The organism is Comamonas sp. BIGb0152 (genome assembly GCF_024809975.1).
GTDB lineage: Bacteria > Pseudomonadota > Gammaproteobacteria > Burkholderiales > Burkholderiaceae_C > Comamonas.
Genome location: NZ_JANUDY010000010.1, coordinates 1 through 56,509 on the forward strand (window position 1 = coordinate 1; position 56,509 = coordinate 56,509).

Consider the following 56,509-nt stretch of genomic DNA (forward strand, 5'->3'; position numbering starts at 1 on the left):
AGCAAAGCTTCCTGCCAGGAGTGGTAGTTCAGTTGGTTAGAATACCGGCCTGTCACGCCGGGGGTCGCGGGTTCGAGTCCCGTCCACTCCGCCAGATTCCGAAAGCCTTCTTGTCATGCGGCAAGAAGGCTTTTTTCATGGCTGCTGCATGTCTGCCGCACAGAAAAAGCCGATCGCTGGGTTGCCCAGCAGATCGGCTTTTTGCCTGCAAGGCCCGCAGGCCCCGGGATTACTTGGGTGCCAGGCGAATGGCGCCATCGAGGCGAATCACCTCGCCGTTGAGCATGTCGTTCTCTACGATATGTTTGACCAGCTTGGCATAGTCCTCGGGGGTGCCCAGGCGGCTGGGGAAGGGCACGCCCGCTGCCAGTGCGTCCTGCACTTCCTGGGGCATGCCAAACAGCATGGGGGTGCCAAAAATGCCGGGGGCAATGGTCATGTTGCGGATGCCGCTGCGCGCCAGATCGCGGGCAATCGGCAAGGTCATGCCCACTACGCCACCCTTGGAGGCGGCGTAGGCGGCCTGGCCGATTTGGCCGTCATAGGCAGCCACGCTGGCCGTCGAGATCAGCACGCCGCGCTCGCCAGTGGCTTCGGGTTCGTTGTGGCCCATGGCTTCGGCGCAGAGGCGGATCATGTTGAAGCTGCCGATCAGGTTGACCGTGATGGTCTTGCTGAACACCTCCAGCGAATGGGCGCCCTTTTTGCCGACAGTCTTTTCTGCCGGTGCAATGCCTGCGCAGTTCACCAGGCCAAACAGCTTGCCCAGCGATACGGCCTTGCTCACCACAGCCTGGGCTTGCTCGGCGTTCGACACGTCGCATTGCACAAACGCGCCACCCAGCGCTTGCGCCAGTGCCTGGCCTTTTTCGGCCTGCATGTCGGCGATGACGACGGTCGCGCCTTCTCGCGCCAGCATGCGTGCCGTGCCTTCTCCCAGGCCCGATGCGCCGCCTGTGACGATAAATACCTTGTTGGCGATGTCCATCGCTGTGTCTCCTGCTTGTTGAATCAGGCCATCTTAGCTGAGCCAGCCCCTGCGAGCGGGCACAAAAAAAGCCCGCGAACGGGCTTTTAGTGACAGAGTAGGGGTGCTTATTGGAAGCCTGCGCGGTCCAGCATTTGCTGGACCTTGGCCATGTTGCTGCCCACGGCGCTGATGGGGATGGTTTCGCTCTTGAAGGGCTTGTCCTGGGTCATGGCCTTGAGCGCAGGGTTGTCGGTCTGCACATTCTTGGCGGCGGGCCACTCGTTGTTGCCGTTGGCGAAATAGGTCTGGGCTTCCGGGCTGGCCAGGTACTCCAGGAACTTGACGGCGTTGTCCTTGTTCTTGCTGTACTTGGCGACTGCGCCACCGGCGATGTTCAGGTGCGTACCCCAGCTGCTTTGGTTGGGAAACACCACGCTGACCTTGTTGGCGACTGCGACATCGTCGGGGTTGCTGGAGCGCATCAGGCGCGCGAAGTAGTAGCTGTTGGTGACGGCGATATCGCATTCACCGGCAGCGACGGCCTTGATCTGGTCGGTGTCACCGCCCTTGGGTGGGCGTGCCAGGTTGTCCTTGACGCCTTGCAGCCACTGCTGGGCCTTGGCTTCGCCAATGTGCTCGGTCACCGCGCCAAACAAGCTCAGGTTGTAGGGGTGCGAAGCCGAGCGGATGCAGATCTTGCCCTTGTTCTTGGGGTCGGCCAGCTTCTCATAGCTGTCCACGTCTTCGGCGTTCACTTTGGCCTTGTTGTAGGCAATGACGCGGGCGCGGGTCGACAGGCCGAACCAGGTGATGCCACCATCGGCTTCCGGTTGGGCACGCAGGTTGGCAGGGATCACCTCTTCGAGCTTGGCCGAGCGGATCGGCAGGAAGAGCTTGTCTTTTTCGCCGCGATAAAGGCGTGCGGCATCGACCATCAGCACCACGTCGGCGGGGGAGGCGGCGCCTTCAGCTTTCAGGCGGGCCACAATGCCTGCGTCGTCAGAGTCCACGCGGTTGATCTTGATGCCAGTCGCTTTTGTAAAGTTGTTATAGAGCGCTTCATCGGTCGCGTAGTGGCGGGCAGAGTACAGGTTGACCACTTCCTGGGCGTGTGCAGTTGCGGCAGTGGCTGCCGTGATGGCGCAAGCCAGTGCAAGGATTTTGAAAGAATGCATAGGGCAAGACGTCTCTGTAAAGTTGGATGTGCGATCTTAATTGAAACAAGAATTGTTTCTATTTAAACCATTGCAGCGCCTGTGCTTATTCAGAGGGTCTTAAGTGCCGGCCTGTTAAGAGCCACTTGCAGGTATCGGCGGTAGACAAAAAAAAGCCCGGCAAGGCCGGGCTTTAAAAGGATCCAAGAAACCAGGTTTCGAAAAGATCCAAGGAGACAACTGGGTGCACTGAATGCATCAATGCAATAGGTGTATTCTAGGGTTTACCCTTGTCTTTGTCCAGAGGCTGGGCCCAAATTTGACCAAACTGTAGGTCTTGGGCCACACACCGCCTCCGTTCACAGGCCTGAATTAACGGCGTTTGGCGGTAGCAGCGCTGACGTTGCCTGCAGCCTTGACGGCGTTGTTGGTGATGGTGTTGAAGTTGGTTTCTGCCACTTCACCCGCTTGCTTGACAGCCTTTTGCACGGAGTCATAAGCGTTGTTGGCGGCAGCCACAGCGGTCTTCATCACAGCGACGGCGCTTTCGGAGCCGGCAGGTGCATTCTTGGCCGCGGTGTCGACAAATTCGTTGAACTTGGATTGGGCTTCAACGGCCTTGTTCTCGAAAGCCTTGCTGAATTCCAGGCTGGTGGCAGCAGCGATTTCGTACAGGTGGCGGCTGTAAGCGGCGGTCTTTTCAGCCATGGGCTGCAGCAAGCCGCTTTGCACGCTCATCAGGTCTTGGGCGTTCTTGGCATCCAGCACGGCCGAGGTGTTGGCCGATACGTCGGACAGGGCAGCGCGCGTAGCGGCCACGTTCAGCTCCACCAGCTTTTCCACGCCTTCGAAGGCCTTGTTGGTCAGGCCCAGCAGGGTTTCCAGATTTGCCTTGTGTGCAGCCAGGATTTGGTCAGGGGTCAATGCCATGTTCATACTCCGTCTCGAAAGAAGTTGTGAAGGTACAAGTCCGGGCACGGTACGTGTTCCGGATAGTTGTGCATTGCTCAGAAATTTGCTGCACTGCACAATGACTCTATTGTTGGGCATCTGCGCGTCTTTTGCAAGCCTTTTTTGTGCAGTGCAGCAAAAAAGGCTTTCTGGTTTGATTTCAATCACCTACCATTGTTTTGTTGGTTGATAACGCAACAAATCCAGGCACCATTCAGCCAGGCCGTCAACGAGTCATCTGCAGTTGTAGTGCAGCCATGTGACAGCGCGATGGCAGCCGATGCAGGGGCCTGTCCCCAACGATGCATGGCGGTGCTGGCGCTCGCCAGCCGCCCACCTAAAATGCCTCCCAACTCTGTGACCAGGATCGCCACGATGTCTTCCCAGCAGCACTCCGAGCGGCCCCAGCCGCAGACCCGTTCTGCCTACGCGCAGTTTGTGCGTGTCACCACGCGCTGGTCGGACAACGATGCCTACGGGCATGTGAACAACGTCGTCTACTACAGCTGGTTCGATACCGCCGTCAACCGCCTGCTGATCGACAAGGGGGTGCTCGATATTGAAGCGAGCCCCTGTATTGGCCTGGTGGTGGAGACCCAGTGCCATTATTTTGCGCCGGTGTCCTATCCGCAGGATGTGGATGTCGGTGTGCGTGTGGCGCACCTCGGTCAAAGCAGTGTGCGCTATGAACTGGCGATCTTTGTGGCAGGCGAATCGCAAAGCGCCGCCTGTGGCCATTTTGTGCATGTGTATGTGGACCGCAGCAGCCGCCGCCCCGTGGCGCTGCCCCCGGCCACACGTGAGGCGCTGCAGGCCTTGCAGGTGTCCTAAAGGCCCTTGCCCTGCCTTGCAACAGGGCAGCGGGCAATCGCCTACACTTGCCGCTGTTGCGACCTTATGAAAAAGGCGCGGGGTTGAAAAGATGAGACATGGCGTCTGCCTGTGGCGGCTGGTTGGCTGCTGCGGGTGCTGGCGCGCAACCCTGTGCTGCCAACCATGATTATCCAAAGTCTGCTGGACACTGACCTGTACAAGTTCACCATGATGCAGGTAGTGCTGCACCATTTTCCGGGGGCACAGGTGGAATACAAATTCCGCTGCCGCAACCCCGGTGTGCAACTGGCACCTTATGTGCAAGAGATTCGCGCAGAAATCCAGCACCTGTGCAGCCTGCGCTTTGCCGATGACGAATTGGCCTACCTGCAGTCGCTGCGCTTTATCAAAAGTGATTTCATTGATTTTCTGCGGCTCTACCAGCTCAAGGAAAAATACATCACGGTCAGCCCCTTGCCTGGTGGCGAGATCGACATCACCATCACCGGCCCCTGGCTGCACACCGTGCTGTTCGAGATTCCGGTGTTGGCCATCGTCAACGAGGTCTACTTTCGCAACACCCAGCCCGAGCCCGACTGGGCCGAAGGGCGCCGGCGTTTGTCGGCCAAGATCACCGCCATGCGTGAGCCGGGGCTGGAGGCGCTGAAGATCGCGGACTACGGAACGCGCCGGCGCTTCAGCCATCGCTGGCAGCGCGAGGTGCTGGGCAGCCTGGTAGGCGGCTTGGGTGTGGCCACCCACCCGGCCTTGCCTGGTGAGCGGCGCGGCCAGTTGGCCGGTACCAGCAACACCTTGTTTGCCCAACAGCTGGGCTTGACGCCCCTGGGCACCATGGCCCATGAATACCTGCAGGCCTGCCAAGCGCTGGGCCCGCGTCTGCGCGAGAGCCAGATCTACGGCTTTGACATGTGGGCCAAGGAGTACCGGGGCGATCTGGGCATTGCGCTGTCCGATGTCTATGGCATGGATGCCTTCCTGCGCGACTTTGACCTGTACTTTTGCAAGCTCTTTGATGGCGCGCGGCATGACAGCGGCGACCCTTTTCTGTGGGGCGAGCGCCTGATTGCCCACTACAAGCTGCACAAGGTCGATCCCCTGACCAAGATTTTGATCTTCAGCGATGCGCTGACGATACCGCGCACGATTGCGCTGTTTCAGCGCTTCCAAGGCCGCTGCCAACTGGCCTTTGGAGTGGGCACCAATCTGACCAATGACCTGGGCTACGAGCCGCTGCAGATCGTCATCAAGATGACCCGCTGCAACGGCCAGCCGGTGGCCAAGATCTCGGACACGCCGGGCAAAAGCATGTGCGACGACGAGAAGTACCTGGCCTATCTGCGCCAGGTGTTCAATCTGTCGCCCAGCCAGCATGTGCCGCCCCAGGGCGTGGCCCCCGCGCCTGCACGTGCGGGTTAATCGGGATAGCGGCGGCTCTGCTGGAGAGGCCTTTCCCCTTGGCTGCTGACTAAAATCACCGGGCTGCGTGAGCCCCGGTGTGTGCCGGGCTGCCAAGCATGGAAAAGCACAAACACAAGGAGCAGGCGATGGCGCAGTTAGGGCAGCGATGTGGGGGCTGGAATCGAGGCTGGGGCAGGGCAGTGCTTGCCGCTTTGCTGGCGGTGCCAGGATGGGCCAGCGCGGCCACGCTCAATGGTGCTGACCTGTCGCTGCTGTGGGGCGTGCCGTTTGCTGGCATCTTGCTGTCGATCGCGCTGATGCCCTTGTTTCTGCCCCGCTTTTGGCACCACCATTTTGGCAAGGTGGCTGCTTTTTGGGCGCTGGCATTTTTGCTGCCGTTTGCGGCGGTGTTCGGCCCCGGGCTGGCCGTCGGTAGCCTGGCCCATGCGCTGGTGGCCGAATACATTCCCTTTGTGATCTTGCTCACCGCCTTGTTCACCGTCTCGGGCGGTATCTACATTCGCGGCAATCTGCATGGCGCGCCCGGTTTGAACACGGCCATCTTGGCGATTGGCGCCGTGCTGGCCAGCTTCATGGGCACCACCGGCGCCTCCATGCTGCTCATCCGCCCCCTGATCCGCGCCAATGATGCGCGCAGAAGTTGCGCGCATGTGGTGGTGTTCTTTATCTTCATCGTCTCCAACGCCGGGGGCTCGCTCACGCCGCTGGGCGATCCGCCGCTGTTCCTGGGATTTTTGAAGGGCGTGGATTTCTTCTGGACCGTGCGCCATATCTTTGCCGAAACCTTTTTCCTGGTGGCCTCGCTGCTGGTGATCTTCTATTTGCTGGACCGCTACATGCTGCGCTTTGATACGCCGATGCCGCACAGCGACCCCACGCCCGACACCCATGGCCTGGGCTTTGAGGGCAAGATCAATTTTGTGCTGCTGGGCGCGGTGATTGCACTGGTGCTGATGAGCGGGTTTTGGAAGTCCGATATCCAATGGGAAGTGGCTGGTGTGGTGGTGGGCCTGCCATCCGTTTTGCGCGACCTGGGGCTGATCATGGTGGCCGTGCTGTCCTTCAAGCTCACGCCGGCCTCTGCCCACGCGGCCAACCAGTTTGACTGGGGCCCGATGCAGGAAGTGGCCAAGCTGTTTGCCGGCATTTTCCTGACTATCATCCCCGTCATCGCGATGCTGCAGGCGGGCACCAACGGGCCTTTTGCTGCCGTGGTGCGCGCGGTGACCCGGCCCGATGGAACGCCCGACCCGGCGATGTACTTCTGGGCGACAGGCCTGCTCAGCAGCTTTTTGGACAATGCGCCCACCTACCTGGTGTTCTTCAATACTGCCGGGGCTGATCCGCAGGTGTTGATGACCTCGATGGGCAGCACCTTGGCGGCTATTTCTGCGGGTGCGGTCTTCATGGGTGCCAATACCTATATCGGCAATGCCCCCAATATGATGGTCAAGGCCATTGCCGAAAGCCGTGGGGTGCGCATGCCCAGCTTCTTTGGCTACATGGCCTGGTCCTGCGCCATCCTGGTGCCGCTGTTTGTCGTGATGACTTTTATCTGGTTCCGCTGAACCCCCGAGGAAACTGCCGATGTCCCGCCCGAAAATTCTGATTGCCCGCGCCATTTCTCCCGAAGTGGTCACTGTGCTGGAGCAGCACTTCGACGTCCGCGCCAACCAAGACGATGTGGCCTGGTCGCCCAGCGAGCTGGCCGAGCGCCTGCAAGGTATGGATGGCGTGCTGACCACTGGCTCGCAACGCATTGATGCGGCCTTGCTGGCCGCCTGCCCGCAGCTGCAGATTTGCGCCAATATGGCCGTGGGCTACAACAACTTTGACGTGGCCGCGATGACGGCGGCCGGCGTGCAAGCCACCAATGCGCCCGATGTGCTGACCGAGACCACCGCCGATTTCGGCTTTGCGCTGCTGATGGCCACGGCCCGCCGCATCACCGAGAGCGAGCATTTTCTGCGCGCCGGCCAGTGGAAGGACTGGCGCTACGACCTGTTTGCCGGTGCCGAGGTGCATGGCAGCACCTTGGGCATTTTGGGCATGGGCCGCATTGGCCAGGCCATTGCCCGGCGCGGCGCCCATGGCTTTGGCATGCAGGTGGTGTACCACAACCGCTCGCGGCTCAGCCCCGCGTTGGAGGCCGATTGCAAGGCCCGCTATGTGGGCAAGCAAGAGCTGCTGAGCACCGCCGACCACCTGGTGCTGGTTGTGCCCTACACCCCTGAAGCCCACCACACGATCGGCGCGGCCGAGATCGCCAGCATGAAGCCGACTGCCACGCTGATCAATATCGCGCGCGGCGGTATCGTCGATGATGTGGCGCTGGCCAAGGCCTTGGCGAACCAAACCATCGCCGCTGCCGGCCTGGATGTGTTTGAGGGCGAGCCTGCGGTACACCCCGACCTGCTGGCACTGTCCAACGTGGTGCTGACGCCGCATATCGCCAGCTCCACCATGGGCACGCGCCGGGCCATGGCCCAGCTGGCGGCGGACAACCTGATCGCCTACCTGGGCGGCCAGGCGCCGGTCACGCCGGTCAATACCCTGGCGCAAAGCCGTCGCAGCCCCGATTGAACCAAAATATTTCAATAAACATAGCTGTTTGTGCCCAGCAGATGGGCGTAAGCAGCTATTATTTTTGCAGTCTTCTCAACAACGGGGAATGGTTGTGAATCTGGATCTGGATCGCTCGCTGCTCAGCCTGGTGCTGCTGGCTTTGCTGTTGCTGGCGGCCTTGGCCAACTTGCTGATCTTGTGGCTGCGCCGGCCCAAGCTAGACCTGGGCGATGCCTGGTTGCAGCAGCAGGAGCGCCAGGCCCGCGACCAGCAGCAGACGGTGCAGGCCCTGGCGCGCAGCGAAGGCGCGCTCAGCCACTTGTCGCAACACCTCAGCCTGCAACTGCGCGAGCTGAACCAGGGCAGCCAGGATGTGATGGGCGAGTTCCGCGAATCGCTGGAAGCGCGCATGGCGCAGAGCCTGGCCGAATCCCGCCTGGGGCGCCAGGAGCTGACGCAGGCGCTGGCCGGGTTCGAGACCCAGCTGGCCCAGCGCCTGGCCCACCTCGATGCCGCCATCAACCAGCGCCTGTCGGTGCTCGATACCTCGCTGACCCAGAGGGTCGATGCGCTCACCCGTGCCAACCACCACAGCCTGACCACGCTCAAGACCGATGTGCAGTCGCACCTGGCGGGCCTGCAGGACGGGGTAGGGCGCCAGCTCGCGCAGCTGCTGCAGTCAAACCAGCAGCAGGCCGAGCAGCTGCGCGGCACGCTCAATGAGCGCCTGGCCAGCATCCAGAGCGACAACGCCAGCAAGCTCGAAGAGATGCGCAAGACGGTGGATGAAAAACTGCATGCCACCTTGGAGCAGCGCCTGGGTGAATCCTTCAAGCTGGTCAGCGACCGCCTGGAGCAGGTGCACAAGGGCCTGGGCGAGATGCAGACCCTGGCCGGCAGCGTGGGCGACCTCAAGCGTGTGATGACCAATGTCAAATCACGCGGCACCTGGGGCGAGCTGCAGCTGGGCATGATCATCGACAACGTGCTGACCGCCCAGCAGTACGCGAAGAACGTCAAGACCGTGCCGGGCAGCGATGAGATGGTGGAGTTCGCCATTCGCCTGCCGGGCCACAGCGACGACAAGCCGGTGTGGTTGCCCATCGATTCCAAGTACCCGGTGGAGCACTACCAGCGCCTGATGGATGCGCAAGAGAGCATGGACAAGGCGGCGATCCAGTCGGCCAGCCTCGGCTTCGAGAACTCGATCCGCCTGGAAGCCAAAAAGATCTACAGCAAGTATGTGTCTCCCCCCAATACCACCGATTTTGCGGTGCTCTACCTGCCCACCGAAGGCCTGTTTGCCGAGGTGATGCGCCGGCCGGGTTTGGTGGAAGCCTTGCAAAACGACTGCCGGGTGATGGTCTCCGGGCCTGCCAATCTGGCGGCGATGCTCAGCAGCCTGCAGATGGGTTTCAAGACCCTGGCCATCGAAAAGCGCAGCTCCGAGGTGTGGGCGGTGCTGGGCCAGGTCAAGACGGAGTTCTACAAATTTGGCGAGGTGGTGGAGGCCACGCGCAAATCGCTGGACCAGGCGGCCAAGAAGTTCGAGCAGGTCGATGTGCGCACGCGGGCGATCAAAAAACGGCTCTCGCATGTGCATGAGACGCCGAGCGCCGGCGAGAGGGCTCCATTGACCACGGATACGGACGAAGGCGACAGCGCAGCCGCCCTGCCTTAGCAGACAATGCAGGCCAAGCAAGCGCCAAGTGCCCAAGGTGCTGAGAGGAACGCGTGAATCGCGAGTTGATACGGCTGATCATCGGCCAGTTTTTTGTCCATACCTGCATGACAGGCACGCGCTTGGCAGCCCCGCTGCTGGCTCTGCGCGATGGCTACACCCCCGGCGCGGTGGGGTTCTTGCTCAGTCTTTTTGCGCTGACCCAGGTGTTTCTGGCGCTGCCGGCGGGCCGCTACGCCGACCGCCATGGCTTTAAGAAACCCATGCTGGCGGCGATTGCGCTGGCCTTGGTGGGCACCGCCATCGGTGTGGCCTTTCCCCGCTTTGAGGTGCTGTGCGTATCGGCGCTGCTGACGGGTGCCGGCTGCGGCATCTCCATCATCGCGCTGCAGCGCCATGCTGGCCGCGTCGCCCATGAGGCCAGTGAGCTGCGCCAGATCTTCAGCTGGCTGTCGCTGGGCCCGGCGATTGCCAATTTTCTGGGGCCCATGGTGACCGGGCTGATCATCGACCACTCCACCGGACAGGCGGGCAACAACCTGTCTTACCGCATCGCTTTTGCGGTGCTGGCGTTGTTCTCGGTGGTGGCCTGGTGGTGTGTGCGCAGCGCCCAGGAGGTGGCGCCGGCGCCCCCCAAGAGCAATGGCCAGCCGCACCATGCCTGGGACCTGCTGCGCGAGCAGTCCTTCCGGCGCTTGCTGATCGTCAACTGGCTGGTCGCGTCTTGCTGGGATGTACACACCTTTGTCGTGCCCCTGCTGGGCCATGACCGGGGGCTGTCGGCTTCCGAGATCGGTGCCGTGCTCGGTGTGTTTGCGCTGGCCGCCTTTGTCATTCGGGTGCTGTTGCCCGTTATCTCGCGCCATCTGCGCGAGATGACCGTGGTGATGGCCGCCATGGTGCTGACGGCCGCCATCTTTGCCATTTACCCGCTGATGCCCAATGCCTGGGCCATGGCCTTTTGCTCCGCCCTGCTGGGTATCGGCCTGGGCAGTGTGCAGCCCATGGCCATGAGCATGCTCCACCAGATCACCCCGGAAGAGCGCCACGGCGAAGCCGTGGGCTTGCGCCTGATGCTGATCAATGGCTCCAGCGTGTGCATGCCGCTGATGTTTGGTGCCGCAGGGGCGGCCATCGGTGTTGGAGGGGTTTTCTGGGTGATGGGCGCGCTGGTCGGGGCGGGCTCGCGCATGGCCTGGGTGCTGGGCAAAACACCGCTGCCCACGTTCAGGACCTTGGACGGCGCAGCGGTGCGGCCGGTGGCGGGCCCGGAGCAGGCCGAAAAGCCGGCACAGCCGCCTCGCCATCCATGATGTCTGCAGCGCTGGCGTTCTGTGCGTTGGCATCTGGGCCGGAGCGGCGGCACAAGCGGCTAAACTGCAGGGCTTGAATGGGGGATTGAAGCATGATGGATGGATTGGTATCCGGGCGCGTACTGGGCCAGCCGGTGGAGCGCAGCAGTAAAACCGGCAAGCCCTATGCGCTGGCCAAGGTGCGTGCCAATGCCGGCGCGGGCGATGGCGAGATGCTGATTGTCAACGTCATCGCTTTTGACGATGCGCCGGTCGCTGCGCTCCTGGGACTGGGCGATGGCGACAGTATCTGCCTGTCGGGCAGCCTGACGCCCAAGGTCTGGGTGGACCGCGATGGCGTGACCCGCCCCAGTGTCGACATGGTGGCCCACCAGGTCCTCACGGCCTATGCCGTGGCGCGCAAGCGCGGCCTGGCTGGCGATGCCGACTTTGACGCGGCACCCTGAGGCAGCGGTGGTGGTATCGGGTACATGCGTCGCTGCCGTCTGCGGCAGGGTTTGCGGACACGTACAATCTGGCGCAGCATGACTCCATCCTCTCCCGCATCTTCTCCAGCTGCATTGCGCGGCCTGTTCATCAGCTTCGAAGGCATCGACGGTGCCGGTAAATCCTCGCACATCCAAGGCCTGCACGATGCCTTTTTGGCCGCAGGCCGCCAGGTGGTGTGCACGCGCGAGCCCGGGGGCACACCGCTGGCTGAAAAGCTGCGCGCACTGTTCTTGCAGGAACCCATGGATGCCTTGACCGAGGCCTTGTTGGTGTTTGCCGGCCGGCGCGACCACCTGCAGCAGGTGATCGAGCCGGCACTGGCGCGCGGTGATGTGGTGCTGTGTGACCGTTTCACCGATGCCACCTTTGCCTACCAGGGCGCCGGGCGCGGCTTTGACCGGCAGGTGCTGTCGGTGCTGGAGCATATGGTGCAGGCCCGGCCCGAGCTGGGCGAAGGCGTGCTGCGCCAGCCGGACCTGACGATCTGGTTTGACCTGCCCACGGACGTAGCCGCCGAGCGCCTGGCCGGTGCCCGCGCGCCCGACCGGTTTGAAGCCGAACCCCAGCAATTTTTTGCCCGGGTGGCGGCCGGTTACGCCGAACGCGCCCAGGCGCAGCCCGAGAGATTCGCGCGCATCGATTCTCACCAGTCCAAGCCGGCGGTATGGCAGGCGGTGCGCCAGGCCGTTGAGGCCCATGGCTGGCTGGCGGCCGGCCAGGTGGGAGGCTGACATGGCCACCGCCAAGAACACCGCTGCGGCCGAGGCCGCTACACTGGCGCCCGCGCCCACCGCCCCCTGGATTGCCCGGCAGCGCGAGCTGTTGCTGGCCCAGCGCGGCCATGCCTGGCTGCTGCAAGGCCCCTCGGGCCTGGGCCAGTTTTCGCTGGCTATGGGCCTGGTGCGTGCCTGGCTCTGCGATGCGCCGACGCCGCAAGGCGCCTGTGGCCAGTGCGCCAGCTGCCATGCGATCGATGTGCATGCCCATACGGACCTGTGTGTGCTGATGCCCGAGACCGAAATGCTGGCACTGGGCTGGCCGCTGCCGGAAAAAGCCCAGGCCGATATCGACGACAAGAAGCGCAAGCCGAGCCAGGAGATCCGGGTGGACGCGATGCGCGATGCGGTGGAGTTCACCCAGCGGACCTCGGGCCGGGGCAAGGGCAAGGCGGTGTTGGTGTTCCCGGCGGAAAAAATGAATGCCGTCACCGCCAATGCGCTGCTCAAAACCCTGGAGGAGCCACCGGGCGATGCCCGTTTTGTGCTGGCCACCGAGGCCGCGCACCAGCTGCTGCCCACCATCCGCAGCCGCTGCCTGGCCCACACCATGCAATGGCCCGATGCACAGTCGGCGCGCGCCTGGCTGCTGGCGCAGTCGGTGCCGCAAGACCAGGTGGATGCGCTGCTGCAAGCCGCGGGTGGCCGCCCTGACGATGCGCTGGCGCAAATGCAGGCCGGCCGCTCGCCCCAGGTCTGGAAAAAACTGCCCAAGGATTTGGCCAATGGCCAGCCCGGTGCGCTGGCCAGCCTGTCCGCGCCCGAGGTGGTCGACGCCTTGCAAAAGCTTTGCCACGATTTGCTGATGCTGCGTGTGGGGGCGGCGCCACGATTTTTTGATGCCGCTGATCTGCCGGCACCCCCTGCGCTGGCCGTGCTGGCGCGATGGAGCAAGGCCTTGATGCAGTCGATGCGCACGGCCACGCACCCTTTCAACCAGGGGCTGATGCTCGAGGCCCTGGTCGCGCAGGCGGCCAGCGTGCTGCAGTCACGGCGCTGAGCCGGCTCCATCGGCCGGTGTAACAGGGCCGCTAACTGGCCTTTGTTTGCGCTGGCATCTGCAAATTGACTGCAAAATTTGGTTATCCTTAGAATCTATGAACAGTCCTACCCCCGCACCGGGCACGGCCAGTGCTCGCCCCAGCGTGTTGCAACTGGCCATCAAGGAAAAGGCCGCGCTGTATGCGGCCTACATCCCCTTGTTCAAGGAAGGTGGCATCTTTGTACCCACGCCCAAGGACTATGCGCTGGGCGATGATGTCTACCTGCTACTGACCCTGCCGCAGGATCCGCAGCGCTACCCCATCGCCGGCAAGGTCGGCTGGGTCACGCCGGCGGGTGCGGGCGGCAACCGCACCCAGGGGATTGGCGTGCGCTTTCCCAAAGACCCCAAAACCGATGAATTGCGTTACAAGATTGAACAGATCTTGGGCACAGCCTTGCAGGCTGACCGCGCAACCCAGACGATTTAGGCCCCGGCTTGGTGCCTTGTCTTGCCCCGATGTCCGAGCCGGGCTGACAGGGTTTTACAGTGGTGGGCGGCGGCAGCGCAGCCAGAGCGCGGACAATGGCAGCAGTTTTTGTATTTGGACTGCGGCGCTTTGCCCGACTGCAGCGTTCACGACCGATGTTCACCGACTCCCACTGCCACCTCAACTTTCCCGAGCTCGTTCAGGACTTGCCCGCCATCCGCGCCAAGATGGACGAGGCGCGGGTGACCCGCGCGCTGTGCATCAGCTGCACGATGGAGGAGTTCCCCGACGTGCATGCGCTGGCGATGCGCTATGACAACTTCTGGTGCAGCGTGGGCGTGCACCCGGATACCGAAGGGCTGACGGAGCCTTCCGTGCAGGACCTGGTGGAGCGCGCGGCGCTGCCCCGGGTGGTGGCCATTGGCGAGACTGGGCTGGACTACTACGGCATGGAAGACCGCAAGGGCGGGCGCACGATTGCCGATCTGGAATGGCAGCGCGAGCGCTTTCGCACCCATATCCGTGCCGCCCAGCAGGTGCGTAAACCGTTGGTGATCCACACCCGCAGCGCATCTGACGACACCTTGCGGCTGCTGCGCGAAGAGGGCGAGACCGGTGGCACGAATGCCGCAGGCGGTGTGTTCCACTGCTTTACCGAGAGCATGGAAGTTGCCCGCGCAGCGCTGGACCTGGGTTTTTACATCTCTTTTTCCGGCATCATCACCTTCAAGAAGGCCCAGGATCTGCGCGATGTGGCCGCCTTTGTGCCCGAAGACCGTTTGCTCATCGAGACCGACAGCCCCTACCTGGCGCCGGTTCCCTTTCGGGGCAAGACCAATATCCCCGCCTATGTGCCGCATGTGGCCGCGCAGATTGCCCAGGTGCGCGGCACCAGCGTGGAAGCGGTGGCCGAAGCCACCAACCGCAATTTCGATCGACTCTTCAGCGGAGTGCTGTCATGAAGCTGCCTGCTAGCCCTGGTTCTTTGTCTGTGCTTCGCGCGGCCTGCGCGGCGGCCTTGTGGCTGGCCTGCGCGGCCGCCCAGGCGGGCTCTTATGACGATTTCTTCACCCGCATCATCCGCGACGATGCCAAGGGCATCGAGGCGCTGGTGCAACGCGGCTTTGACCCCAATACCGTCAGCGAGAAGGGTGAGACGGGCCTGACCCAGGCCTTCAAGCTCGACTCCTACCGCGCTGCCAAGGGCATGATTGCGCTGCCTGCGACCCAGGTGAACCTGGCCAATGCCAAGGGCGAGACACCGCTGATGATGGCGGCCATCAAAGGCCAGGTCGATCTGGCCAAGGCCTTGATTGCCCGGGGCGCCGATGTGAACCGTGAGGGCTGGACGCCGCTGCACTACGCGGTATCAGCCCCCAGCGAAGACGGCTCGGATCTGCAGATGGTGGCGCTGCTGCTGGAGCAACATGCCTATATCGATGCCGCATCGCCCAATGGCACGACGCCGTTGATGATGGCGGCGCAATACGGCACGCGCAGCGCCGTGCAGTTGCTGATCAAAGAGGGCGCCGACCCCAGGCTGAAAAACCAGCAAGGCCTGACGGCCAGTGATTTTGCCAGCCGCGCCGACCGCTCGGAAGTGGTGGCCTGGCTGAGCCAGGCCGGCGCCGCAGCGCCAGGGGCGGGTGCAAGCGCGGGGGCAGCAACTGCAAGCAGCACGGCCGTGCCCAAGCCGCAGCCCGGCACCTATGTGCCGCAGAAACCGGCGTTCCCCCAGGAAGGCCGGCGCAAGATCCAGAGCAATTGGTAATGCGGCCGATAGCGCTGCGGGTCGGGCGCTTTCAGCAGTGGGCTGCAGGGGCTTGACATTCACACCATGGCAATCTTTAGAGTGGCTGCCATGGATAGAAAGACCCCCGCCATGCGCACCCAGACCTCCTCCTCTCCCCCACTTTTGCAACTGCCGATTGAGGGCATGACCTGCGCCTCCTGCGTCGGCCGTGTCGAGCGCGCACTCCAGGCCGTGCCTGGGGTGCAAAGCGCCCATGTCAATCTGGCCACCGAGCAGGCCAGCCTGCAGTTGGGCGACCAGGCGCCAGCCGCGCAGGTGCTGGCCCAGGCCGTGGCCGCCGTCAACAAGGCTGGCTACAGCGTGCCTGCGCAGTCCTTGGTGTTGCAGATTGAGGGCATGACCTGCGCGTCTTGCGTCGGCCGGGTCGAGCGTGCGCTGCAGGCCGTGCCTGGTGTGCAGACGGCAGCGGTGAACCTGGCGACCGAGCGGGCCACACTGCAGCTGCAGGGCGGGGTGAGCGCCGAGCAACTGCTGGCCGCCGTGGCCAAGGCCGGCTATGCCGCCCGCCCGCTGCCCCAGGCGGCTGAGGCCGGCGCGGCTGCCGATGCCCATGACGCCCAGGCCCAGCGCCAGCAGCAGGCCCAGCAAAGCCTGCAGCGTGATTTGCTGCTGGCGGCCGTGCTGGCGGCCCCTGTGTTTGTGCTGGAGATGGGCGGCCATATGCTGCCGGGCTTTCACCACTGGGTGGCCCAGTGGCTGCCCCAGCAGAGCAATTGGCTGCTGCAGTGGCTGCTGACCAGCCTGGTGCTGGCGGGCCCTGGACGCCGCTTTTTCCGCCTGGGGCTGCCGGCGCTGCTGCGGGCAGCGCCCGATATGAATTCGCTGGTGGCGGTGGGCACTTTGTCGGCCTATCTCTACTCGCTGGTGGCCACCTTCGCGCCCACGGCTTTGCCAGCCGGCACCGTGCATGTCTATTTCGAAGCGGCCGCGGTGATCGTGGTGCTGATCTTGCTGGGCCGCTGGATGGAGGCGCGTGCCAAGGGCAATACCTCGGCAGCGATCAAGCGCCTGGTGCAGCTGCAGGCCAAGACGGCCTGGGTGATGCGCGATGGCGATTGGAAGTCGCTGGCCATTGCGCTGGTACAGCCGGGGGATGCCGTGCAGGTGCGCCCGGGCGAGCGCATTCCAGTCGATGGGCGGGTGACCGATGGCCAGAGTTATGTCGATGAATCAATGATCAGCGGCGAGCCCGTGCCAGTGCACAAAACCACGGGCGCACAGGTGGTCGGCGGCACCATCAACCAAAAGGGCGCCTTGACCTTGGAGGCCACCGAGGTGGGCGGCAACACGGTGCTGGCGCAGATCATTCGCATGGTCGAGCAAGCCCAGGGCGGCAAGCTGCCGATCCAGGCCGTAGTCGACAAGGTGACCATGTGGTTTGTGCCGGCGGTCATGGCCGCTGCGCTGCTGACCTTTGTGCTCTGGCTGCTGCTGGGCCCAACGCCAGCGCTGAGCCTGGCGCTGGTCAATGCGGTCGCTGTGCTGATCATTGCCTGCCCTTGTGCGATGGGCCTGGCCACGCCGACCTCGATCATGGTGGCCACCGGCCGTGCGGCCCAGCTGGGCGTACTGTTCCGCAAAGGTGAGGCCCTGCAGTTGCTCAAGGACGCCCAGGTCGTCGCCGTGGACAAGACCGGCACCTTGACCGAAGGCCGGCCCGCGCTGACCGACCTGGTGCTGGCACCGGGCTTTGAGCGCGCAGCCGTGCTGGCGGCGGTGGCTGCGGTCGAGAGCCAGTCCGAACACCCGATTGCGCAGGCCATTGTGCAGGCCGCCCAGGCCGAAGGCCTGCAGATACCGCCGCTGGCCGGCTTTGAATCGCTCACCGGCTTTGGCGTGCGCGCCGATGTCGCGGGCGTGCGGGTAGACGTGGGCGCGGACCGCCTGATGGCGCAGCTGGGTGCCGATGTGGCGGTGTTCGGGGAGGACGCTGCCCGCCTGGGCGCCGAAGGCAAGACGCCGCTGTATGCCGCTCTCAACGGCCAGCTGGCTGCGATGATTGCCGTGGCCGACCCGATCAAGCCCACGACGCGGGCGGCCATTGATGGCCTGCATGCCATGGGGCTCAAGGTGGCGATGATCACGGGCGACAACCGCCGCACCGGCGAGGCGATTGCCCAACAACTGGGCATTGACGAGGTGGTGGCCGAGGTGCTGCCCGATGGCAAGGTGGCCGCTGTCAAGCGGCTGCGGGCCACGCATGGCGCGCTGGCCTATGTGGGCGATGGCATCAACGATGCGCCTGCCTTGGCCGAGGCCGATGTGGGCATTGCCGTGGGCTCGGGCACCGATATCGCCATCGAGTCGGCCGATGTGGTGCTGATGGGCGGCGACCTGCGCGGTGTCGTCACCGCCATCGGCCTGTCGCGCGCTGCCATGCGCAATATCCACCAAAACCTGTTCTGGGCCTTTGCCTACAACGTGGCGCTGATACCGGTGGCGGCGGGCCTGCTGTACCCCGTCAACGGCACCTTGCTGTCGCCGGTGTTTGCGGCGGGGGCCATGGCGCTGTCGAGTGTGTTTGTGCTGGCCAATGCGCTGCGGCTCAAGCGTTTTAAAGTTTGAGGTGATGAAAGGAATGGCGCTTCCCTTTGTTCTGATGTAATACCAGACATGACTGACAACGTTCATCCTATTGCCATCTACTCTGGGCCGCAGGGCATGGTGGATGTGCGGGTACAAGGCGATACCGTCTGGCTCAGCCAAGAGCAGATGACTCAGCTTTTTGGTCGAGAGCGCTCTGTGATCACGAAACACATCCGCAATGTGTTCAAGGAGGGGGAGTTGGCGGAGGAAAGCAATGTGCAAAATTTGCACATTGCTCATTCCGACAAGCCAGTGCGCTTTTACAACTTGGATGTCATCATCTCTGTCGGGTACCGTGTCAAGTCGCAAGAAGGCGTGCATTTTCGCAGGTGGGCGACGGGCGTGCTTCATGAGCATCTCACGCGCGGCTATACCCTTCATCGCCACAGATTGGAAGCAAACGCCATAGAGCTGCACGCGGCACTAGAGCTGGTGCGCAAGGCAGCACAGATGCCTGAACTGACGGCTGAAACCGGCCGCGGCCTCTTAGATATCGTGACGCGCTACACCCATACCTTCTTATGGCTACAGCGCTACGATGAAGGATTGCTAGCCGAGCCGCTTGCTCAGCAGGGCGGTCGGCTGCCCACCGTTGATGAGGCTTGGGCGGCGCTTGGCAGCCTCAAAGCGAATTTAGTGCTACGAGGAGAGGCCACCGAGCTATTTGCGAAAGAGCGGGACGACGGATTAGCTGCTCTGTTGGGCAATCTGGACCAAAGCATCTTTGGCGAACCCGCCTATCCCAGTGTGGAAGCCAAAGCGGCACATTTGCTGTATTTCGTGATCAAGAATCATCCATTTGCGGATGGAAACAAGCGAAGCGGTGCATTTTTATTTGTCGAATTTCTGCATCGCAACGGACGCTTGCTAGGCCCTGATGGTCAGCCTGTGATCAATGATGTGGGTTTAGCAGCCCTGGCACTTTTGGTGGCTGAATCCGACCCTACGCAAAAGGACGTCCTGATTCGTCTGATCATGCATATGTTGGCAAAAGGGAATGTCGCTTGATGGATTGAGCATTGCGTCTCCGCTCAATGAACGGAAGCAAAAAGCCCCGCAGGCTCCAAGCCTGCAGGGCTTTTGTTCAAGCGCAAAGGCTTAGACCTGGTCTGCCGACAAGCCAGCCGTCTGGCTGAAGCCACCGTCCACATAGGTGATCTCGGCAGTCACGCCCGAGGCCAGATCGCTCAGCAAGAAGGCGGCGACATTGCCCACGTCTTCGATGGTCACATTGCGGCGCAGGGGCGAGGCATCGGCCACACGGCCGAGCAGCTTGCCAAAGTCCTTGATGCCCGAGGCGGCCAGGGTCTTGATCGGGCCGGCGGAGATGCCGTTGGCGCGGATGGCGCGGCCGTCTTCGGTGCGGCCCACGGCTTCTGCCAGGTAGCGCACCGAGGCTTCGAGCGATGCCTTGGCCAGGCCCATGGTGTTGTAGTTGGGGATGGAGCGCAGGGCGCCCAGGTAAGACAGGGTCAGCAGGGACGACTTGTCATTGAGGTAAGGCATGGCGGCCTTGGCCAGCGCAGGGAAGCTGTAGGCGCTGATGTCATGCGCAATGCGGAAGCCTTCGCGCGACAGACCATCGAGGAAATTGCCGGCAATCGCCTCGCGCGGTGCAAAACCGATGGAATGCACAAAACCGTCGAACTTGCCCCAGGTGGCGGCCAGGTCGGCAAACATTTTTTCAATCTGGGCGTCGTCGGCCACATCGCAGTCAAACACCAGCTTGGAGTCAAACTCGGCGGCGAACTCGCTGATACGGTCCTTGAAGCGTTCACCCACGTAGCTGAAAGCCAGCTCGGCGCCTTGCTGGTGGCAGGCCTTGGCAATGCCATAAGCGATAGAGCGGTTGGACAGCACGCCCGTGATCAGCAGTTTCTTGCCGGTCAGAAATCCCATTGTTGTTCTCCTGATGAGTTCCAGGCCATACAGAAATGGCCAAAAAAGAGGTGGGCACCGGCGCCAAGCGTTTCTCGGGGGTAAACGCTTGCACAGGTGGCCAGCTAGGGCAGAATTGTCGCATGCGATTCTGCCTTCCGCTGATTTTGTGTGCTGCTGCGGCAGCACCTGCATGGGCCAGCCATGCCTACGCCCTGTGGGGCGAGCCGCGCTACGCGGCGGATTTCAAGCATTTTGCCTATGCCAATCCCGATGCGCCCAAGGGCGGCGAGCTGCGCCTGGTCAGTGCACTGCGCTACTCCACCTTTGACAAATACAACCCTTTCACGATCAAAGGCTCGCCCCCGGCCTATCTGACCGAGATGCTGTTTGACAGCCTGCTGGTGGCCAGCCTGGACGAGACGGCAACCGGTTATGGCCTGCTGGCGGAGGACATCGATGTGGCCGGCGATGGCATGTCGGTGACTTTCAAAATACGGCCAGCGGCGCGCTTTCACAACGGCAAGCCGGTGCAGGCCCAGGATGTGAAGCACAGCTATGAGGCGCTGATCAGCCAGAACGCCAACCCCGGCTACAAGACTTTGCTCGCTGATGTCGATGGCTGCGATGTGATCGATGCGCGCACCGTGCGCTTTCGCTTCAAAAAGCCCAACCGCGATCTGCCGCTGACGGTGGGTGGCTTGCCGGTCTTCAGCCGCGACTGGGGCCTGGGGCCCGATGGCAAGCCCAAGCCTTTTGACCAGGTGGTGACCGATATGCCCATTGGCAGCGGCCCCTACAAGATCGGCCCGGTCAACTTTGGCCGCGACATCACCTATGTGCGCGACCCCAGCTACTGGGGCAAGGACCTGCCGGTGCGGCTGGGCAGCGCCAATTTTGAGCGGATCACGATCAAGATCTACAAGGACAACACGGCCAAGCTGGAGGCGCTCAAGGCTGGCGAGTTTGATGTGATGCGGTTTTTTAGCGCTGGTGACTGGGCGCGGCGCCTGTATGGCAAGCGCTTTGACCGGGGTGAGCTGCGCAAGGGGGACTTTGCCAACAAGCTGCCGTCCGGCTTTCAGAGCTATTTTCTCAACCTGCGCCGCCCGGTGCTGCAGGATGTGCGCGTGCGCGAGGCCCTGGGCCTGGCCTTTGACTACGAGTGGATGCAGCGCCAGCTTTTTTATGGCGCCTATGAGCGGGTGCATGGCCTGTTTGGCAACACGGTCTGCGAAACGCATGGCAGCCCCAGCGATGCCGAGCTGGCCTTGCTCAAGCCCTTTGAGAAAGACCTGCCCGCCGGCACCCTGGGGCCCCTGCAAGACCCGCCCCGTACCGACCAGGGCAGCAGCCTGCGCGACAACCTGCGCAAGGCGCAGGCCCTGTTGGCGGATGCGGGCTGGAAGGTGGACACGAATGGCGTGCTGCGCAATGCCAAGGGGCAGGCGCTGGAGCTGGAGTTTCTTGACAGCAATGAAGGCGGCATACGTACCGTGTCGACCTGGATGCGCAATCTGGAAAAGCTGGGCATCAAGCTGCGGCTGCGGGTGGCCGATTACGCGCTCTACCAGCAGCGGGTCGACAAGTTCGACTTTGACCTGATCTCGGTGAATGTGCCGGGCACCAATATCCCGGGCCAGGAATACGCCGAGCTGTTTGGCAGCGCTGCGGCCGACCAGGATAGCTCGGGCAATTTCATCGGCCTCAAGAGCCCGGCGGTCGACGCGATGATTGCCAAGATGGCCAGCGCCAAGAGCGAGCAGGAGCTGCTGCCCGCCTGCCATGCGCTGGAGCGCATCATCGTCGCCGGCCACTACCTGATTCCGCAGTGGTATGCCGCCAGCCACCGGGTGGTGTATGACGCCTGGCGCCTGGTCGAGCCGCCGCAGGTGCCCGCCTATGTGCCAGGAGAGACCTGGCTGATGTACTACTGGTGGGCGCGCATGCCGCCGCTTACCGCCGCAACGGCCAAGCCTTGAACCCGCCCGATGCCGTGCCTGGCCGTTATATGATCCTTCTCACCGCCCCAGCGCGCCTGCCGCGCTGCCCAGGCATTTTCTGCCACAGTGCCACGGCGCTTGCCCGCCCGTGCTGACATTGGAGCCCGCCCCGCATGTTTGCCTACATCCTCAAACGTTTGCTGCTGATGATTCCCACCTTGTTTGGGGTCTTGCTGCTGACCTTTGTGGTGATCCAGTTTGTGCCCGGTGGCCCGGTTGAGCAGTATCTGGTTGAGGCCAAGGCCGGTGGCAACCGCGGCGCCGAAGGCGCTGGCATGGCCTACCGGGGCGCGCAAGGCATTGACCCCAAACGGCTTGAAGAGATCAAGGCCTTGTACGGCTTTGACAAGCCACCGGCCGAGCGCTTTGTGCAGATGCTGGGCCAGTTCGCCCGCTTCGATTTGGGGAACAGCTTTTTTCAGAACAAAAGCGTCTGGCAGCTGATCAAGGACAAGCTGCCCGTCTCCATCAGCCTGGGGCTGTGGACCTTTTTCATCAGCTACCTGATTGCAGTGCCACTGGGCATTGCCAAGGCGGTGCGTGCGGGCAGCCGTTTTGACATGGTCACCACGGTGATCGTGCTGGTGGGTTATGCGATACCGGGCTTTGTGCTGGGCGTCGCCCTCTTGGTGATCTTTGGCGGGCAGCTGCAGTGGTTCCCGCTGCGCGGGCTGACCTCGTCGGGCTGGGAAGAGATGGGCTGGGCCGCCAAGCTGGTGGACTATCTCTGGCATATCACCTTGCCGGTGACGGCGATGGTGGCCGGCAGCTTTGCGGTGACTGCCATGCTCACCAAGAACGCTTTTCTGGAAGAGATCCGCAAGCAGTATGTGGTGACGGCCAAGGCCAAGGGCCTGAGCGAGCGCCAGGTGCTGTGGCGCCATGTGTTGCGCAATGCCTTGCTGCCGATTGTCACGGGCTTTCCCGCCGCGTTCATTGGCGCCTTCTTCACGGGGGCCTTGCTGATCGAGACCCTGTTCTCACTCGATGGCCTGGGGCTGCTGGGCTATGAAAGCGTGATTCGGCGCGACTACCCCGTTGTGCTGGGTACTTTGTACCTGTTCACCCTCATTGGCTTGCTCACCAAGCTGGTCAGCGACCTGTGCTACGTGTGGGTGGACCCCCGCGTGAAGTTTGACTGATGTGCACGCGCACGCAGCCTGTCCATCCGCTCTGCCTGGCCGATCCGGGCAGGGCCTTCCATCTTCCCGTTGCCCGGCGTTCGGGCCCAGGTTTTCACGATGACTGAACCCCACCGTCCTGCAGCCATCGGCCGCTCCCCGGCCGCCCGGGCCTGGTCGCGCTTCAAGCGCAATCGTCTGGGGCTGTACAGCCTGGTTATTTTTTCTGCGTTGGTGGTGCTCAGTCTGTTTGCCGAGGTGCTCAGCAACGACAAGCCCTTGGTCGTGCGCTATGAGGGGCGCACCTATTGGCCGCTGCTCCAGGACTACCCTGAAACCCAGTTCGGCGGGGATTTCCATACGCCCACCGACTATCTCGACCCCTTTATCCAGCAGCAATTGCGCAAAGAGGGCAACTGGCTGGTTTTTCCTCCCAACCATTACGGCCCCAACACCATCAACTACTTTGCCAAATCACCCACGCCGTCGGCCCCATCGCCTGACAACTGGCTGGGGACCGATGACCGAGGGCGTGATCTGCTGGCCCAGCTGCTCTATGGCTTTCGGGTGAGTGTGCTGTTTGGCCTGGCGCTGACGGCGGTGGGCACGGTGATGGGCGTGTTGGCTGGTGCCATACAGGGCTTTTTTGGCGGCAAGGTGGATCTGGTGTTCCAGCGCTTCACGGAGATCTGGAGCGCCATGCCGACCTTGTACCTGCTGATCATCTTCAGCGCGGTGCTGGCACCCAGTGCCGCCCTGTTGCTGGTGCTGCTGAGTCTGTTTGGCTGGATGGCACTGGCCGACTATGTGCGGGTGGAGTTTTTGCGCAACCGCCAGATGGACTATGTCAAATCCGCGCGGGCGCTGGGCGTACCGAGCTGGAAAATCATGTGGCGCCACATCCTGCCCAACAGCATGACGCCGGTGGTCACCTTTTTGCCGTTTCAGATGAGTGCCGCGATCCTGACCCTGACGTCGCTGGATTTTCTGGGTCTGGGCGTGCCCCCTGGCACCCCCAGCCTCGGTGAGCTGCTGAGCCAGGGCAAGAACAGCATCGATGCCTGGTGGATATCGCTGTCGACCTTTGCGGTGTTGGTGATCACCTTGCTGCTGCTCACCTTCATGGGCGATGCGCTGCGCGATGCACTCGACCCCAGAAAGCAGCTGAACACCGCCGCTGGCGCAGCGCCAGTGCCAGCCGCAACCCCGCTGGCGGCTACCGATGCCAAGGAGCAACCGCATGCTTGAGAGCCCGCAAATCCCTGCTGCTATGCCGGCGCCGCTGCTGCAGGTGCGCCACCTGCATGTGGGCTTTGGCGGCCAGGATGTCGTCAAGGACCTGAGTTTTTCCATCTCTGCGGGCGAGAAGCTGGCGCTGGTGGGGGAGTCCGGCTCGGGCAAGACGGTCACGGCGCTGTCGCTGCTGCGCCTGGTGGGCGATGCCCAGCTGCGTGGCGAGGCGCTGATGGGCGGGCGCAACCTGCTGCAGATCTCCGAGCGCGAGATGCGTGCGGTACGCGGCGATGAGATTGCCGTTATTTTTCAAGAGCCCATGACGGCGCTGAACCCGCTGATGACCATGGGCGCGCAGATTGCCGAGGTCTTGCAGCTCAAGCAGGGCCTGGGCGACAAGGCGGCCTGGGAGCAGGCGGTGGCGCTGTTGGCGACGACTGGTATCCCCGAGCCCGAGCGGCGTGCCGGCAGCTACCCGCACCAGCTCAGCGGTGGCCAGCGCCAGCGCGCCATGATTGCCATGGCGCTGGCCTGCCGGCCCAAGCTGCTGATAGCCGATGAACCCACGACGGCGCTGGATGTGAGCTTGCGTGGCCAGATACTGGAACTGCTCAGCGACCTGCAGCGCCAGACCGGCATGGCCGTGCTGATGATCACCCATGACTTGCCGCTGGTGCGCCATTTTGCGGACCGGGTGGCCGTGATGGAAAAAGGCCGCCTGGTGGAGCTGGGGCCGGTTGCCGAGGTGTTTGCCGACCCCCAGCATGCCTACACCCAAAAACTGCTGGCCAGCACGCCCCAGCGCCAGGTGGTGGCACGCCAGCCCGAGGCACCACCGGTGCTGCAAACGCGGGATTTGCGCGTGGCCTATGCCACGCCGCTGCCGGGGATTGCGGGCTGGTTTCGCAAAGGGCGGTTTGAGGCACTGCGTGGCGCCAGCATGGTGCTGGGCCAGGGCCAAACTTTGGGCGTGATTGGTGAGTCGGGCTCGGGCAAGTCGACCTTGGCCCAGGCTATCTTGGGCCTGCTGCCCAGCCAGGGCGAGCTGCGCATAGGCCAGCAAAGCTGGCAGCTGCCGGCGCAGCGCAACAGCGCCGCCAACCAGCGGCTGCGCCGCAAGGTGCAGGTGGTTTTCCAGGATCCGTTTTCGTCGCTGTCGCCCCGCATGACGGTGCAAGAGATGGTGGGCGAAGGCCTGCAATTGGCCCAGCCCGGCCTGGCCGCCGCCGATCTGCAGCAGCAGGTGCTGGCCTTGCTGCAGGAAGTGGGCATGACCGAGGCGCAGTTCCCCGGCCTGCTGGAGCGCTATCCGCATGAATTTTCTGGCGGCCAGCGCCAGCGCCTGGCCATTGCCCGGGCACTGATCGTGGACCCCGAGATCCTCGTGCTGGACGAGCCCACCAGTGCGCTGGATGTCACCATCCAGCACCAGGTGCTGGCCTTGCTGCAGCGCCTGCAAAGGGAGCGCGGCCTGAGCTACTTGCTGATCACCCACGATGTGGCGGTGATCCGGGCCATGGCGCATGAAGTGTTGGTGATGAAGGACGGCGAGGTGGTGGAGAGCGGCGAAGTCATGCAGGTGCTTGACGCCCCGCGCCAGCCCTACACGCAGCGCCTGATGTCGGCCAGCCTGGAGCTGGGCTGATATTGCAGCCGGGGGCGCAGAGACTTTTTCTGCCGCAGGCGTGCAAGCGCTGCCTGCGGTATCAACCTGGAATTCCATGACAGAACTGCTGACAGTGACCGGTTTGGGCAAACGCTTTGGCGGTGTGCAGGCGGTGGACGATGTGGGCTTTGCGCTGCGCAAGGGCGAAGTGCTGGCCTTGATTGGCCCCAATGGTGCGGGCAAGACGACCACCTTCAACATGCTGGGCGGCCAGCTGGTGCCCGATGCCGGCAGCATGCTGCTGAACGGCACAGCCTTGGGCGGCAAGCTGCCCCGCGAGATCTGGCGGCTGGGGGTCGGGCGCACGTTTCAGATTGCCGAGACCTTCTCCTCGCTGACGGTGGCTGAGAACGTGCAGATGGCCTTGCTGTCGGCTGCGGGCCGTGTTTTTCGCCTGTGGCAAAAGGCGGCAGCTTTTGAGCGTGAGCAGGCCCTGGCCTTGTTGGCGCTGGTTGGCATGCAGGACCAGGCAGACCGCGCTTGCAGTGCGCTGGCCTATGGCGATGTCAAGCGGGTGGAGCTGGCCATCGCCATGGCGCACGAGCCGGTATTGCTGCTGATGGATGAGCCGACCGCCGGCATGGCCCAGGCCGAGCGCCTGCAGTTGATGGCTTTGACCCGGCGCCTGGCCAAGCAGCGCGACATGGCCGTGCTGTTTACCGAGCACAGCATGGATGTGGTGTTTGCCTACGCCGACCGCATCATCGTGCTGGCTCGGGGGCGCTTGATTGCCGAAGGCTCGCCCGAAGAAGTACGGCGTAACCCGGAGGTGCAGGCGGTGTATTTGGGCAAGGGCACGACCTATGAGAGTTTGGAGCAGAGCCTATGACAGTACAGACGCGTGAATCCGCCGCTGAGCTGCTGCAGGTGCGCCAGTTGAATGCCTGGTATGGCGAGGCCCATATCCTGTTCGATGTGGCGCTGGAAGTGCGGCGCGGTGAGGTGGTGGCCTTGATGGGGCGCAATGGGGCGGGTAAATCGACCACGCTCAAGGCCATCATGGGCCTGGTGGAGCGGCGCCAGGGTGAGGTGTCGTTCATGGGCCAGGCCATTGCGCAGGCAGACCCTTGGCAAATCGCCCGCATGGGCCTGGGCTATGTGCCTGAGGACCGGCGTATCTTCAGCGATCTGACGGTGTTGGAGAACCTGGAAGTAGGGCGCCAGCCCGCGCGCCGCTGGGCCGATGGCAGCGCCGCCAGCCACTGGACGGTGGAAGAGCTGCTGGCGTTCTTCCCCAATCTGGCGGCGATGCCGCAGCGCCCGGGCGGCCAGATGAGCGGGGGGGAGCAGCAGATGCTGACCGTTGCCCGCACCTTGATGGGCAACCCCTACCTGGTGCTGCTCGATGAACCTTCGGAAGGCGTGGCCCCGGTGATCGTCGAGCAGATGGTGCAGATGATGCTGCAGCTCAAGCGCCGGGGGGTGAGCATTTTGCTGTGTGAGCAAAACCTGCATTTCGCCCGCCTGGTCAGCGACCGCGCCTATGTGCTGGAAAAAGGCGCCATCCAGTTTGCCGGCAGCATGCAGGCCCTGGTCGAGCAGGAGCAGGCGGGAGCCAAGCTGATCGGCGTGTGACCGCGCCTGACCGGCTTGGCCGGCGCGGCTTACCAGTGGCCGGTGGGGTTGATGCCGTCCTGCATGACCCAGTGGATACGCGCCGCCTCGACACCCATCAGTGCTGCCTGGTGCACCAGGCGGTCGGTGGTCTTGCCGTCGAGCACCGGCTGGCGCGAGAGCAGCTTGAAGGAATCGGTGGTGTCGCCCATGAGCATGGCCCAGCGGTAATCGGGGTCGATGGCCACCACATGGTAGCCCTCATGGAAGGGGCCTTTGAAGGAGGCCTTCATCGCGCCAAAGTGGGGCGCACCGACAAAGCGGGCAATGCCATGGCTCTCCACCCAGCGGTGGGTGCCGGCATGAAAGCCGCGGTTGATGATTCCCAGGCTGCCATCGCTCAGCAGTTCGTATTCGACGCGTGAGCGTGTCAGTGGCTTGCCAAGGCCCCGCTCTATCCGGGCAATCTCATACCAGTCGCCGGCAAAGCGCTCGGCGTCGAAATCGTCCACCGGTTCAATCAAGCCGACGGGAACTACCTTGTTTTTGGCCTGGCTGCTGGTCCACCAGTACACCGCCACCGCAGCGACACCTGCGGCAAGCGCTAGCCAACGCGTGTGCTGGGGTTGCCGTTGTTGGTGATCGAGCTTGTGCATAAGAAATTCATCCTTGTTTTGTTCTCTGTGAATGCTAACGAGATAGGCGTAATTTACAAGCTTGTAGCCCGCATCAAATGTAAGCAAAGCGCCTGATTTTGGGGGGCGCCTTGCAGCGTGCATGCCTAATTTCACACGAATGCAGCGGATTTAGCTGGTATTTTTTACCTGCTCCTTCGGCATCTGTGGCCTAATGTCGGTTTTGTTTATCGCGAGGTCCCAGGATGGGCAACAAAATCGTTACGGAAGCTGACCGCAAGTTCACCCCTCAACCCACCTTGCCTAACGGCAAGAGCCTGCCTACGGCTGGCCGTGGTCAACAGGCTAGCCGTGCCCGTGGCACTGCTACCCGTTCGAAGAAGAACCCAGGCAAGCGCACGCACAAGGGCGGTTAATACCGCCTACCGGTTTTGCCCCGTCCGCATGCCGCGCTTGCCACGATCAGGCGCGGCATGCGGATGGAGCTTTTTCGGTCAAGACAAGCCCGCATCAGCGGGCTTTTTTGCGTCTGCCTTTTGCTGCCTGTGGCTACCTGTTTGGGGGCCTGTTTTGGCCTCTGGCTTCAGGCGGGGTGAGGCATCAGCGATGCTGCAGCCGGCGGCGCAGCTCCAGCACCTCTTCCATCAGGTCGACAGTCAGGGCCGCGAGTTGGGGGTCGGCCTCATAGGTGTGCTCAAGCTGGGCGACGCGGCGCGCACGCACAATACAGGTGGCTGCAAAGCGCCAGCTGTCTATGGCGCCGGCCCTGCGGGTGCCCGTGCTGGGGGTGAGCACGCCCTCCAGCACCCGCTCCTGCACCCAGGCCACATTGCGTTGGCAGGCCTGGGCAAGGGTGGCCGCGTCCAGGCTGTCGTCGTCCATGATCTCAAGCATGGTGGTATGAACCGTCGTGTAGTGGGGCATCTTCACACTCCTTGGCGGGGCTGAAACTGGGGGAAAGCCTTGGCAAAGGCTTGGTAAGCGGCGCGCTCCTGGTCGGTGGTGGCGGGCGGAATGTGCAGTTGCAGCTCCAGGTACAGGTCGCCTGGGGTGGCCGCAGGCAAGCCCTTGCCTTTGACGCGCAGCTTGCGCCCGGCCGACCAGCCTGCCGGAATGCTGACCTCCAAGGTGCCGGCGGGGGTGTGGATCTCGGCGCTGCCGCCCAGTGCCGCTTCCCAGGGTGTCACCGCCATCGGCATGTAGACATCCTTGCCTTCGGCGCGCCAGCGCTTGTCGGGGCGGAAGTGGACCTCCAGCAGCAGATCGCCGGCAGCGCCGCCCTGGTAGCCGGGTCCGCCCTGGCCGGCCAGGCGGATCATCTGCCCTTCGCGCACCCCTGCGGGGATTTTGACCTGTAGCTGGCGCTCCTGCTGGCGAAGGCTGCCGTCATCGTTGAAAGACTGGCCGTGCAAGCTCAGCGTTTTTTCGGTGCCCTGGTAGCTGTCCATCAGGTCCAGCTCGATGCTGGCATGCTGGTCCTCGCCCCGGATGGGCGCCTGCGCACCTGCCGAACGTGATCCATGGCGCTGCGCGCGTGCCGCGTCGCCAAACATCTCGCGGAAGAAGTCGCTGTAATCGGCATCGCCCCCCATGCTCTGGCGGCGAAACTGGAAATCACGGCTGTCAAAGCCTTCGGCGTTGCGGAAAGGGTTGCCTGCACCTGCGGAAAAACCACGCGGTGCATTCAGCATGTCGTCGTATTCGGCGCGCTTTTCAGCGTCGGACAGCACGGCATTGGCTTCGTTGACCTCGGCCATGCGCTGCTGGGCGTCTTTCTCCTTGCTCAGGTCCGGGTGGTATTTGCGGGCGAGCTTGCGAAACGCTTTTTTGATGTCGTCTGCGCTGGCCTTTTTATCTACGCCCAGCACGTCGTAATAAGTCTTGGTATCCATGCCTGCTCCCAATGGTTTGGCAGCTTGCTGTTTTACAGGCAACTGCCCGATGGCTAATAACTCCTTGGAACTTAGTTGCTTTTGGCGCTGATTCAAGTCAGAGAAGCGCGTATTTGCAAATGCCCCGGGGCCTGCTGGGCCGGCCAAAGATGGTAAAAATACAGCTTTCTTCTTGGAATGGGCTCTGTATGACCGAGGCTGCAACTGCGCCCTGGCTGGTGGTGTGTTTGTGCGCGCAGTGGTGTGGTACCTGTAACCAGTACCAGTCGATTTTTGACGCGCTGGCCAAAGCCTGGCCGGGCATGGCCTTTGTGTGGCTGGATGTGGAAGACGAGGAGGAGGCGCTGGGAGAGTTGGACATCACGACCTTCCCCACGGTATTGCTGGGCAAGGGAGACGAGGCCTTGTTTTTGGGCCCGGTGTTGCCCCAGCCCGGTGTGCTGCAGCGCATGCTGGAGCGGTTTTCGCAGGGGGATGCCCAGCCCTTGCCTGCGCAAGATGATGCCCATGCCTTGCTGCAACGGGCCACTTGCCTGTTGCGGGCCCGAGGCGCGCAGGCTTAGTCGTAAACACGCCTAAAAGGCCTGGGACCTGATTGCAGCGTTACTGGTTTGCCCCTATAATAGATGTCTACACGACCAACCGGGCGGTGCCAACCGCCCGTTTTTTTTGGTCGCATGTTTTTCAGCTCGATGCTGTGGAATGTGTAACATTCCGTGGTTCTCGGGTTTTTTGTATTTGCGGGATATATAGCACACGTGAGCTTGCAAGAAACCACCCTACAAACGGTGAGCGGCCTGGGCTACGACTTGGTGGAGATCGAACGCTCTGCCAGTGGCCTTTTGCGCATCACCATCGACTTGCCCTGGAGCGCGGATGCTGTCCGCCCGGAAGGGGTGCCAGAGCAGTTTGTCACGGTGGAGGATTGCGAGAAGGTCACGCGCCAGCTGCAGTTTGCGTTGGAAGTCGATGGCGTGGAATACAAGCGCCTGGAAGTGTCCTCGCCCGGTATCGACCGTCCATTGCGCCATGAGCAGGATTTCATCCGTTTTGCGGGTGCGATGGTTGATCTGACCTTGAAGGAGCCCATTGGTGCTGCCGCTGAAGGCACGGCCATCAGTGCCAACCGAAAGAAATTCCGAGGCACGCTGGAGCGCACCGAAGCAGGGGGCTGGCAGATCGTCTGGAGCGATGCGCCCGCTGTCAAGCCTGGCGCTCGCGTGAGCAAGAAGCGTCCGCCCGCACCGCTGCAAAGCCTGGGTTTTACGCTCGATGAATTGCGTGAGGCGCGTTTGGCGCCGATCGTGAGCTTCAAGGGCAGGGCTGCAGCGGATAACGCTGGCGAGGCGCAAGCCTGATTTGCCCAGCGCATGGTGGCGCCGATGATGCCGCCTTCTGGTTAAAGATTGAAATAGGAGAGTCATCGCATGAATCGCGAATTGTTGATGCTGGTGGATGCCATCGCGCGCGAAAAGAACGTAGAGCGCGATGTGGTGTTTGGCGCTGTGGAATCTGCCCTGGCCCAGGCTACGAAAAAGCTGTACCCCGGCGAAGTGGATGTGCGTGTGGCTATCGATCTCGATACCGGCGATTACGACACTTTCCGTCGCTGGTTGGTGGTGCCCGATGATGCGGGTCTGCAAAATCCTGATGCCGAAGAGATGCTGATGGATGCCATCGACCGCAAGGAAGATGTGCAGGTTGGCGATTACATCGAAGAGCAGATCGAGTCTGTGCCGATTGGCCGTATTGGTGCCATGGCAGCCAAGCAGGTCATCTTGCAAAAGATCCGTGATGCCGAGCGCGAGATGCTGCTCAATGACTTCATGGCACGCGGCGACAAGATCTTCAACGGCACCGTCAAGCGCATGGACAAGGGCGACATCATTGTCGAGTCCGGCCGCGTGGAAGGCCGACTCAAGCGCGGTGAAATGATTCCGAAGGAAAATCTGCGCAATGGTGATCGGGTTCGCGCCATGATCATGGATGTGGATCTGACTTTGCGCGGCGCTCCTATTTTGCTCTCGCGCTCTGCGCCCGAGTTCATGGTTGAGCTGTTCCGCAACGAAGTGCCTGAGATCGAGCAAGGCCTGTTGGAGATCAAGAGCTGCGCCCGTGATCCAGGCAGCCGCGCCAAGATTGCCGTGCTCAGCCACGACAAGCGCATTGACCCCATCGGCACCTGCGTTGGTGTGCGCGGCAGCCGCGTGAACGTGGTGACCAATGAGCTCGCTGGCGAGCGTGTGGACATCGTGCTGTGGTCGGAAGACCCGGCCCAGTTCGTGATTGGTGCGCTGGCCCCGGCCAATGTGTCCTCGATCGTGGTGGACGAAGAAAAGCATGCCATGGACGTGGTGGTGGACGAGGAAAACCTCGCTATCGCCATTGGCCGTGGTGGCCAGAACGTGCGTCTGGCCTCTGACCTGACCGGTTGGAAGATCAACATCATGGACGCCGCCGAATCGGCGCAAAAGCAGGAAGAGGAAACCACCACTTCCCGCAAGCTGTTCATGGAAAAGCTGGATGTCGACGAAGAAATCGCCGACATCTTGATTGAAGAAGGTTTCTCCAGCCTGGAAGAAGTGGCCTATGTGCCGCTGCAGGAAATGCTGGAAATCGAGAGCTTCGATGAAGAAACGGTCAATGAACTGCGTACGCGCGCTAAAGATGCGTTGCTGACGATGGAAATTGTCCACGAAGAGAGTGTTGCCCGTGTTTCCCAAGAGTTGCGTGATCTTGAAGGGATGACGCCTGAGTTGGTAGCCCAGCTGGAAGCTGGTGGAATCCACACGCGTGACGACCTGGCCGATTTGGCCATTGATGAATTGACCGAGCTGACCGGACAGTCTGCCGATGACGCAAAAGCCTTGATCATGAAGGCCCGCGAACATTGGTTTGATGGACAGGAATAAGGTCAGGAGGCACGGAACAAGATATGTCGAGTAATACTGTCGCCGAGTTCGCTGTTGAACTCAAAAAATCACCGGATACATTGCTGGAGCAACTGCAAGCCGCAGGCGTGTCCAAGCACGATGCATCCGATGCACTGACCGAAACGGACAAACAAGCGCTGTTGTCCCATCTGCAAGCCGCTCATGGCGCTGCCGACCGCAAGAAGATCACATTGACCAAGAAATCCACTAGCGAGATCAAACAAGCCGATGCCACGGGCAGGGCGCGCACTATCCAGGTGGAAGTGCGTAAAAAGCGCACTTTCGTCAAGCGCGACGATGTGGCTGAACCCGATTCCGACGAAGCCGTCAAGCACGCCGAGGCCAAGCAAAAGGAAGCCGAGCACAAGGCTGAGCTGGTCAAGCGCGAAGAAGAGGCCCGCAACGAAGCAGACCAGATCAGCAAGGAAGAAGCTGACCTGGTACAGCAGCGTGCTGACCGCAATGAGCGCGAAGACCGCGAGCGCAAGGAGCGCGAAGCCGAAGAGCGTGCTGCCGCCTATGTAGTCAAGACGCAAGAGCGCAAGGCCCAGGAAGTGGCAGAGCAGGCAGAAGTCGCCCGCCGCCACGCCCAGGATCTGGCTGCCCGCAATGAAGCCCAGGCCGAGGCCAAGAAAAAGGCCGAGGACGAGTCCAAGGCCCGTGAGGCTGAAGAGACTGCGCGCGCCGTCGATCTGGTCGAGCGCCGCCGCAAGGCCTTGGCAGAAGCCGAAGCGATCCGCGCCATGATGAATGCACCCAAGAAGGTGCTGGTGGCCAAGAAGCCTTCGGAAGAGAAAAAAGAAGTCAAGCCAGCGGATGCCAAAAAAGGCACCTTGCACAAGCCCGCTACCACCGGTACAGGCACTGGCGCGGCCAAGCCTGCTGCTGGCGCGCCTGGCAACAAGGAAGTCAAGTCCGCCAAGCTGTCTTCGAGCTGGAGCAACCAGAACGACAGCAACGGTAAGAAAAAGGAACTCAAGACGCGTGGTGATTCCTCCGGTGGCGTGGCCAACCGGGGTAACAACTGGCGTTCCGGTCCCCGTGGCCGCCGTGGCAACGACCGCAATGATCACCGTGGCGCGCAGTCTGCCGCACCGGTGGAAGCGCGTATCCTCGATGTGTATGTGCCTGAAACCATCACCGTGTCCGAGCTGGCACACAAGATGGCGATCAAGGCATCCGAGGTCATCAAGGCGTTGATGAAGATGGGCCAGATGGTCACCATCAACCAGCCACTGGACCAGGACACCGCGATGATCGTCGTGGAAGAAATGGGCCACAAGGCACATGTCGCCGCGCTGGATGATCCAGAAGCCTTCACGCTGGAAGAAGAATCGCAGTCCGAATCCGAAGCGCTGTCACGCGCTCCGGTGGTGACCGTGATGGGCCACGTTGACCACGGTAAGACCTCGCTGCTGGATTACATCCGCCGCAGCAAGGTGGCCGCTGGTGAAGCCGGTGGTATTACCCAGCACATCGGTGCTTACCACGTTGAGACGCCTCGCGGCATGATCACCTTCCTGGACACCCCCGGTCACGAGGCCTTCACGGCCATGCGTGCCCGTGGTGCACAGTCCACGGACATCGTGATTCTGGTGGCAGCGGCCGATGACGGCGTGATGCCCCAGACCAAGGAAGCGATCAAGCATGCCCGCGCTGCAGGTGTGCCTATCGTGGTGGCTATTACCAAGGCCGACAAGCCCGATGCCAATCCAGAGCGCGTCAAGCAAGAGCTGGTGGTCGAGCAGGTGGTGCCGGAAGAATACGGTGGTGATTCGCCCTTCGTGGCCGTGTCCTCCAAGACCGGTCAAGGCATTGACGAGCTGCTCGAACAAGTGCTGCTGCAGGCCGAAGTGCTGGAACTCAAGGCGCCGGTGGAAGCCAATGCCAAGGGTCTGGTGATCGAAGCCCAGCTGGACAAGGGCCGCGGCCCAGTGGCCACGGTGCTGGTGCAGTCCGGTACCTTGAAGGTCGGCGATATCGTGCTGGCAGGTCAGACCTATGGCCGCGTACGTGCCATGGTCGACGAAGACGGCAAGGTCGCCAAGCAAGCTGGTCCTTCGCTGCCCGTCGAGATCCAAGGTCTGTCGGATGTGCCGCAAGCCGGTGATGATTTCATGGTGCTGCCCGATGAGCGCCGTGCCCGTGAAATCGCCACCTACCGTGCTGGCAAGTTCCGCAACACCAAGCTGGCCCGCCAACAAGCAGCCAAGCTGGAAAACATGTTTGCCGAAATGGGTGCCGGAAGCGTTCAGTCGCTGCCGATCATCATCAAGGCCGATACCCAGGGTTCGCAAGAAGCACTGGCGACCTCGCTGCTCAAGCTCTCGACCGAAGAGGTCAAGGTGCAGATGGTCTACACCGGTGTGGGTGGTATCAGCGAGTCCGACATCAATCTGGCCCTGGCTTCCAAGGCGATTGTGATTGGCTTCAACGTGCGTGCCGATGCGCAAGCGCGTAAGACTGCCGAGAGCAATGATGTCGATATCCGCTACTACAACATCATCTACGACGCGGTCGATGAGCTGAAGGCAGCCATGTCCGGCATGCTGGCACCCGAGCAGCGCGAAGAGATCATCGGTATGGCCGAGATCCGCACCGTGTTCGTGGCCTCCAAGATCGGTACGGTTGCAGGTTCGTACATCACCCAGGGTCACGTCACCCGCAACGCACACTTCCGTCTGCTGCGCGACAACGTGGTTATCTACACGGGTCAGATCGATTCGCTGCGCCGCTTGAAGGATGACGTCAAAGAAGTCAAGGAAGGCTTCGAGTGCGGTATCAAGCTCAAGAACTACAACGACATCAAAGAAGGTGATATGTTGGAAGTCTTTGAGATCAAGGAAATCGCTCGTACGCTGTAATTTCCGATGGCAACTCGTAAGAAAACCGCTGCGCCAAACCGCAGCTTCAAAGTCTCCGACCAGATCCAGCGGGATCTGTCGGAGCTGATTGCCCGCGAACTGAAGGACCCACGTGTGGGCATGGTGACCCTGCAAGCCGTTGAGGTGACGCCGGATTACGCCCATGCGAAGGTCTACTTCAGCTTGCTGATTGGCGACCCCGACCAGACCCAGGAAGCCCTGAACCAGGCTGCTGGTTTCTTGCGCAATGGCCTGTTCAAGCGCCTGCATATCCACACCGTGCCGACCTTGCATTTCATCTACGACCGCACCACCGAGCGTGCAGCCGATATGAATGCCTTGATCGCCAAGGCCGTGGCATCGCGCGGACCCGAGGAAGGCTGAGCCCATGAACGCCCCTCGCACACGGGTGCAGCGGCGCCCTGTGCACGGGGTGTTTCTGCTCGACAAACCCATTGGCCTGTCCAGTAACGACGCTTTGCAAAAAGTGAAGTGGCTGCTGCGCGCCGAAAAAGCCGGACACACCGGCACGCTCGATCCTTTGGCGACCGGCGTGTTGCCGCTGTGTTTTGGCGCTGCCACCAAGTTCAGCCAGCTGCAACTGGATGCTCCCAAGACCTACGAGGCCTTGGTGCATCTGGGCGCGACCACCACCACCGGCGATGCCGAGGGTGAGGTGCTGCAGACCTGGGATGTGGACCATGCGCTGCTGACCCCCGAGAAGCTGGAGGCCGTGGCCGCACAGTTCAGGGGTGATATCAGCCAGGTGCCGCCCATGTACAGCGCGCTCAAACGCGATGGCAAGGCCCTCTATGAATATGCCCGTGCCGGCATCACGCTTGAGCGTGAGCCGCGTGCCGTGACCATCTTGCACCTGTCCCTGTCATGGGTGCAGGAGGAGACCGCCTTCACCGCGCTCAAGATGACCGTGCGCTGCAGCAAGGGCACCTATGTGCGGACCTTGGCCGAAGACATCGGCCAGGCCCTGGGCTATGGCGCGCATTTGCGCAGCCTGCGCCGCATTGAGACGGGTGGTATTGGTCTGGACCGATGCATATCGCTGCAGGCCCTGGAAGCCACGCCCGATGACCAACGCCTGCACTATGTATTGCCGGTCGATACCTTGCTGGCCGCGCATACCCGTGTCACGCTCGATGGTGACAATGCGGGCAGATTTCTGTCCGGCTTGCGCCGACGGGGTGAATGGGCCGATGCCCATGCCGTGGCCGTTTATGGAGAGGAGCCTCCTGCGCTTTTGGGTGTTGCACACATCCGGGCGCGCGAGCTCATCCCCGACCGCCTCTTAAGCCCCATCGAGATTCAACAAATTTTGGAAGGAACGCCGCGCCCACAAGCCAGCGGCATTTTGGAAACATCATGAGCAAACAAATCCGCAATATTGCGATCATCGCCCACGTTGACCATGGCAAGACCACCATGGTGGACCAGCTGCTGCGCCAGTCTGGAACCTTCGCTGAACACGAAAAAGTCGTGGACACCGTGATGGACAACAATGCCATCGAACGTGAGCGCGGCATCACGATTTTGGCCAAGAACTGCGCCGTGTCCTGGAACGGCACCCACATCAACATTCTTGACACCCCCGGTCACGCGGACTTCGGCGGTGAAGTGGAGCGCGCGCTGTCCATGGTGGACGGTGTGGTGCTGCTGATCGATGCGCAAGAAGGCCCCATGCCCCAAACGCGTTTCGTGACCAAGAAGGCCCTGGCCCTGGGTCTCAAGCCCATCGTCGTGGTCAACAAGGTGGACAAGCCCGGTGCCAACCCCGACAAGGTCGTGAACGCTGCGTTCGACCTGTTCGACAAGCTGGGCGCTACCGATGAACAGCTGGACTTCCCCGTGGTGTATGCCTCGGGCATCAACGGCTGGTCTTCCAAGGTCGAAGGTGAGCCAGGCGCGCAATGGGGCCCCGACATGTCGGCCCTGTTCGAAACCGTGCTGGAACACGTGCCCGCCGTGCAAGGCGATGCCTCGGCACCGCTGCAAATGCAAGTCTCGGCACTGGACTATTCCACCTTCGTGGGCCGTATCGGCGTGGGCCGTATCACCCAAGGCACGCTCAAGCCCGGTCAGCAAGTGGCTGTCATGGCTGGCCCGGACGGCAAGAGCTACAACGGCAAGATCAACCAGGTCCACACCTTCCAAGGTATTGACCGCGTGCAGGCCACCGAAGCCGGCCCGTCCGAGATCGTGCTGATCAGCGGTATCGAAAACATCGGTATCGGTGAGACCGTGACCGATCCGACCAATCCACAGCCTCTGCCGATGCTCAAGATTGACGAGCCTACGCTGACCATGAACTTCTGCGTGAACACCTCGCCGCTGGCAGGTCGTGAAGGCAAGTACGTGACCAGCCGCCAGATCTGGGACCGTCTGCAAAAGGAGCTGCGCTCCAACGTGGCCCTGCGCGTCAAGGAAACCGACGAAGACGGTATCTTTGAAGTGGCTGGCCGTGGTGAACTGCACCTGACCATTCTGCTGGAAGAAATGCGCCGCGAAGGTTACGAGCTGGCCGTGTCCAAGCCACGCGTTGTGATGCAAATGATCGACGGCGTGCGCAACGAGCCTATCGAGCTGGTGACGGCCGACATCGAAGAAGGCCACCAAGGCGGCGTGATGCAAGCCCTGGGCGAGCGCAAGGGCGAGCTGGTGAACATGGAACCCGATGGCCGCGGTCGCGTCCGTCTGGAATACCGTATTCCTGCCCGTGGTCTGATCGGTTTCACCAACGAGTTCCTGAACTTGACCCGTGGTTCCGGCCTGATCGCCAACATCTTCGACAGCTACGAGCCGCACAAGGGCGAAATCGGTGGCCGCAAGAACGGCGTGCTGATCTCCATGGACGACGGTGAAATCTTCACCTACGCCCTGGGCAAGCTGGACGACCGTGGCCGCATGTTTGTGAAGCCTAACGATCCTGTGTATGAAGGCATGATTGTTGGTATCCACAGCCGTGACAACGACCTGGTCGTGAACGCCACCCGTACCAAGCAGCTGACCAACTTCCGCGTGAGCGGCAAGGAAGACGCGATCAAGATCACGCCTCCTATCGAGCTGTCGCTGGAATACGGCGTTGAGTTCATCGAAGAAGACGAACTGCTGGAAATCACCCCCACCAGCCTGCGCGTGCGCAAGCGCCACCTGAAGGAACACGACCGCAAGCGCGCAACGCGCGAAAACGCATAATCTGCGCTGCGTCGTTTTCCAAAACCAGCAAAGGCCGCATCTGCGGCCTTTTTTGCGTCCCTGGCTAAGCGCAGGGACCACTGATGGCCGGCAGCAACCTGATGAGCGCCACCGCCAGAATCAGGGTTTGAGTTGGAGCAGCAGCTCCTTTAAGCGCTGGGCCGTGGCTACGGGTTGGCGTTGGTTCAAGGCCAGCGCAATGCCGATCTGGGGCAGGTGCTGGGTGTCGGCCAACTCTCGGAACACGACCCCCGGCGTGGAAGCCTTGGCCACCACGGCGGGCACCAGGGCCACGCCCAGGCCAGCGCCTACCAGGCTGACCAGGGTCTGGGCCTGCACCGCATGCTGCTTGATTTGCGGCATAAAGCCGGCGTTTTGGCAGGCCAGTACCACCAGCGCATGCAGGCCCGGCACCTCGCTGGGGCGGTAGTTCACAAAAGGCTGGTCGGCCAGGTCGATCAGCTGCAGCACCTCCTTGATCTGCAGCGGGTTGCCTGCGGGCAGGGCGGCAATCAGGCGATCGGGCTCGACGGGGGTGATGGACAGGTCGGTGGCTTGCGTGACCGGGTAGCGCAGCAGGCCGGCGTCAAAATCACCGCTGGCCACCTGGGCACAAATCTCGCGCGTGGTGGACTCTGTCAGCACCAGGTCAATGGCGGGGTAGGCAGCCCGAAAGGTCTGCACCAGCTGCGGAATCAGCGAGAAGGTGGCCGAGCCGATAAAGCCGATGTGCAGGCGCCCCAGCTCTCCGCTGGCGGTGGCTTGCGACACGGCTTGCACCTGGCGCGCGTGGTAGAGCGCGAGTTTGGCGCTTTCCAAGGCGGCCCGGCCTGCCCCGGAGAGCACGGTGCCGCGCCGGTCCCGCTCAAACAGTTGCACACCCAGGTCTTCTTCCAGTTTGCGGATGGACTGCGACAGCGGCGGCTGCGACATATGCAGCTGCTCGGCCGCCTGGCGGTAGTTCAGGGTTTGCGCCAGGGTGACGAAGTGGCGCAGCTGGCGTAAGTCCATTGATATCTCCTGTGTATCAGTACCTGTCAATTGCGACATAGACACAGTTGTGAAACATATCAAATAATGCCATTCATCGCTATCACCACAACGACGGAGACAAGCCTTGAGTGCATTGACAGGCCTGCGGGTGCTGGACTTATCCAGCGTAATTTTTGGGCCGCTGGCCAGCCAGGTGCTGGCCGATTACGGGGCCGAGGTGATCAAGATCGAGCCTCCGGCGGGGGATTCGACGCGCTATACCGGTCCGGCGGTGGAGGCCGGCATGTCGGCGCTGTTCATGGGCTCCAACCGCAGCAAGAAAAGCGTGGTGCTGGACTTAAAAGCGCCCGAGGCCCAGGCGGCACTGCATGCGCTGTTGCAGACCACGGACGTGTTCATGCACAGCATGCGCCCGCAAAAACTCGCCAAGCTGGGCCTGGATCCGGTGCGCCTGCGCGCCCTGTACCCACGCCTCATCTACGTGGGCCTGCATGGTTTTGGTGAGGACGGCCCCTATGCCGGCCTGCCCGCGTATGACGATGTGATCCAGGGCATGAGCGGCCTGGCCGACCTGATGGAGCGCCAGACCGGCGAAGCCCGCTACCTGCCCACGATTGCCGCCGACAAGACCTGTGGCTTGGTGGCAGCGCATGCGGTGATGGCAGCGCTGTTCCAGCGCGAGCGCACGGGGGAGGGCAGTTTTGTCGAGGTGCCGATGTACGAAACCATGGTCGGCTTCAACCTGGTCGAGCATTTCTACGGCATGCATTTTGAGCCCGCGCTCAGCGGTGCAGGCTACCCGCGCGTGATGGCGCCCTGGCGCAAGCCCTACAAAACGCTGGACGGCCATGTCTGCATGATGCCCTACACCGATGGGCACTGGCGGCGCTTTTTTGCGGCGGTGGGCCAGCCGGAGCTGGCGCAGGACGAGCGCTTTGCCACCCAGGCCATGCGCACCCGCAACATTGCGTTGCTGCTAGAGACGATGAGCGGCCATGTCGCGCAAAAGGACACCGCCTACTGGCTGGCGACCTGCGCGCAGCTGGAGATTCCGGCCGCGCCGGTCGCCCGCATGGACGACCTGCCGCGCGACCCGCACCTGCAGGCCACGGGCTTTTTTGTGGAGAAGCAAGACGCTGCCATGGGCACCGTGCGTTTTCCGCGCTCTTCGGTGCGCATTGATGGCGCGCAGGCCCCCATTGGCATGCCGCCGCGTTTGGGCGAGCACACCCAGCAGCTGCTGCGCGAGGCCGGTTGGGACGATGCCCGCATTGCCGCCTTGCAGTCCTCCATCGCTGAATGAACCGCTGAAAGTAAACACCATGACCGCCAATAACTGGATTTCCTCCACCGACAACCGGGCCGCTGCGCTGGCAGGCACACCCCGCATGGGCCAGGGCTTTGTCTGGCAGGACCTGCAGGTCGGCCAGCAGCTGCGCACCTTTCGCCGCACGGTGACGGAGACCGACCTGGTCAACTTCATCAACACCACCGGCATGCTTGAAGCCATCTTTATCGAAGACGGCTACGACGGCGGTGCCATCCGGGGCCGGCCGGTGCCCGGTGCACTCACCTATACCTTGATCGAAGGTTTCATCCTGCAAAGCATGATCCAGGGCACGGGCCTGGCGATGCTGGAGCTGCACCAGAAGATTTTGGCCCCGGTGGTAGTGGGCGACACGATTGAAGCCTTGGTGGAAGTGACCGATATCAAGCCGACCAGCAAGGGCGGGCGCGCGGTGGTCACCTCGCGCATCGAGGTCTACAACCAGCGCCAGGAACAGGTGATGGTTTACACCGCAGTGCGCTTGCTGGCAGGGCGCGAAGCCTAGCCATTAAGCCGCTGCAAAGTGCCGCCCCCATGGGCTGCGCCGGATGAGAGAAAAAATACAGGAGACAACGATGACATATGTTTTTTTACGCCGTTCGGCGCTGCTGGCAGTAGCAGCGGCAGCTGTTTGTGGCATTGTGCAGGCGCAAGACGCCTGGCCCAGCAGGCCCATCACCTTGGTCGTGCCATTCCCGCCCGGCGGGCCGACGGACATGGTGGCGCGGGTGCTGGCCCAGCAGGTCGGCCAGCAGCTGGGGCAGACCATCATTGTCGACAACCGGCCGGGTGCCAACGGCAATATCGGCAATGCGCTGGTGGCCAAGGCGGCGGCCGATGGCTATACGGTGCTCTACAACACCTCGTCGATTGCGCTCAGCCCTTCGCTGTACAAAAAGCTCAGCTATGACGTGGCCAAGGACCTGCGCCCGGTAGCGCTGACCGCCGTGGTGCCGCTGGGCTTGGTGGTCAACCCCAAGGTGCCCGTCAACACCGTGCAAGAGTTTGTGCAATACGCGCAGGACCACAAAGGCAAGCTCTCCTACGGCTCGGCTGGCAATGGCAATGTGACCCACCTGGCTGCTTTCCAAGTGGTGCAGCACTACCGCATCGACGCCGCCCATGTGCCCTACAAAGGCAGCGCCCCGGCCGATGTGGACCTGGTAGCGGGCCAGATCGAGTTCATGACCGACACCATCAACTCGGTGGCGCCCTTTATCAAAGACGGCAAGCTCAAGCTCCTGGCCGTCAGCACCGCCAAGCGCATCGAGAATTTTCCGAACGCGCCTACCTTGGCAGAAAGCGGCATGACCGGCTTTGAGGCCGGTGCCTGGCAGGGCGTGATGGTGCCCGCCAAAACGCCCGATGCGGTGGTGGCGCGCCTGAACGCCGAGATACTGAAGGCGCTCAAAGACCCGGGCGTGCTGGAAAAACTGCGTGTGCAGGGCACCGAGCCCTTGGGATCCACCCCGCAGGCCTATGGCGACTATATCCAGAGCGAAATCAAGCGCTGGGCCGGCGTGGTCAAGAGCACGGGCGTGTCCCTGGATTGAACGAAAGCGAAGACCATGACGATTCTCAATGGACTGGCGCTGACGCGCATCCCGCCCGAAGGCGAGGCCTTGCGCGCCGAGGTGCGCGCCTTTTTGCAAGAGGCGGTCAAGGACATACCCGCCCATATCCGCGCCAAATCCTGGAGTGGTTATGACCCCGCCTTCAGCCGCAAGCTGGGCGAGCGAGGCTGGCTGGGCATGACCTTCCCCAAGGCCTACGGCGGCCATGAACAAGGCGCTTTTGCGCGCTATGTGGTGGTCGAGGAGCTGCTGAATTTTGGCGCCCCGGTCGGGTCGCACTGGATTGCCGAGCGCCAGAGCGCGCCCTTGATTTTGAAATACGGCACCGAGGCGCAAAAACAGCGCTATGTGCCGCCGGTGGCGCGGGGCGAGCGTTTTTTTTGCATCGGCATGAGCGAGCCCAATGCTGGCTCCGACCTGGCCAGCGTGCGCACCCGCGCCGTGCCCAACGATGCCGGCTGGCTGCTGAACGGCCAGAAGATCTGGACCACCAACGCCCAGCACTGCCAGTACATGATTGCGCTGGTGCGCACCTCGGGCGAGCCGGCGGATCGCCAGAAAGGGCTGTCGCAGCTGATTGTGGACCTGAGCCTGCCGGGCGTGACGGTGAGGCCTATCGAAGACATGTCGGGCGACCGCCATTTTTGCGAGGTGTTTTTTGACAATGTGCAGCTGGCCCCCGATGCGCTGGTGGGTGCCGAAGGCCAGGGCTGGGAGCAGGTGACGGCCGAGCTGGCCTATGAGCGCAGCGGGCCCGAGCGCCTGTTCTCGTCCGTGGTGCTGCTGGACCAGTGGCTGGCCTTTTTGCGCAGCGAAGCAGCGCCGCGCACGGAATCCATCAAGCTTGCCGGCCAGATCCTGACCCGCCTGGCGCCACTGCGGGCGCTGTCGGTGGCCGTGCAAGACAAGCTGGTGCAAGGCCAAAGCCCGATTGTGGAAGCCGCGCTGGTCAAGGACCAGGGGACGGTGCTGGAGCAGTTCATTCCCACCGCGATTGCCGATGACCTGATGGCGCGCGAAGGCGAGGGCGAGGGCGAGGCAGTGCCGCATGCGCTGCTGCTGACCCTGAACTACCTCACCCTGGTGTCGCCCTGCTACACGCTGCGTGGCGGCACCCGCAGCATTCTGCGCGGCATGATTGCCCGTGGCCTGGGCCTGCGTTGAGCGCTTGGAGAACTTGATGGACCATTTGATTACCGAAGCCCTGCACGATGTGCTGACCGGGCAATGCACGCCTGCCGTGGTGCGCGCGATTGAGCATGAAGCGGCAACCGGCCAGAGCCCGGCGCCTGCGGCCGCTGCGCTGTGGCAGCAGATTGAGGACACCGGCTTTGCCGACCTGCTGCTGAGCGAAGACGCAGGGGGCGCAGGCCTGGCGCTGCGCGATGCCTTTGCCGTCTGGGATTTGCTGGGCCAGCACGCGATGCCGCTGCCGCTGGCGGAAACCATGCTGGCGCGGGCGTGGTTGTCGGCCGCCGGCGTGGCGCTGCCGCCGGGTGCCATTGCGTTGGCGCCGCAGCTGGCGGCTGCAGAGGGGGGCGTGCGGGCCACGGGCGTGCGCGGTGCCCGTGTGGCGCAATGGGTGCTGGGCCAGCAGGGGGCGGATTGGCTGCTGTTGCCGGTGGCCGCTGCGCAGGCCAGTGCCAGTATTTTTGTGCTGGATGCAGATCTGCACTGGCCCGAAGCAGCGTTGGCATCGGCCACGCGGGCGCCCGCAGCTGCCTCCTTGCTGGTGGCGCAGGCCGGGTTGGTGTCCGCCTTGCTTGCCGGCAGCCTGCTCACGGTGTTTGAGAGCACCTTAAATTTTGCCAACGAACGCCAGCAGTTTGGCCGGCCGATTGGCAAGTTCCAGGCCATCCAGCATGAGCTGGCGGTGATGGCCGAGCATGTGAGTGCGGCGCGCATGGCAGCCCAGATTGCCTGCGAGGCCGATGGGGCGGCAGCGGATCCGCTCAAGGTGGCGGTGGGCAAGGCGCGCAGCAGCGAGGCGGCTGTGGAGGTGGCATCGCTGGCGCATTCCATCCACGGCGCGATTGGCTTTACCACCGAGTTTGATTTGCAGCTGCATACCCGCCGCCTGCACCTGTGGCGCCAGACAGCGGGCAGCGAGAGCTATTGGCAGCTGCAGGCCGGCCAAGCGCTGCTGGCGGCCAATGGCATGGCCCTGGATGTCATCCGCCAGATAACGGACAGCAGCGCGGCCGTAGCCTGATTTGGCACCTGTTTGACCGCAGCCAGCGCCGTTTTTCGGCTATGGTGGCGGTTGTTTTTTAGAAGAACCAGGAGTCATTCTTATGTCGGTCTACACCGAAGATGTGCAAAGCGAAGTGCGCGGCCAAGTGGGCTTTATCACGCTCAATCGGCCCAAGGCGCTCAATGCCTTGTCGCTGGCAATGGTGCGCGAGCTGCGCGATGTGCTGCTGCGCTGGCAAAAGGATGCGCAGGTGCTGGCCGTCGCCATCCGGGGCAGCAACAAAGAGGGTGTGTTTGGCGCCTTTTGCGCTGGCGGCGACATCCGCTTTTTGCATGCGGCTGGCATGGCTGGCAACCCCGAGCTGGAGGATTTCTTCACCGAGGAATACGCGCTCAACCACCTGATCCACCATTTCGGCAAGCCCTATATCGCCTTCATGGACGGCATCGTGATGGGCGGCGGCATGGGCATTAGCCAGGGCGCAAGCCTGCGCATCGTCACCGAGCGCACCAAGATGGCCATGCCCGAGACCGCCATTGGCCTGTTCCCCGATGTGGGCGGCGGCTACTTTCTCTCGCGCTGCCCCGGCCATGTGGGGGAGTACCTCGGCCTCACCGGCCAGATGATTGGCGCAGCCGATGCGCTGGCCTACCAGCTGGCCGATGGCTACTTGGAGAGCGCGCAGCAGCAGGCGCTGTGGGAGGGGCTGGCCGATGGCAGTTTTGCCAACGGCCAGGCCGTCGAAGCCTTTGTGCGGTCGGGTTTGGCCAGCGCACCAGAGCGCGCAGCCAACCCCGATGCGGAGATTGCCCAGTACTTTGGCCTGGCCGATGTGCCGGCCATCATCGCCGCGCTGGAGGGTGGCAGCAGCGACTTTGCCCGGGCCACGGCCGAGACCCTGCGCAAGCGCTCGCCGCTGATGCTGTTTGTCGTGCTAGAGCAAATCCGCCGTGCACGCGGCCAGGGCCTGGCCGACGACCTGCGCATGGAGCGCGACCTGGTACGCCACTGCTTTTATCTGCGTCCCGATCGCAAGAGCGAAACGCTGGAAGGCATCCGCGCGCTGGCGGTGGACAAGGACCACCACCCGAAGTGGAGTCCCGCGCGCATCGAAGACGTGAACCTGCAGGAAGTGGCGCAGATGTTTGCCAGCCCCTGGCCGGTAGAGGCCCATCCGCTGCTGGCGTTGGACTGAGCCTGCTGCCAAGGCAAGCCGCTACGTGAATGCGTAGGCGCTTGCCGCCCATCAATAAGGGGGGGGGAGTGGGTGTGCTATACCTGAACGTCTGATCGTCAAGGTATCCATGAAAGGCAAGACCATGAAGCATGCAGACTCCCCGGCCTCCTCGGTTCGCGTTGAGGCGAATATCGGCGACGGCTTTTGGCGCAAGGGCCCCCAAGACAGCCTGCCACCACCGGACATGATGGGCGCCTACATGCGCAACCGGCCGGTGCTGGGCGCGCCAGTGCAGGGGCGCAAGGCCTGGATCATCGGCAGCGGCATTGCAGGGCTGGCAGCGGCTTTCTACATGATCCGCGATGGTGGTATGGCCGGCGAAGACATCACCATTTTGGACACCCTCGATGTGGCCGGCGGCTCGCTCGATGGCGCGGGCAATGCCGAGCAAGGCTATATCGTGCGCGGTGGCCGCGAGATGAACTGGAACTACGACAACTTCTGGGACCTGTTCCAGGATGTGCCAGCGCTGGAGCTGCCCGAGGGCTACAGCGTGCTCGATGAGTACCGCCACGTCAACGACAACGACCCCAACTGGTCCAAGGCCCGGCTGATGCACCAGCAGGGCAAGATTCGCGATTTCTCCACCTTGGGCTTAAGCAAGGCCCACCAGTGGGAGATCGTCAAGCTGCTGCTCAAGCGCAAGGAGGAGCTGGACGATGTGACGATCGAGGCCTACTTCAGCGAGAGCTTTTTGCAGACCAATTTCTGGTTCCTCTGGCGCTCGATGTTCGCCTTCGAGAACTGGCAAAGCCTGCTGGAGATGAAGCTGTACATGCACCGCTTCCTCGATGCCATTGATGGCTTGACGGACATGTCGGCGCTGGTGTTCCCCAAGTACAACCAGTACGACAGCTTTGTGGTGCCCCTGACGCGCATGCTCAAGGACAAGGGCGTCAAGGTGCAGTTCAACACCCGCGCTTACGACCTGGACATGCGCGAAGAAGCGGGCAGCCGCACGGTGACGGCCATCCGCTGCAAATCAGCAGGCCAGGATGTGCAGATTGCGCTGGGCCCGCATGATGTTGTGTTTGCGCTGACTGGCTCAATGACCGAGGGCACGGCCTATGGCGATCTGGACACGGCGCCGGTGCTGGCGCGTGGCAATGAGGAGCCGGGCGAGGACAGCGACTGGACCTTGTGGAAGCGCCTGGCGGCCAAGTCGCCAGTGTTTGGCAGGCCAGAGAAGTTCTATGGCGATGTGAAAGGCTCGATGTGGGAGTCGGCCACCTTGACCTGCAAAGCCTCGCCGCTGATCGACAAGCTCAAGGAGCTGTCTGTCAACGACCCGTACTCGGGCAAGACGGTGACGGGCGGCATCATCACCTTCACCGATTCGAACTGGGTGATGAGCTTTACCTGCAACCGCCAGCCGCACTTTCCTGACCAGCCCGGCGATGTGCTGGTGCTGTGGGTATATGCGTTGCTGATGGACAAAAAGGGCAACCATGTGCCCAAGACCATGCCCGAATGCACCGGCCGTGAGATTTTGGCTGAGCTGTGCTACCACCTGGGCATTGCCGACCAGATCGATGCCGTAGCCGCCAACACCAAGGTGCGCCTAGCCTTGATGCCTTACATCACCGCCCAGTTCATGCCCCGCGCCGCCGGCGACCGGCCCCATGTGGTGCCCGAGGGTTGCACCAATCTGGCCTTGGTCGGCCAGTTTGTCGAGACCAGCAACGACATCATCTTCACGATGGAAAGCTCGGTCCGCACCGCGCGCATTGGCGTCTACACCTTGCTGGGCCTGCCCAAGCAGGTGCCCGACATCAGCCCCACGCAGTACGACATCCGCAACATCATCAAGGGCGCGCGGGCGCTGAACGGCAACCAGCCTTTTGTTGGCGAGCGTTTGCTGCACCGGGTGCTGGGCAAGACCTATTTCGCCCACATTCTGCCGCCCCTGCCCGAGACGGAAGACACCCTGCGCGAGCGTGCTGAATCGGAGTTGGCCCAGTTGCTGGGCAAGGGCGGCCAGGCCTTGGCCAAGGCGTCTGCTTGGTTGGAGCGCTACAGTAGCGGCCTGCGCGACAAATCCAAATAAAAACAGCGCCTGGTGCGGCGCTGAAACGCAAAGAGGTGACCATTTGGCCACCTCTTGTTGTTGGAGGGAAAAGCTCGCTGGCCTTAGCCGATCAAGGCTTTGCCAGCTTCCAGACACCGCCGCCCATGCCATCGCCGCGCTTGTCGCCGGCCTGGCTGTCCTTGGCAAAGTAGTACAGCGGCCAGCCTTTGTAGGCCCATTGCTGGGTGTTGTCCGTGCGCTGCACGATGCTGAAATCGCCAATCGGCTTGGCGCCGGAGGCCACGGGCAGCGGGGGCCAATTGGTGGCGCATTGCTGGTAGCAGGCCGAAGCGCCGCTGCCAGCAGTGTCCTTGGTGAAGGTGTAGAGCGTGCGGCCATCCGGGCCTACGAGCACGCCATCTGCGGATCGCACGGGTGTGCTAGGTGCCGCTTCCTTATGGCTGGCGGTGCCACAGGCGGTCAAAAGAACCGCAGACAGCGGAATGGCCAGTACAGCAAGTTTGGAGAACATAGACGGCACCCAGGTTGGTTGGTAGTGCCATCAATATAGGTGTGGCGGCGGGGCTGGCATGTCGGACAGATGCCCATCCTGGGCGGCCTGGCCTGGCCAAGCCGCGGCCGACGGCCACCGCTGTGCTTCAGCGGCGCTGGTGGGGGCCCGGCTGCTTGGCGGCCAGCAGCAGCAGGCTGCCCACCAACACAAAGCCCAGTGCAATGGCTGCGGCATACAGCGCAACGCCCGCCGGCCCACCCACGTTGGCCGGGTTCAAGAAGGGGTAGGGGAACCAGCCCGTTTGCTGGCCGCGCAGCAAGCTGTAGACCAGATACAGCGCTGGCACCACCAATGCCTTGCTGAGGGCCTTGCGTGCCAGGGGCGAAGGCGGTGGGGCCAGCAGCCAATCAAGCACCACGGCTACAGGCATCAGGTAGTGCAGCACCGTGTTGATCCAGGACTGCATCAGGCCGACATCCAGGTCGCGGAGCAGCAAGGCAAACACCAGGCCGACAATGGCCATCTGGACGGCCGATGCATAGCGCAGCAGGCTCAACCAGGGGCGTTCGCTGTGGGTGGGGACGCAGGCGCTGACCAGCAGCACCAGCGCTGCGAACAGATTGGACAGCACCGTGAAGTAGCTGAAGAAATTGGCGAGACTGAAGCCGTTGGCGGCATGCAGGGCCAGCTGTTGGCCAATGGCTGCCAGCACCAGGACGGCTAGGCAAAGGCGTGCGAGCCGCAGCAATGTGTGCATGGCGGGGTCTCCAGTCAGGAATGAGCCGCCATCTTAGAGCCTGTGCATGCCTTTGCCCAGGCGCTGGCCCCAAGCTGCAACGGCCATCAGCGGTTGTGCACCTTCATCGCGCGCTCCACTTCGCGCTTGCCTTCGCGGTCCTTGATCACGTCGCGCTTGTCATGCTCGGCCTTGCCCTTGGCCAGCGCAATATCGCATTTGGCCAAGCCATTTTTCCAGTGCAGGTTGATGGGAACCAGGGTGTAGCCCTTTTGCTCGACCTTGCCGATCAGGCGCTTGATCTCGTCCTTTTTCATCAAGAGCTTCTTGATGCGCGCAGCATCAGGGCTGACATGGGTGGAGGCGGTCTTGAGCGGGTTGATCTGGCAGCCCATCAAATAGAGCTCACCGTTCTTGACCAGCACATAGCCATCGGTCAGCTGCACCTTGCCTTCGCGCAGCGCCTTCACCTCCCAGCCGTGCAGTACCATGCCGGCCTCAAAGCGTTCCTCAAAGAAATAGTTGAATGCAGCCTTCTTGTTATCGGCTATGCGGCTGTTGGTGTTGTTCGTCTTCGACATAATTGCAATATTAGGGGCAAAACGGCTTTCCCAAGCCCTTAGGGCTGCTGGATGCAGCGCTTTTTGTTCTGGTCTATGATTTTATGAATGTTTCGGGCCGCCGCCTTCCTTTGCGTTCCTTGCGGCCCTTTTCCCTGTCTGCATGAAAACTGTCAACAAGTCCGTCCTGATCTGGTACAGCCCCCAGGAGATGTTCGATCTCGTGGCCGATGTGCCGCGCTACCCAGATTTTCTGCCCTGGTGCGACCATGCGCGCGTGCTGGAGCCGCATGCCGATGGCGTGACCGCCGAGGTGGGTATTGCGTTGGCCGGCATCAAAAAGTCATTCGTCACCCGCAACACCTATGACCCGGGCAAGCGCCTGCAGATGGCCTTGGTCAAAGGGCCATTCTCGCAGTTGCAAGGGGATTGGCGCTTTGAGCCGGTGGGCGATGGCAGCCAGCGCGCCTGCAAGGTGTCGCTGAGCCTGAGCTATGGTTTTGACAGCATGGCGCTGGCCGCTGTGGTGGGCCCCATTTTTGACAAGATCGCCGCCACGATGATGGATGCCTTTATCCAGCGGGCCGAGAAGATCTATGGCTGATGCAGCGCCTGCAGTCGAGCCTGCCGCCGAGCTGATACAGATCGAGGTGGTATGGGCCCAGAACGGCCAGCCCCAAACGCTGCAGCTGCAGCTGCCAGCCGGTGCGAGCCTGGCCCAGGCCCTGGCCGCTGCCAGCGCGCAAACCGGCCAGGTGTTTGAGGGTGCGCAGGATGCGGGTGTCTGGGGGCGGATACGACCGCGCAGCCAGCTGCTTGCCGATGGCGACCGCGTGGAGCTGTACCAGCCGCTCAAGGTCGACCCGAAAAAAGCGCGGCGCGAACGCTTTGCCAAGCAGGGTGCCCGTGGCACCGGCCTGTTTGCCAGGCGCAGGCCGCAGTCCAAAGCCGGCTACGGCGCCTGATCGGCGGCATCGCAGCATGAAAAAAGCCAAGCAGATGCTTGGCTTTTTGGCGTGTGGCACCTGCGATCAGCAGTTGTTGAAGATCACCTCATCGGTGCGCTTGATCTCGGCAGCGCGCTGCTCGGCATTCTGGAACACCATCTCACCCTTTTCATTCGGTGCGCGCACGGCCTTGCCGGTGTCGTACATCGATTTGGCTTGCTGCGCGCGTTTGCAGTTGTCGGCCTTGGCTGCTGCTTGTTTGGCTTTTTCAGCGGCTTCGGCATCGGCCTTGGTTTTGGCGTCTGCCGCCTTCTTGGCTTCCAGCTCTCTGTCTTTGCCGGTGGGGGCCTTGGCAGCGGGTGCGCCGCTAGCAGGGGCGGGTGCAGCAGCTTGGCCAGGGGTTGCTGCGCCATCGCCAGCATCGCCATCCTGCGGGGCAGGCGCTGCATCGCGCAGAGCGGGGCCGGTGCCCGAGGATTGCACGCCCTTGAGCGAGCCATAGCCCTTGGGGCGTTTGATGATATTTTTCTCCGGCACTTCCAATCCCGGCGGGCGGTCGCTGAAGACCTTGCGGCCATCTTTGTCGACCCACTGCCATTGGGCCAACGCCGGCGCGCCAATGCCCATGGCGACCGAGAGAAGGAGGAGCTTGATGAGTTTCATAGAAAGCGAGTGTAGCTTGCCGATAGCATCTGCAGACGAAGTTGTTGGTTGGCGATAACAGCCCAAGGCCCAAGGTCTGTAATACAGGTGCCCTGCAAGCTGTTTACAAAAGACGGTAGAATCTTTCTTTTGGAGCTTTCACAATGCGCCTGATCGGAAAAGCGCTCACCTTCGACGATGTGTTGTTGGTACCCGCATACTCCCAAGTCCTGCCCAAGGACGTCTCTCTCGCCACCCAATTCTCCCGCAATATCCGCCTGAACCTGCCCCTGGTGTCTGCCGCCATGGACACGGTAACTGAAGCCAGGCTGGCCATTGCTATTGCCCAAGAGGGCGGTATTGGTGTGATCCACAAGAACATGACTGCCGAGCAGCAAGCTGCCGAGGTCTCCAAGGTCAAGCGCCATGAGTCGGGCGTTGTGCACGACCCGGTGGTGATCACGCCGGATCACACGGTGCTGCAGATCATGCAGCTGTCCGAAGAGCGGGGCATCTCTGGCTTCCCGGTCTGCGACGGCGGCAAAGTGGTGGGCATTGTGACCAGCCGCGATCTGCGCTTCGAGACCCGCTACGACGTCAAGGCGCGCGACATCATGACGCCGCGCGACAAGCTGGTGACCGTCAATGAAAAAGACGACACCACGCCTGCCGCAGCCAAGGCTTTGCTCAACAAGCACAAGCTTGAACGCATTCTGGTGGTGAACGATGCCTTTGAACTCAAGGGTCTGATCACCGTCAAGGACATCACCAAGCAAACGACCTTCCCCAATGCTGCACGCGACCGCGCTGGCCGTCTGCGCGTGGCTGCGGCCGTGGGCGTGGGCGCTGGTACCGAAGAGCGTGTGGACCTGCTGGTCAAGGCCGGCGTGGACGCGCTGGTGGTGGACACCGCCCACGGCCACAGCCGTGGCGTGATCGAGCGCGTGCGCTGGGTCAAGCAAAACTACCCGCAAGTCGATGTGATCGGCGGCAATATCGCCACCGGTGCAGCCGCACTGGCGCTGGTTGAGGCGGGTGCGGATGCGGTCAAGGTCGGTATCGGCCCGGGCTCCATCTGTACCACCCGTATCGTGGCCGGTGTGGGCGTGCCCCAGATCATGGCTGTGGACAGCGTGGCCCAGGCCCTGCAAGGCACGGGCGTGCCTTTGATTGCCGACGGCGGTATCCGCTTCTCGGGCGATATCTCCAAGGCCCTGGCCGCTGGCGCATCCACCATCATGATGGGCGGCATGTTTGCCGGTACCGAAGAAGCGCCTGGCGAAGTGATTCTGTACCAAGGCCGCTCCTACAAAAGCTACCGCGGCATGGGCTCGATCGGCGCGATGCAGCAAGGCTCGGCCGACCGCTACTTCCAGGAGTCGAGCACCGGCAATCCCAATGCGGACAAGCTGGTGCCCGAAGGCATTGAAGGCCGCGTGCCCTACAAGGGCTCGATGGTCGCCATCGTCTTCCAAATGGCAGGCGGCGTGCGTGCATCCATGGGCTACTGCGGTTGCGCATCGATTGCCGAGATGAACGAGAAGGCCGAGTTTGTGGAAATTACCGCAGCCGGTATCCGTGAATCGCACGTGCATGATGTGCAGATCACCAAGGAAGCGCCGAACTACCGCGCTGACTGATGGTCTTGAAAATGGCTGCCGCTGGCAGCCATTTTTTCGATATCCGTACCCCGCAGCCATAGCGAAGGAATGCCGATGAAGCTTGCAGAAGCCCTGTTGCTCAGAGCCGACCACAAGAAAAAGCTGCTGTCCCTGCGTGAGCGCATTGCGCGCAATGCCATCGTGCAAGAGGGAGAAGAGCCCAAGGAGCGGGTTGAAGACCTGCTGGCCGAGGCCAATGCCACCTTGCTCGCGCAGCAGCAGCTGGTGCGCAGCATCAACACCGCCAATGAAACGGCCCGGTTGGCCGATGGCCGCCTGTTAGCCGATATTTTGGCCGAACGCGATACCCTCGTCGCCCAGCATTCGCTGCTGGTCGCCACCATCGCGGCCACCCACAAGGATGTGGACCGCTACAGCCAACGCGAGATCAAATGGCTGCCGCAGATCAATGTGGCCAGCTTGCAAAAGCAGGCCGATGACCTCTCGCGCCGCATCCGCGAGACCAATGTGGTGCTGCAATCGGCCAATTGGCAGATCGATGTGGCGGCATAGCCGTTCACTGACCCAGCAAGGGATCGCTATCTAGTTTTTGGAGCGCCACGGGCGAGTGCAAAGACCCCGGCTGGGAGCCAGGGGGTTGAAAATATTCTGGGTCCCATCGTTGCGCAGAGGGCAGCGCAAAACGTGTTCACGCACGGCTTACCCATCAGCCCGGAACCACGCACCCTGCACCTTTGACAGCGTATACCTCACTACCTTGCACTGACGCGGCGCTCCTCCTTTCGAGGCGAGAACACAACCCTTGATGCGTTGTTGCTTGCCTTGTCGTACTTCAGTACTGCCTGCGGCTGTGCGCCTAGCCTCAACCGCAAACCTTTGGTTTGCTGGGCTGTGTTCTCACCTCTTGTTCCCAGCTATTGGCATAAAACTGGTCTGAATGATAGAATCTGGTCTGAATTGATGTTCAGGCCAGATTTTTTTGTCACCCACTTCCATGCACAGCGTCGGTATCTACGAAGCCAAAACCCGTTTTTCTGCCCTGGTCGAGCTGGTCGAGCAGGGCGAAGAAGTGCGCATCACGCGCCACGGCAAAGAGGTGGTGCGCATGCTGCCGATGCGGCGCAAGCCAGTGATCACCGATGAGCAGATCGCCCGCGAGCTGGCGCAGATGGCGGCTTTGCAAGCCAGCATTGCGCCAGCGCCGCAAGCGGATTCGGTCGCAACACTGCGCCGCCGTGGCAGGAGCGCTGCATGAGCGCCGCCTTTAGCGCCTTTGTGCTCGACGCCTCGGTCACCGCCGCCTGGCTGCTGCCCGAAGCGGCCAGCGCCCACACCCAGCGCCTCTACGCCCGCATTCGCCGCCATGAGGTCGACCCGCAAGCCCCCAACCTCTGGCTGTGGGAGTGCAGCAACCTGATTGCCACCGGTGCCAACAGCAGCCGCATCCCGCTGGGCAGTGTCGAAGGCCTATGGGGCGTGCTCGATGCGATACGCCACCGGGTAGAGCTGCATGAGCTGGCGCCCGCCCAGCACAAGGCCGTGCTGGATGTGGCGCTGACCACCGGCTTGCCTGTGTACGATGCCGCCTATCTGTGGCTGGCGCAGTCGCTGCGCTTGCCCCTGGCCAGTTTTGATGCCGCGCAAGTGGCAGCAGCCCGCCAATGCGGTATCCCCGTGCTGGCGGCCGAAGATTTTTGACCCCTTCACCCCCCGTTTTTCCTCCATCCAAACCCAACGATCCTGCTATGCAACACGACAAGATCCTCATCCTTGACTTCGGCTCCCAAGTCACCCAACTGATCGCCCGCCGCGTGCGCGAAGCCCATGTCTACTGCGAAGTGCATCCCTGCGATGTGAGCAGCGACTGGGTGCGCGAGTTTGCCGCTGACGGCAAGCTCAAGGGCGTGATCCTGTCTGGCAGCCATGCCAGCGTGTACGAGGTGGATGACCGTGCCCCCGACGCCGTGTTTGAGCTGGGCATCCCCGTGCTGGGCATCTGCTACGGCATGCAGACCATGGCCACCCAGCTGGGCGGCAAGGTCGAAGGCTCCAACAGCCGTGAGTTTGGCTACGCCGAAGTGCGCGCCCATGGCCACACCGAACTGCTCAAGGGCATCGAAGACTTCGTCACCCCCGAAGGCCACGGCATGCTCAAGGTCTGGATGAGCCACGGCGACAAGGTCACCGCGCTGCCGCCAGGCTTCAAGGTCATGGCCTCGACGCCATCCTGCCCCATCGCCGGCATGGCTGATGAGGCACGCCGCTACTACGCCGTGCAGTTCCACCCCGAGGTGACGCACACGGTGCAAGGCCAGGCCTTGCTCAACCGCTTTGTGCTTGACATCTGCGGCACAAACGCTGATTGGATCATGGGCGACTACATCGAAGAAGCCGTTGCCAAGATCCGCGAGCAAGTCGGTGAAGAAGAGGTGATTCTGGGTCTGTCCGGCGGTGTGGATTCGTCTGTGGCTGCTGCGCTGATCCACCGCGCCATTGGCGACCAGCTGACCTGCGTGTTTGTGGACCACGGCCTGCTGCGCCTCAACGAAGGCGACATGGTCATGGAGATGTTCGAAGGCAAGCTGCACGCCAAGGTCATCCGCGTGGATGCCGCCGACCTGTTCCTCGGCAAACTCGCTGGCGTGAACGAGCCAGAAGCCAAGCGCAAGATCATCGGTGGCCTGTTTGTGGATGTGTTCAAGGCCGAGGCCTCCAAGCTCAAGGCTGCAAACGCCGGCTCCAAGGGAGCCACCTTCCTGGCCCAAGGCACGATTTACCCCGACGTGATCGAGTCCGGCGGTGCTAAGTCTAAGAAGGCCGTGGTCATCAAGAGCCACCACAACGTGGGCGGTCTGCCAGAGCAACTGGGCTTGAAGCTGCTCGAACCCCTGCGCGACCTGTTCAAGGACGAAGTGCGCGAGCTGGGCGTGGCCCTGGGCCTGCCGCGTGGCATGGTCTACCGCCACCCCTTCCCCGGTCCAGGCCTGGGTGTGCGCATCCTGGGTGAAGTGAAAAAGGAATACGCCGACCTGCTGCGCCGCGCCGACGCCATCTTCATCGAAGAGCTGAACAACTGGGTGGACGACGCCACTGGTAAGAGCTGGTACGACCTGACCAGCCAGGCTTTCACCGTCTTCCTGCCCGTC

53 protein-coding genes and 1 tRNA gene (1 of these 54 cut by a window edge) are annotated in these 56,509 nt (G+C 62.4%); 42 read left to right on the forward strand and 12 right to left on the reverse strand.

Annotated features, from left to right (window positions below):
* The first annotated feature begins 17 nt into the window (after positions 1–17).
* Positions 18–94: transfer RNA gene (locus M2375_RS17935), tRNA-Asp, on the forward strand.
* Between the two features lie 135 nt (positions 95–229).
* Here the strand turns inward: M2375_RS17935 and M2375_RS17940 are convergent.
* The 3 genes from M2375_RS17940 to M2375_RS17950 all read right to left on the reverse strand — a co-directional run bounded on the left by M2375_RS17940 (position 230) and on the right by M2375_RS17950 (position 3,054).
* The gene (locus M2375_RS17940) at positions 230–988 is read right to left on the reverse strand and encodes a 3-hydroxyacyl-CoA dehydrogenase (RefSeq protein ID WP_259169282.1); all 759 of its coding nucleotides are present in this window, start codon (positions 986–988) and stop codon (positions 230–232) included.
* A gap of 107 nt (positions 989–1,095) precedes the next feature.
* Complete coding sequence (locus M2375_RS17945) at positions 1,096–2,145, reverse strand: extracellular solute-binding protein (RefSeq protein ID WP_259169284.1); 1,050 nt, start codon at positions 2,143–2,145, stop codon at positions 1,096–1,098.
* 351 nt (positions 2,146–2,496) lie between these two features.
* On the reverse strand, positions 2,497–3,054 hold the full coding sequence (locus M2375_RS17950; RefSeq protein WP_259169285.1) for a phasin family protein: 558 nt from the start codon (positions 3,052–3,054) through the stop codon (positions 2,497–2,499).
* Between the two features lie 396 nt (positions 3,055–3,450).
* Here M2375_RS17950 and M2375_RS17955 point away from each other — a divergent pair, with 396 nt between their 5' ends.
* The 14 genes from M2375_RS17955 to rhuM all read left to right on the forward strand — a co-directional run bounded on the left by M2375_RS17955 (position 3,451) and on the right by rhuM (position 19,031).
* A complete protein-coding gene (locus M2375_RS17955) occupies positions 3,451–3,906 on the forward strand; it encodes an acyl-CoA thioesterase (protein ID WP_404979347.1) in 456 nt (151 codons plus the stop codon).
* A 165-nt stretch (positions 3,907–4,071) separates the two neighbouring features.
* On the forward strand, positions 4,072–5,325 hold the full coding sequence (pncB, locus tag M2375_RS17960) for a nicotinate phosphoribosyltransferase (RefSeq protein WP_259169288.1): 1,254 nt from the start codon (positions 4,072–4,074) through the stop codon (positions 5,323–5,325).
* 128 nt (positions 5,326–5,453) lie between these two features.
* Positions 5,454–6,896: a sodium:proton antiporter gene (locus M2375_RS17965; protein ID WP_259169532.1), complete on the forward strand. Its 1,443-nt coding sequence runs from the start codon at positions 5,454–5,456 to the stop codon at positions 6,894–6,896.
* A 19-nt stretch (positions 6,897–6,915) separates the two neighbouring features.
* Positions 6,916–7,911 carry a D-glycerate dehydrogenase gene (locus M2375_RS17970; RefSeq protein ID WP_259169289.1) on the forward strand — a complete coding sequence of 332 codons (996 nt, stop codon included), beginning with the start codon at positions 6,916–6,918 and terminating at the stop codon, positions 7,909–7,911.
* A gap of 88 nt (positions 7,912–7,999) precedes the next feature.
* Positions 8,000–9,574 (forward strand): DNA recombination protein RmuC, encoded by a 1,575-nt coding sequence (gene rmuC, locus M2375_RS17975; RefSeq protein WP_259169290.1) that lies wholly within the window; start codon positions 8,000–8,002, stop codon positions 9,572–9,574.
* Between the two features lie 53 nt (positions 9,575–9,627).
* Positions 9,628–10,887, forward strand: coding sequence for an MFS transporter (locus tag M2375_RS17980; protein ID WP_259169291.1), 1,260 nt, complete (start codon positions 9,628–9,630; stop codon positions 10,885–10,887).
* 92 nt (positions 10,888–10,979) lie between these two features.
* On the forward strand, positions 10,980–11,333 hold the full coding sequence (locus M2375_RS17985) for a single-stranded DNA-binding protein (protein WP_259169292.1): 354 nt from the start codon (positions 10,980–10,982) through the stop codon (positions 11,331–11,333).
* A 78-nt stretch (positions 11,334–11,411) separates the two neighbouring features.
* On the forward strand, positions 11,412–12,107 hold the full coding sequence (gene tmk, locus M2375_RS17990) for a dTMP kinase (protein ID WP_259169293.1): 696 nt from the start codon (positions 11,412–11,414) through the stop codon (positions 12,105–12,107).
* Position 12,108: 1 nt separating this feature from the next.
* Positions 12,109–13,152 carry a DNA polymerase III subunit delta' gene (locus M2375_RS17995; RefSeq protein WP_259169294.1) on the forward strand — a complete coding sequence of 348 codons (1,044 nt, stop codon included), beginning with the start codon at positions 12,109–12,111 and terminating at the stop codon, positions 13,150–13,152.
* Between the two features lie 97 nt (positions 13,153–13,249).
* Positions 13,250–13,624, forward strand: coding sequence for a PilZ domain-containing protein (locus M2375_RS18000; protein ID WP_021027879.1), 375 nt, complete (start codon positions 13,250–13,252; stop codon positions 13,622–13,624).
* A 155-nt stretch (positions 13,625–13,779) separates the two neighbouring features.
* Positions 13,780–14,586, forward strand: a complete 807-nt coding sequence (locus tag M2375_RS18005) for a TatD family hydrolase (protein WP_259169296.1) — start codon at positions 13,780–13,782, stop codon at positions 14,584–14,586.
* Positions 14,583–15,395 (forward strand): ankyrin repeat domain-containing protein, encoded by an 813-nt coding sequence (locus tag M2375_RS18010; RefSeq protein ID WP_259169297.1) that lies wholly within the window; start codon positions 14,583–14,585, stop codon positions 15,393–15,395. Before M2375_RS18005 ends, M2375_RS18010 begins: the two co-directional genes overlap by 4 nt.
* Before the next feature lie 90 nt (positions 15,396–15,485).
* Entirely contained in the window at positions 15,486–18,002 is a 2,517-nt protein-coding gene (locus M2375_RS18015; protein ID WP_259169298.1) for a heavy metal translocating P-type ATPase, read from the forward strand.
* A 48-nt stretch (positions 18,003–18,050) separates the two neighbouring features.
* The gene (gene rhuM / locus M2375_RS18020; RefSeq protein ID WP_259169299.1) at positions 18,051–19,031 is read left to right on the forward strand and encodes a virulence protein RhuM/Fic/DOC family protein; all 981 of its coding nucleotides are present in this window, start codon (positions 18,051–18,053) and stop codon (positions 19,029–19,031) included.
* Between the two features lie 90 nt (positions 19,032–19,121).
* Here rhuM and fabI read toward each other — a convergent pair whose 3' ends face one another.
* The gene (gene fabI / locus M2375_RS18025) at positions 19,122–19,922 is read right to left on the reverse strand and encodes an enoyl-ACP reductase FabI (RefSeq protein WP_259169300.1); all 801 of its coding nucleotides are present in this window, start codon (positions 19,920–19,922) and stop codon (positions 19,122–19,124) included.
* Positions 19,923–20,044: 122 nt separating this feature from the next.
* Between fabI and M2375_RS18030 the strand changes: the two genes are divergently transcribed.
* From M2375_RS18030 to M2375_RS18055, 6 genes are all read left to right on the forward strand, one after another.
* Positions 20,045–21,883: an extracellular solute-binding protein gene (locus M2375_RS18030; RefSeq protein ID WP_259169301.1), complete on the forward strand. Its 1,839-nt coding sequence runs from the start codon at positions 20,045–20,047 to the stop codon at positions 21,881–21,883.
* A 134-nt stretch (positions 21,884–22,017) separates the two neighbouring features.
* Positions 22,018–23,046: a microcin C ABC transporter permease YejB gene (locus M2375_RS18035; RefSeq protein WP_259169302.1), complete on the forward strand. Its 1,029-nt coding sequence runs from the start codon at positions 22,018–22,020 to the stop codon at positions 23,044–23,046.
* A gap of 99 nt (positions 23,047–23,145) precedes the next feature.
* The gene (locus M2375_RS18040; protein WP_259169303.1) at positions 23,146–24,273 is read left to right on the forward strand and encodes an ABC transporter permease; all 1,128 of its coding nucleotides are present in this window, start codon (positions 23,146–23,148) and stop codon (positions 24,271–24,273) included.
* Positions 24,266–25,903, forward strand: a complete 1,638-nt coding sequence (locus tag M2375_RS18045; RefSeq protein ID WP_404979348.1) for an ABC transporter ATP-binding protein — start codon at positions 24,266–24,268, stop codon at positions 25,901–25,903. Before M2375_RS18040 ends, M2375_RS18045 begins: the two co-directional genes overlap by 8 nt.
* A gap of 76 nt (positions 25,904–25,979) precedes the next feature.
* Positions 25,980–26,753: an ABC transporter ATP-binding protein gene (locus M2375_RS18050; protein ID WP_259169304.1), complete on the forward strand. Its 774-nt coding sequence runs from the start codon at positions 25,980–25,982 to the stop codon at positions 26,751–26,753.
* Positions 26,750–27,499 carry an ABC transporter ATP-binding protein gene (locus tag M2375_RS18055; RefSeq protein ID WP_259169305.1) on the forward strand — a complete coding sequence of 250 codons (750 nt, stop codon included), beginning with the start codon at positions 26,750–26,752 and terminating at the stop codon, positions 27,497–27,499. The genes M2375_RS18050 and M2375_RS18055 overlap by 4 nt, the downstream gene beginning before the upstream one ends.
* A gap of 29 nt (positions 27,500–27,528) precedes the next feature.
* Here the strand turns inward: M2375_RS18055 and M2375_RS18060 are convergent, their stop codons facing one another.
* From M2375_RS18060 to M2375_RS18070, 3 genes are all read right to left on the reverse strand, one after another.
* Complete coding sequence (locus tag M2375_RS18060; RefSeq protein ID WP_259169306.1) at positions 27,529–28,134, reverse strand: lipocalin family protein; 606 nt, start codon at positions 28,132–28,134, stop codon at positions 27,529–27,531.
* 579 nt (positions 28,135–28,713) lie between these two features.
* On the reverse strand, positions 28,714–29,007 hold the full coding sequence (locus M2375_RS18065; protein WP_259169307.1) for a MerR family transcriptional regulator: 294 nt from the start codon (positions 29,005–29,007) through the stop codon (positions 28,714–28,716).
* Between the two features lie 32 nt (positions 29,008–29,039).
* Entirely contained in the window at positions 29,040–30,005 is a 966-nt protein-coding gene (locus M2375_RS18070; RefSeq protein WP_259169308.1) for a J domain-containing protein, read from the reverse strand.
* Positions 30,006–30,193: 188 nt separating this feature from the next.
* Here M2375_RS18070 and M2375_RS18075 point away from each other — a divergent pair, with 188 nt between their 5' ends.
* The 7 genes from M2375_RS18075 (at position 30,194) to typA (ending at position 39,009) form a co-directional block, all read left to right on the forward strand.
* On the forward strand, positions 30,194–30,568 hold the full coding sequence (locus tag M2375_RS18075) for a thioredoxin family protein (protein WP_259169309.1): 375 nt from the start codon (positions 30,194–30,196) through the stop codon (positions 30,566–30,568).
* Positions 30,569–30,763: 195 nt separating this feature from the next.
* Positions 30,764–31,363: a ribosome maturation factor RimP gene (gene rimP / locus M2375_RS18080; protein ID WP_259169311.1), complete on the forward strand. Its 600-nt coding sequence runs from the start codon at positions 30,764–30,766 to the stop codon at positions 31,361–31,363.
* Positions 31,364–31,432: 69 nt separating this feature from the next.
* A complete protein-coding gene (nusA, locus tag M2375_RS18085) occupies positions 31,433–32,917 on the forward strand; it encodes a transcription termination factor NusA (RefSeq protein ID WP_259169312.1) in 1,485 nt (494 codons plus the stop codon).
* Between the two features lie 23 nt (positions 32,918–32,940).
* Positions 32,941–35,802: a translation initiation factor IF-2 gene (infB, locus tag M2375_RS18090; RefSeq protein ID WP_259169313.1), complete on the forward strand. Its 2,862-nt coding sequence runs from the start codon at positions 32,941–32,943 to the stop codon at positions 35,800–35,802.
* Positions 35,803–35,808: 6 nt separating this feature from the next.
* Entirely contained in the window at positions 35,809–36,186 is a 378-nt protein-coding gene (rbfA, locus tag M2375_RS18095; protein WP_182323554.1) for a 30S ribosome-binding factor RbfA, read from the forward strand.
* Positions 36,187–36,190: 4 nt separating this feature from the next.
* Complete coding sequence (gene truB, locus M2375_RS18100; RefSeq protein WP_259169314.1) at positions 36,191–37,183, forward strand: tRNA pseudouridine(55) synthase TruB; 993 nt, start codon at positions 36,191–36,193, stop codon at positions 37,181–37,183.
* Entirely contained in the window at positions 37,180–39,009 is a 1,830-nt protein-coding gene (gene typA, locus M2375_RS18105) for a translational GTPase TypA (RefSeq protein ID WP_259169316.1), read from the forward strand. Before truB ends, typA begins: the two co-directional genes overlap by 4 nt.
* Before the next feature lie 120 nt (positions 39,010–39,129).
* Here typA and M2375_RS18110 read toward each other — a convergent pair whose 3' ends face one another.
* The gene (locus M2375_RS18110; protein ID WP_259169317.1) at positions 39,130–40,020 is read right to left on the reverse strand and encodes a LysR family transcriptional regulator; all 891 of its coding nucleotides are present in this window, start codon (positions 40,018–40,020) and stop codon (positions 39,130–39,132) included.
* Between the two features lie 106 nt (positions 40,021–40,126).
* Here M2375_RS18110 and M2375_RS18115 point away from each other — a divergent pair, with 106 nt between their 5' ends.
* From M2375_RS18115 to M2375_RS18145, 7 genes are all read left to right on the forward strand, one after another.
* The gene (locus M2375_RS18115) at positions 40,127–41,305 is read left to right on the forward strand and encodes a CaiB/BaiF CoA-transferase family protein (RefSeq protein WP_259169318.1); all 1,179 of its coding nucleotides are present in this window, start codon (positions 40,127–40,129) and stop codon (positions 41,303–41,305) included.
* Between the two features lie 19 nt (positions 41,306–41,324).
* Positions 41,325–41,834 (forward strand): MaoC family dehydratase, encoded by a 510-nt coding sequence (locus M2375_RS18120; protein WP_259169319.1) that lies wholly within the window; start codon positions 41,325–41,327, stop codon positions 41,832–41,834.
* A gap of 70 nt (positions 41,835–41,904) precedes the next feature.
* Positions 41,905–42,882, forward strand: coding sequence for a tripartite tricarboxylate transporter substrate binding protein (locus M2375_RS18125; protein ID WP_259169320.1), 978 nt, complete (start codon positions 41,905–41,907; stop codon positions 42,880–42,882).
* Between the two features lie 15 nt (positions 42,883–42,897).
* Positions 42,898–44,067 carry an acyl-CoA dehydrogenase family protein gene (locus M2375_RS18130; RefSeq protein WP_259169321.1) on the forward strand — a complete coding sequence of 390 codons (1,170 nt, stop codon included), beginning with the start codon at positions 42,898–42,900 and terminating at the stop codon, positions 44,065–44,067.
* Between the two features lie 16 nt (positions 44,068–44,083).
* Complete coding sequence (locus M2375_RS18135; RefSeq protein WP_259169322.1) at positions 44,084–45,115, forward strand: acyl-CoA dehydrogenase; 1,032 nt, start codon at positions 44,084–44,086, stop codon at positions 45,113–45,115.
* A gap of 82 nt (positions 45,116–45,197) precedes the next feature.
* Positions 45,198–46,292, forward strand: a complete 1,095-nt coding sequence (locus tag M2375_RS18140; RefSeq protein WP_259169324.1) for an enoyl-CoA hydratase/isomerase family protein — start codon at positions 45,198–45,200, stop codon at positions 46,290–46,292.
* 124 nt (positions 46,293–46,416) lie between these two features.
* A complete protein-coding gene (locus M2375_RS18145; RefSeq protein ID WP_259169326.1) occupies positions 46,417–48,381 on the forward strand; it encodes an oleate hydratase in 1,965 nt (654 codons plus the stop codon).
* A gap of 91 nt (positions 48,382–48,472) precedes the next feature.
* Here the strand turns inward: M2375_RS18145 and M2375_RS18150 are convergent, their stop codons facing one another.
* From M2375_RS18150 to smpB, 3 genes are all read right to left on the reverse strand, one after another.
* Positions 48,473–48,874: an ATP-binding protein gene (locus tag M2375_RS18150; RefSeq protein ID WP_259169327.1), complete on the reverse strand. Its 402-nt coding sequence runs from the start codon at positions 48,872–48,874 to the stop codon at positions 48,473–48,475.
* A gap of 127 nt (positions 48,875–49,001) precedes the next feature.
* The gene (locus M2375_RS18155; RefSeq protein ID WP_259169328.1) at positions 49,002–49,613 is read right to left on the reverse strand and encodes a Pr6Pr family membrane protein; all 612 of its coding nucleotides are present in this window, start codon (positions 49,611–49,613) and stop codon (positions 49,002–49,004) included.
* A gap of 86 nt (positions 49,614–49,699) precedes the next feature.
* Positions 49,700–50,173: an SsrA-binding protein SmpB gene (smpB, locus tag M2375_RS18160; protein ID WP_259169329.1), complete on the reverse strand. Its 474-nt coding sequence runs from the start codon at positions 50,171–50,173 to the stop codon at positions 49,700–49,702.
* Positions 50,174–50,315: 142 nt separating this feature from the next.
* Here smpB and M2375_RS18165 point away from each other — a divergent pair, with 142 nt between their 5' ends.
* Together M2375_RS18165 and M2375_RS18170 are read left to right on the forward strand one after the other, a co-directional pair.
* Positions 50,316–50,756, forward strand: a complete 441-nt coding sequence (locus tag M2375_RS18165; protein WP_259169331.1) for a type II toxin-antitoxin system RatA family toxin — start codon at positions 50,316–50,318, stop codon at positions 50,754–50,756.
* Positions 50,749–51,117, forward strand: a complete 369-nt coding sequence (locus M2375_RS18170; RefSeq protein WP_259169332.1) for an RnfH family protein — start codon at positions 50,749–50,751, stop codon at positions 51,115–51,117. The genes M2375_RS18165 and M2375_RS18170 overlap by 8 nt, the downstream gene beginning before the upstream one ends.
* A 66-nt stretch (positions 51,118–51,183) precedes the next feature.
* Here the strand turns inward: M2375_RS18170 and M2375_RS18175 are convergent, their stop codons facing one another.
* Positions 51,184–51,762, reverse strand: coding sequence for a DUF4124 domain-containing protein (locus M2375_RS18175; protein WP_259169333.1), 579 nt, complete (start codon positions 51,760–51,762; stop codon positions 51,184–51,186).
* Between the two features lie 143 nt (positions 51,763–51,905).
* Between M2375_RS18175 and guaB the strand changes: the two genes are divergently transcribed.
* From guaB to guaA, 5 genes are all read left to right on the forward strand, one after another.
* Complete coding sequence (gene guaB, locus M2375_RS18180) at positions 51,906–53,381, forward strand: IMP dehydrogenase (RefSeq protein ID WP_259169334.1); 1,476 nt, start codon at positions 51,906–51,908, stop codon at positions 53,379–53,381.
* 75 nt (positions 53,382–53,456) lie between these two features.
* Positions 53,457–53,915 (forward strand): DIP1984 family protein, encoded by a 459-nt coding sequence (locus M2375_RS18185; RefSeq protein ID WP_259169336.1) that lies wholly within the window; start codon positions 53,457–53,459, stop codon positions 53,913–53,915.
* Between the two features lie 442 nt (positions 53,916–54,357).
* Entirely contained in the window at positions 54,358–54,618 is a 261-nt protein-coding gene (locus M2375_RS18190; RefSeq protein WP_259169337.1) for a type II toxin-antitoxin system Phd/YefM family antitoxin, read from the forward strand.
* Positions 54,615–55,061, forward strand: coding sequence for a type II toxin-antitoxin system VapC family toxin (locus M2375_RS18195; RefSeq protein ID WP_259169338.1), 447 nt, complete (start codon positions 54,615–54,617; stop codon positions 55,059–55,061). Before M2375_RS18190 ends, M2375_RS18195 begins: the two co-directional genes overlap by 4 nt.
* Positions 55,062–55,108: 47 nt before the next feature.
* Positions 55,109–56,509 carry the 5' portion of a glutamine-hydrolyzing GMP synthase gene (guaA, locus tag M2375_RS18200; RefSeq protein ID WP_259169339.1) on the forward strand. 216 nt of this gene lie beyond the right edge of the window, so the window shows 1,401 of its 1,617 coding nt (coding positions 1–1,401); its start codon is at positions 55,109–55,111; its stop codon lies beyond the right edge, outside the window.

Bases quoted from the DNA above. Each gene is read 5' to 3' on its own strand.
- M2375_RS17940 (WP_259169282.1), bottom strand. From the start codon at position 988: ATGGACATCGCCAACAAGGTATTTATCGTCACAGGCGGCGCATCGGGC.
- M2375_RS17945 (WP_259169284.1), bottom strand. From the start codon at position 2,145: ATGCATTCTTTCAAAATCCTTGCACTGGCTTGCGCCATCACGGCAGCC.
- M2375_RS17950 (WP_259169285.1), bottom strand. From the start codon at position 3,054: ATGGCATTGACCCCTGACCAAATCCTGGCTGCACACAAGGCAAATCTG.
- M2375_RS17955 (WP_404979347.1), top strand. From the start codon at position 3,451: ATGTCTTCCCAGCAGCACTCCGAGCGGCCCCAGCCGCAGACCCGTTCT.
- pncB (WP_259169288.1), top strand. From the start codon at position 4,072: ATGATTATCCAAAGTCTGCTGGACACTGACCTGTACAAGTTCACCATG.
- M2375_RS17965 (WP_259169532.1), top strand. From the start codon at position 5,454: ATGGCGCAGTTAGGGCAGCGATGTGGGGGCTGGAATCGAGGCTGGGGC.
- M2375_RS17970 (WP_259169289.1), top strand. From the start codon at position 6,916: ATGTCCCGCCCGAAAATTCTGATTGCCCGCGCCATTTCTCCCGAAGTG.
- rmuC (WP_259169290.1), top strand. From the start codon at position 8,000: ATGGTTGTGAATCTGGATCTGGATCGCTCGCTGCTCAGCCTGGTGCTG.
- M2375_RS17985 (WP_259169292.1), top strand. From the start codon at position 10,980: ATGATGGATGGATTGGTATCCGGGCGCGTACTGGGCCAGCCGGTGGAG.
- tmk (WP_259169293.1), top strand. From the start codon at position 11,412: ATGACTCCATCCTCTCCCGCATCTTCTCCAGCTGCATTGCGCGGCCTG.
- M2375_RS17995 (WP_259169294.1), top strand. From the start codon at position 12,109: ATGGCCACCGCCAAGAACACCGCTGCGGCCGAGGCCGCTACACTGGCG.
- M2375_RS18000 (WP_021027879.1), top strand. From the start codon at position 13,250: ATGAACAGTCCTACCCCCGCACCGGGCACGGCCAGTGCTCGCCCCAGC.
- M2375_RS18005 (WP_259169296.1), top strand. From the start codon at position 13,780: ATGTTCACCGACTCCCACTGCCACCTCAACTTTCCCGAGCTCGTTCAG.
- M2375_RS18010 (WP_259169297.1), top strand. From the start codon at position 14,583: ATGAAGCTGCCTGCTAGCCCTGGTTCTTTGTCTGTGCTTCGCGCGGCC.
- M2375_RS18015 (WP_259169298.1), top strand. From the start codon at position 15,486: ATGGATAGAAAGACCCCCGCCATGCGCACCCAGACCTCCTCCTCTCCC.
- rhuM (WP_259169299.1), top strand. From the start codon at position 18,051: ATGACTGACAACGTTCATCCTATTGCCATCTACTCTGGGCCGCAGGGC.
- fabI (WP_259169300.1), bottom strand. From the start codon at position 19,922: ATGGGATTTCTGACCGGCAAGAAACTGCTGATCACGGGCGTGCTGTCC.
- M2375_RS18030 (WP_259169301.1), top strand. From the start codon at position 20,045: ATGCGATTCTGCCTTCCGCTGATTTTGTGTGCTGCTGCGGCAGCACCT.
- M2375_RS18035 (WP_259169302.1), top strand. From the start codon at position 22,018: ATGTTTGCCTACATCCTCAAACGTTTGCTGCTGATGATTCCCACCTTG.
- M2375_RS18040 (WP_259169303.1), top strand. From the start codon at position 23,146: ATGACTGAACCCCACCGTCCTGCAGCCATCGGCCGCTCCCCGGCCGCC.
- M2375_RS18045 (WP_404979348.1), top strand. From the start codon at position 24,266: ATGCTTGAGAGCCCGCAAATCCCTGCTGCTATGCCGGCGCCGCTGCTG.
- M2375_RS18050 (WP_259169304.1), top strand. From the start codon at position 25,980: ATGACAGAACTGCTGACAGTGACCGGTTTGGGCAAACGCTTTGGCGGT.
- M2375_RS18055 (WP_259169305.1), top strand. From the start codon at position 26,750: ATGACAGTACAGACGCGTGAATCCGCCGCTGAGCTGCTGCAGGTGCGC.
- M2375_RS18060 (WP_259169306.1), bottom strand. From the start codon at position 28,134: ATGCACAAGCTCGATCACCAACAACGGCAACCCCAGCACACGCGTTGG.
- M2375_RS18065 (WP_259169307.1), bottom strand. From the start codon at position 29,007: ATGCTTGAGATCATGGACGACGACAGCCTGGACGCGGCCACCCTTGCC.
- M2375_RS18070 (WP_259169308.1), bottom strand. From the start codon at position 30,005: ATGGATACCAAGACTTATTACGACGTGCTGGGCGTAGATAAAAAGGCC.
- M2375_RS18075 (WP_259169309.1), top strand. From the start codon at position 30,194: ATGACCGAGGCTGCAACTGCGCCCTGGCTGGTGGTGTGTTTGTGCGCG.
- nusA (WP_259169312.1), top strand. From the start codon at position 31,433: ATGAATCGCGAATTGTTGATGCTGGTGGATGCCATCGCGCGCGAAAAG.
- infB (WP_259169313.1), top strand. From the start codon at position 32,941: ATGTCGAGTAATACTGTCGCCGAGTTCGCTGTTGAACTCAAAAAATCA.
- rbfA (WP_182323554.1), top strand. From the start codon at position 35,809: ATGGCAACTCGTAAGAAAACCGCTGCGCCAAACCGCAGCTTCAAAGTC.
- truB (WP_259169314.1), top strand. From the start codon at position 36,191: ATGAACGCCCCTCGCACACGGGTGCAGCGGCGCCCTGTGCACGGGGTG.
- typA (WP_259169316.1), top strand. From the start codon at position 37,180: ATGAGCAAACAAATCCGCAATATTGCGATCATCGCCCACGTTGACCAT.
- M2375_RS18110 (WP_259169317.1), bottom strand. From the start codon at position 40,020: ATGGACTTACGCCAGCTGCGCCACTTCGTCACCCTGGCGCAAACCCTG.
- M2375_RS18120 (WP_259169319.1), top strand. From the start codon at position 41,325: ATGACCGCCAATAACTGGATTTCCTCCACCGACAACCGGGCCGCTGCG.
- M2375_RS18125 (WP_259169320.1), top strand. From the start codon at position 41,905: ATGACATATGTTTTTTTACGCCGTTCGGCGCTGCTGGCAGTAGCAGCG.
- M2375_RS18130 (WP_259169321.1), top strand. From the start codon at position 42,898: ATGACGATTCTCAATGGACTGGCGCTGACGCGCATCCCGCCCGAAGGC.
- M2375_RS18135 (WP_259169322.1), top strand. From the start codon at position 44,084: ATGGACCATTTGATTACCGAAGCCCTGCACGATGTGCTGACCGGGCAA.
- M2375_RS18140 (WP_259169324.1), top strand. From the start codon at position 45,198: ATGTCGGTCTACACCGAAGATGTGCAAAGCGAAGTGCGCGGCCAAGTG.
- M2375_RS18145 (WP_259169326.1), top strand. From the start codon at position 46,417: ATGAAGCATGCAGACTCCCCGGCCTCCTCGGTTCGCGTTGAGGCGAAT.
- M2375_RS18150 (WP_259169327.1), bottom strand. From the start codon at position 48,874: ATGTTCTCCAAACTTGCTGTACTGGCCATTCCGCTGTCTGCGGTTCTT.
- M2375_RS18155 (WP_259169328.1), bottom strand. From the start codon at position 49,613: ATGCACACATTGCTGCGGCTCGCACGCCTTTGCCTAGCCGTCCTGGTG.
- smpB (WP_259169329.1), bottom strand. From the start codon at position 50,173: ATGTCGAAGACGAACAACACCAACAGCCGCATAGCCGATAACAAGAAG.
- M2375_RS18165 (WP_259169331.1), top strand. From the start codon at position 50,316: ATGAAAACTGTCAACAAGTCCGTCCTGATCTGGTACAGCCCCCAGGAG.
- M2375_RS18170 (WP_259169332.1), top strand. From the start codon at position 50,749: ATGGCTGATGCAGCGCCTGCAGTCGAGCCTGCCGCCGAGCTGATACAG.
- M2375_RS18175 (WP_259169333.1), bottom strand. From the start codon at position 51,762: ATGAAACTCATCAAGCTCCTCCTTCTCTCGGTCGCCATGGGCATTGGC.
- guaB (WP_259169334.1), top strand. From the start codon at position 51,906: ATGCGCCTGATCGGAAAAGCGCTCACCTTCGACGATGTGTTGTTGGTA.
- M2375_RS18185 (WP_259169336.1), top strand. From the start codon at position 53,457: ATGAAGCTTGCAGAAGCCCTGTTGCTCAGAGCCGACCACAAGAAAAAG.
- M2375_RS18190 (WP_259169337.1), top strand. From the start codon at position 54,358: ATGCACAGCGTCGGTATCTACGAAGCCAAAACCCGTTTTTCTGCCCTG.
- M2375_RS18195 (WP_259169338.1), top strand. From the start codon at position 54,615: ATGAGCGCCGCCTTTAGCGCCTTTGTGCTCGACGCCTCGGTCACCGCC.